The sequence below is a fragment of the Nocardioides luti genome (genome assembly GCF_014212315.1).
GTDB lineage: Bacteria > Actinomycetota > Actinomycetes > Propionibacteriales > Nocardioidaceae > Nocardioides > Nocardioides luti.
Map to the genome: position 1 here is coordinate 3,552,304 of NZ_JACKXE010000001.1, position 56,660 is coordinate 3,608,963.

Here is a 56,660-nt window from a genome sequence, read left to right on the forward strand (position 1 = left end):
ACCCCGAGGCCGTGATGGGCTCGTTCGCCGCCGACCACGTGATCACCGACCGGGAGTCCTTCGGCGAGGCGGTGCGGGTGGCCGTGGCTGCCGCCCGCGAGGACTGGCTGGTCACCCTGGGCATCGAGCCGTCGTTCCCGTCGTCGGCGTTCGGCTACATCCACGTCGGCGCCGAGGACCTGCCCGGCCTGGCCGGCGTACGACGGGTGGAGTCGTTCGTCGAGAAGCCGTCCGTCGCCGTGGCGGAGGAGTACGTCGCCAGCGGGGACTACCGCTGGAACGCGGGCATGTTCGTGGCGCGGCCTCGCGTGCTGCTGGACCTCCTGGCGCAGTGGCACCCGCAGTTCGCCGCGGACCTGCGCGCGATCGCCGCGGCGCCGGAGCGCCTGGACGAGCTGTGGCCGGGGCTGCCGAAGATCGCCCTCGACCACGCCATCGCTGAGCCGGCGGCCGACGCGGGGCGCGTCGCGGTCGTGCCGGCGTCCTTCGACTGGGACGACATCGGCGACTTCGACTCGCTGGCCACCCTGCTGGAGCGGGCCGGGACCGGCACGACCGTGCTGGGCGACGCCGCGCTCGTGCGGGCGGTCGACGCCACCGGGCTGGTGGTGCCCCGCTCGGGGCGGGTCGTCGCGGTCGTCGGGCTCGACGACGTGGTCGTCGTCGACACGCACGACGCCCTGCTGGTGACCACCCGGGCGCTCGCGCAGCAGGTCAAGCAGGTCGTGACCGGCCTCCAGGAGGACGGCCACGGCGACCTGACCTGAGGCCGCCGGCCCGGCCCCGAGGGGCCGGGACGCGGGCTCAGAGCGCGTTCGGCTCCGGGGAGTCGAGGTAGGGGTACTTCAGCATGAAGGCCTTGAGCGCGGCACCGCTCGGCTCGGAGCAGTACTGGAACACGCCGACCTGCTTGGAGGTGTCGGTCTCGCCGGCACCGCCCGCGGACCAGTGCGTGAAGGCGATGTGCTCGCCGCTGGGGAACTTCTTGCCGTTCTCGTCGTCGGAGGTCCACGGCGCGGCGATGAACTTGAAGCGCAGGTTGTCGGTGCCCTCGAACTTGCCGGCGATCGCCTTGATCTCGCGCATGGTCGCGTCGTCGGCGGCGGCGGTCTCGTCGTACCAGAGGATCGTGTAGCCGTGCTCGAGGTTGTGGACGAGCGACTCCAGCGCGGGCCGGTCGTCGGTGTAGAGCTTGCGGGCGAACGCGGCCGGGGCGACGCCCGCCTCGTTCCAGTGCGCGCCGAAGGCGGGCGGGGCCGTCGTGTAGTCGACGGGCGTCCCGGTCGGGACGTGGTCCTGGTTGCCGTCGGCCTTCTTGGTGGTGATCTTCTGGCAGGCCGAGGCGGGCGCGCCGATCTTCTCCAGCGCCACGCCCTCGAACTTGCGCTGGTCGTACCAGTCCTTGATCGGCTTGAAGGCCGCCGCGGCGACGATCAGGATCGCGATCGCCGCGCAGACCCCGACGATCATGAAGCCGCGTCGGCGGTCGCCGCCCTTCTGCTTCTTGCGGATCTGGTCGATGACCGCCTGGCGGTCGGACTTGGCGGGCTTCTTGGCCACGGCGCGGTTCCTCGGGAGTTCGGTGACGGCTGACGTCTGCGTGTCGACGGCAGAGTCTACGGAGTCGACGGCCGGACCCGGAGCCGCCCGGCCGAATCGTTGTCGTCGAGCACCCAGCCGTGGGCGAACGCGAGCGCCGCGAGGACGGCCCGCCCCTCCGGGCCGAGGGGTACGGCGAGGCCGTCGCCGTCCGGGTCCGCGTCGACGCCCAGCACCAGGCTGATCGCCGCGGTCACCTCGCCGTCGGCGGCCGGGGCGCCGAAGGGAGCGCGGTCGTCCGGGGACCCGGCCAGCGCCCGCAGCACGGCCTCGCGCGCGCCGTACCCGAACAGGTCGGCGCCCTCGGCCCGCACGAGGGCCACGGCGCCGGGGCCGTCCTCGCCGGGCGGCAGCACGAGGTCGGCGCGGCCGCTGACGACGGCGAACGGCCGGCCCCCGAGCTTGCCCTGGGCCAGCTCGGCCGCACCGGCGATCTCGTCGGCGACGGCCGGGGCCGTGACCGCGAGGGTGTTGCCGTGGGCGTCGTCGCGGCCCTCGAAGGACTCGGAGACGAGCAGCCCCGCGGCCCCGACCGCGATGTCGGTCTGCCCCTCGCGCCAGGCGCGGCCGGCGGTGTCGGTCACGACGACGCCGACGTTGAGGCCGGTGCGCTCGCGGATCGTGGCGCGCAGCGCCCGCGCCGAGGCATCGGGGTCGAGCGGCAGCAGGACGACGGTGCCGCTCTCGACGTTCGAGGCGTCGATGCCGGCGGCCGCCATGGTCAGCCCGTGGTGGGTGCGCACGATCATGGTGGGGCCACGCCGGGCCACGACCCGTGCGGTCTCGCCGGGCAGCGCGTCGTCGCGGGTGCCGGGGCGGACCCGGCCCTCGGCCTTGCTGACGACCTTGCTGGTCACCACCACGACGTCGCCGTCGCGGAGCGCGACCAGCGGCAGCAGGAGCGCGACCAGGTCGTCGCCGGGCCGGACCTCGGGGGTGCCGCCCGGGGCGACGACCCGCAGCTCGTGCCGGGAGCCGCTCATCCGGTGACGAGGTCGATCGCGGCCGCGGCCATCGCGGCGGTGGCGTCGTGGTTGCTCATCATCAGCGGCACGGCCCGGCAGGCGAGCCCGCCGTCGGTGACCCGCGCGACCTGGTCGGCGTCGCGCTCGTCGACCAGCCAGCCGTCGAGGACGCCGCCGCTGGCCCGCGAGCCGTAGTGCAGCCCGACCGCGGCGGCGCTCACCTCGACGCCGATGGCGGTCAGCATCTGCTCGGCCATGCCGCGCACGTGCGTGTCGCCCACGATGGGGGACAGGCCGACGACCGGTGCGCGGGTGGCGGCGACCGCCTCGCGGACGCGGGGGACGCCGAGGATGGTGCCGAGCGACACGACGGGGTTGGACGGCGGCAGCACGACGAGGTCGGCGTCCGTGATCGCGTCGATGACGCCGGGGCCGGGGGAGGACTCCTCCAGCCCGACGAAGAGCAGCGTCTCGGCGGGGACCTGCGCCCGCAGCCGGATCCAGTACTCCTGGAAGTGCACGACCCGACGCCCGCTCGGGGACTCCGGGTCGGCGATCGCCACGTGGGTTTCGACGCGGTCGTCGGTCATCGGCAGCAGCCGGACGACGGGGCCGTCGGGCGTCGTGAGCCAGCGCCGGCACAGCGCCTCGGTGACCTGGGACAGCGGGTAGCCCGCGTCCAGCATCTGGGTCCGCACGAGGTGGGTGGCCACGTCGCGGTCGCCGAGACCGAACCACGTCGGCTCCACGCCGTACGCCGCCAGCTCGTCCTTGGTGCTCCACGTCTCGTCGCGCCGGCCCCAGCCGCGGTCGAGGTCGATGCCGTCGCCGAGGGTGTACATCACCGTGTCGAGGTCGGGGCAGACCTTGAGGCCGTGCACCCAGATGTCGTCGGCCGTGTTGGCCACGACCGTCACCCGCGCGTCGGGGGCGACCCCGGGCAGGGAGCCGGTCGCGATGCCGTGGAGGAGGCCCTGGAGGAAGCGGGCGCCGCCCATACCCCCCGAGAGCACCGTGATGTCGCGCATGGGTCCATCCTTGCAGTCGCGCCGCGACCACGGTGCCGCCCCGGTGTCCGCCCGGTGGCCACGTCGGGGCGCTGACCGGTCGGCAGGGGGCAATAGCACGAACGGGTGGTTGCCCTCCATAGCAGATCCGCGCTTGACTTCAGGGGTACGACAGGCATGTAATTCCCACAGTGTTCTTCGCAGGTGAGCCGGTCCTCTTCCGATACGGCTCACCGCCTGCGGCAGGGCCACCACGTGGGACGGGGCATCACCGGGTCGAAAGGGCGAAGCCGTGAGAGAACTATTTCTCCTGGACAATGACGCCGAGGAAGCGGGTTGGCAGGACCGTGCGCTGTGCGCACAGACCGACCCCGAGGCGTTCTTCCCCGAAAAGGGAGGATCCACCAGGGAGGCCAAGAAGGTCTGCCTGACGTGCGAGGTGCGAGACGACTGTCTCGAGTCCGCACTGATGAACGACGAGCGCTTCGGGATCTGGGGCGGGCTGTCGGAGCGTGAGCGCCGCAAGCTGAAGAAGCGCGCGGTCTGAGCTCACGCGTGAGCTGAGCGACGGCGCCCCGGGGACGGGGCGCCCGCGCAGCCGCGGGCCCGGCCGTTAGGGTTCAGGATCGTGAATTCATCGGTCGCCGCGCTGCTCGTCAGCCACGACGGGGAGCGCTGGCTCCCCGCGGTGATCGAGGGACTCCGCTCGCAGACGGCCCCGATCGACCGGGTCGTCGCCGTCGACACCGGCAGCAAGGACGGCAGCGCGGACCTCGTCGAGGCCGCCTTCGGCGCCGTGGAGCGCGTCTCCGGTGCCACCACCTTCCCCGCCGCCGTGGCGCTCGGTCTGGAGCGCCTGGCCGCGGACGCTCCCGAGTGGATCTGGGTCCTGCACGACGACGCGAACCCGGAGCCGGGCGCGCTCGAGGCCCTCCTGGCCGCCGCCGCGGCCGACCCGGACGCCGACGTCCTCGGCCCCAAGCTCCGCGAGTGGCCCTCGCTCAAGCGCCTCCTCGAGCTCGGCGTCACGATCTCCGGCACCGGCCGGCGCGAGACCGGCCTCGAGCGCGGCGAGTACGACCAGGGCCAGCACGACGAGGTCCGCACCGTCCTCGCGGTCAACACCGCGGGCATGCTCGTGCGCCGCTCGGTGCTCGAGGAGCTCGGCGGCCTCGACCCCCAGCTGCCGATCTTCGGCAACGACCTCGACTTCGGCTGGCGTGCCGCGACCGCCGGCCACAAGACCGTGATCGTGCCGCAGGCCGTGGTCTTCCACGCCGAGGCCGCGCACCGGGGAGTACGCCGCACCCCGATCACCGGGCGGCACACGCACTACCAGGAGCGCCGTGCCGCGCTCTACACGCTGCTGGTGAACTCCCAGGCCCGGCGGCTGCCCTTCCAGGTCGTCCGCCTCGGCTTCGGCACCGTCCTGCGGGTGATCGGCTTCCTGTTGGTCCGCTCGGTCGGCGAGGCCCTCGACGAGCTCGCCGCCCTCGTCTCGCTCTACTCCAGCCCGCGCGAGATCCTCGCGGCCCGCCGGACCCGCCACGACCGCCAGGTCGTCGCGGCCGGCGACGTACGCCCCCTCCTGGCGCCGGCGTGGCTGCCCTACCGCCACGGCCTCGACTTCCTCGGCGACCTCGTGTCCGCCGCGACCAACCAGGCCCAGGACGTCGCCGAGCGGCGCCGCGCCGTCGCCGCCGAGCGGCCCGGGGGAGGCGGCCCGGCCCGGCCGGTCCGCCCCAGCGACGACGACATGCTCGAGGAGGACACCGGCGTCCTGGCCCGCTTCCTCACCAACCCGGTCGCGGTCGGGCTGGCGCTCTTCGTGGTGCTCGCGCTGGTCGGCGCCCGGGCGGCGTTCGGCCCGGTCACGGGCGGCGCGCTGTCGCCGCTGCCCGCCGGCGCGGCGGACTGGTGGCGGTTGCAGGTGGAGTCGTGGCACCCACTGGGCCAGGGCACGGGAGTCCCGGCCCCGGCGTACGTCCTGCCGCTGGCGCTGCTGGCGACCCTGCTGGGCGGCAGTCCCGACCTCGCGATGGGCGCGCTGCTCGTCCTCGCCGTGCCCGTCGGGCTCTGGGGCGCCTGGCGCTTCCTGCGCGTCGTCGGCCGCCTCGTGGCCCCCGCCGGTGCGCCGCGCTGGCTGCTGTTCTGGGGGAGCGCGACGTACGCGCTCGTCCCCGTCACCAGCGGCGCCTGGGGCGACGGCCGGTTCGGCACCGTCCTGGTCGCCGCCCTGCTGCCCTGGGTGGCCCACGCGGCGCTCGGCTTCGCCGACCCCGACGCCGACCGCCGCTGGCGGGCCGCCTGGCGCACCGGGCTGCTGCTGACGCTCGGCACGGCCTTCGCGCCGGTCGCCTGGCTCTTCGCCGCCGTGCTCGGGCTGGTCGTCGTGGCGGCCGCCACCGCGGTCGTCCGCGGCGCGATGAAGGACCGCTCGGTCTGGGGGCCGCCCGCCGCTGCCCTCGGGGTCGTGCCCGTGCTGCTCTCGCCCTGGTGGATCCCGGCCCTGACGCGCGGCGCCGCCGAGGCCCTCCTGCTCGACGCCGGCCGGCTCCCGCTCCCGACCCTGGACACCCTCAACCTGCTCACGGGCCGGGTCGCCGACACCGGCGCCCCCGGCTGGCTGGGGCTCGTGCTCGCGGTGCTGGCGCTGCTCGCGCTCGTGCCCCGCTTCACCCGCATCCCGGTGCTGGTGTGCTGGATCGTGGCGCTGGTCGCCGCCGTCTGCGCCGCCGTGCTCGGCACCGTCACGCTGGACCTCGCCGCCACCACGACCGGCGCCGGCCTGTCGTTCCTCGCCGTCGCCCTGCAGGGGGCACTCGTCGTCGCGGCCGCGATCGGCGCCCAGGGCCTGGCCGCCAGCGGCAGCGGCACCCGGGTGTCCGTGCGCCGCACGGTCGCGGTGGTGGTCGCGGCCGCCGCCGTCACCGTCCCGCTCGGCGGGCTCGCGTGGTTCGTGGTCGGGGGCCAGGACCGGCTCGACGACTCGGTCGACTCCGGCATCCCGGCGTACATGGTCCAGAGCTCGATGCTCGGCGACGCCCACGGGATCCTCGTCATCCGTGGCGACGTCGAGGACGGCCTGACCTACACCGTCCGCCGCGGTGACGGCGTGACGCTGGGCGAGGACGAGATCCTGGCCCTGACCGGCGAGGACACCTCGTTCACCCGCGTGGTGCGCGCCCTGGTCGCGCGGCCCACCGCCGAGGTCGTCGACGAGCTGGGCCGGCAGGGCATCGAGTACGTCGTCCTGCCGTCGCCGGCCGACGGCAACGTCGCCGCGGGCCTGGACGCCACGGCCGGCCTGGTGCAGGCCAGCGCCGAGGACCGCTCGACGCGGGCCTGGCAGGTCGACCGCGCCCTCGACCCCGGAGCCGTCGACGGGCCGCGCTCGTGGCTGCGGATCGCGCTGCTCGTGCTGCAGGGCGCCGGCATCGTGGTGGTCGCCGTCCTCTGCGCCCCGACGACGAACCGGAGGGCCGACGCATGAGCCACAGCGCCCCCGGGAGCCGGTCCCAGCAGCGCCGCCGCGTGGAGGTCAACGCGACCACGGTGCTCGCCGTGCTGCTGCCGCTGCTGACGCTCGCGGCCCTGGTGCTCGTGCGTCCCGAGGCCCCGGCCACGGTCGGCGCCCGGCCGCCCACGCTGACCTCGCTCTCGACCGCGTCCGTGGTCTGCCCGTCCGCCCTGGACGCGGCGTCGCCGGTGCTGCTGTCCACCGCGGCCGCGAAGGCCGCCGGGCGGGTCACCCTCGACGACGGCGCCGACACGTCGTCGGCAAAGCTCGCCGAGGGCGAGGTGACCAGCACCGACGCCGTCGACGGTCCCGTCGCCGTCACGGGCGAGGACGCGCTGGCCCCCGGCCTCCTGGGTGCCCGGTTCGGGGGAGCGCGGCTGGCCGCCTCCTCCTGCCCGCCCCCCGCTCCCGACCAGTGGTTCACCGCGGTCGGCGCCGGTGCGCGCCACTCCTCGACCCTGGAGCTGGTCAACCCGGACACCGGTCCCGCGATCGCCGACATCACCGTCTACCGCCGCGTCGGCATCCTCGACGTGCCGCGCCTGCGGGGCGTCTCGGTGCCCGGCCGCAGCAGCGTCCGCCTCGACCTCGGTGCCGTCTCCCCGCGTCGTGGTGAGCTCGCGATCCACGTGGTCACCTCGCGCGGCCGGCTCTCGGCCACGGTCCTCGACACGTACGACGAGCTGGGCGCCGGCAGCTCCAGCCAGGACTGGCTGGCCGCCCAGGTCGAGCCCAGCACCGTCAACGAGCTGCTCGGGGTCCCGACCGGCCGCGACGCCCAGCGGATGCTGGTCGTCGCCAACCCTGGGGACAGCGAGGTCCGCGCGACCCTCAAGGTGATCACCGCCAAGTCGACCTTCGCCCCGGAGGGCGTCGACGAGCTGCGGATCCGGCCCGGCGCGGTCGAGCGGCTCCCGGTCACGGGCCCGCTGGCCGACGCCCTCGCCAAGGACGCCCTCGGCCTGCAGGTCACGACCACCGCCCCGGTCACGGCCACGCTCCGCTCCTTCGTCGGCGGCGACCTCGCCCTCGCGGTGGCGCCCGCCCCGGTCGAGGACGAGACCCGGGTGATCGTCCCCGAGGGCGACAAGCAGGTCCTCGTCTCCGGGGCGACCAGCACCGGCGCGGTCACGGTCGTGGCGCGCTCCGCCTCCGGCGAGGAGCTCGCCCGCACCCGTGCCGAGGTCCGCCCCGGTCAGGGCGTCGCGGTCGACGTCCCCGCCAAGGCCGTCCTCGTCGAGCTCGTCCCCGAGCGCACGCCCGTGGTCGCGGCCGTCCTCGTCCGCGGCAACGGCGCCACCGTCGTGCCGTTCCGCCCGCTCGTGCTCAACGGGCTCGTCCCCGAGGTCGGCCCGGGCCTGCCGTAGCCGGCCGACCGGTCAGTCGTCGGCGCCGCCGTCGTAGCGCGGGTCGATGCGCTCGGCGTCGATGCCGAGCAGCTCGGCGACCTGCTCGACCACGATCGTCAGCACCATGGCCTCGAGGTCGCTGCGGGTCTCGCACCGGTGCTCGATCGGGCGCCGGAAGAGCACCAGCCGGGTCGGGGTCTCGCCCTTGCCGCGGATGAGCGAGGAGAGGGGGACGGTGCCCGAGTCCCAGTCGTCCGGGATCTGCGGGGCGTCCTCGACGGCGTACTCCACGAGGCCGAGCTCGTCCTGCCAGCGCTCGTCGATGTCGGTGACGATGCCGAGGGCGAGGTCGTCGAAGCGCTGACGACGCGTCCGCAGCTCGGGGCTGCCCGGCTCGCGCGGCAGCACCGCCGGGCCGCGCATGCCGCGCCCACGGCGGTCGCGCACGCGGGGCCGGGTGCGTGGGGGGACCGACGACGCGCTGACCTCATCCACGGCGCGAGCCTAAACCCCCGAGGTTGCTCGCCCCCGCGGCCGCGAGCCTGATCCGGCGCGTCGCGGGTGGCGGGTACCGTCTGCGGCGTGAGCCCTGTCCGTCGCTGTTCCCGCACCGCCTGCGGCAAGACCGCGGTCAACACCCTGACCTACGTCTACTCCGACCAGACGGCGGTCCTGGGACCCCTGGCGACGTACGCCGAGCCGCACGCCTACGACCTCTGCGTCGCCCACAGTGAGCGCCTCTCCGCGCCCCGCGGGTGGGAGGTGCTCCGGCTCGCTCCCGACCCGGCCGCCCAGGGTCCGTCCAGCGACGACCTGCTCGCGCTGGCCGACGCCGTGCGCGAGGCCGCCCGACCGGCTCCCGTCGAGCGCCTGGCGCCCGCCGAGGAGACCGGCCGCGAGGTGGGCCGCCGCGGCCACCTGCGGATGCTCACCACCGACTGAGCGGCCCCCGCTGCCCGACCGTTAGGCTCCGCCCCATGGTTGACACGCTGGACCCCGCCAACCTCGGCGCGATCTTCAAGGCGTACGACGTCCGGGGCCTGGTGCCCGAGCAGCTGGACGAGGAGCTCGCGCGCGCCACCGGCCGCGCCTACGTCGAGGTCGTCGGTGCCCGCACCGTCGTCGTCGGGCACGACATGCGCCCGAGCTCGCCCGGCATGGCCGGTGCGTTCGCCGACGGCGCCACCGAGGCCGGCGCCGACGTGGTCCTGATCGGGCTGGCGTCCACGGACCAGCTCTACTTCGCCTCGGGCCACCTCGGCCACCCCGGCGTGATGTTCACCGCGAGCCACAACCCGGCGCAGTACAACGGCATCAAGATGTGCCGCGCCGAGGCGCAGCCGATCGGCATGGACACCGGCCTCGCCGAGATCCGCGACGCCGTGGCCGCCGGGTCGGCCGCCCCCGCCGTCCGCCAGGGCACCATCGACCACCACGACGTCCTCGAGGCGTACGCCGCCCACCTCCTCAGCCTGGCGCCGGTGACCGGCCGCCGGCTCAAGGTCGTGGTCGACGCCGGCAACGGCATGGCCGGGCACACCAGCCCCGCGGTCTTCGGTCGCCTCGGCGCGGAGCAGGTCGAGGTCGTCCCGATGTACTTCGAGCTCGACGGCACCTTCCCGAACCACGAGGCCAACCCCATCGACGCCGCGAACCTCGTCGACCTGCAGAGGCGCGTGGTCGCCGAGGGCGCCGACATCGGGCTCGCCTTCGACGGCGACGCCGACCGCTGCTTCCTCGTCGACGAGCGGGGCGAGGCGGTCTCCCCGTCGACGCTGACCGCCCTGATCGCGGCCCGCGAGCTGGCCAAGGAGCCGGGCGCCAGCGTCATCCACAACCTGATCACCAGCCGCGCGGTGCCCGAGATCGTCACCGAGCTCGGCGGCACCCCGGTCCGCACCCGCGTGGGGCACTCCTACATCAAGGCCCGCATGGCCGAGACCGGCGCGATCTTCGGCGGCGAGCACAGCGGCCACTTCTACTTCCGCGACTTCTGGCGCGCCGACTCGGGGATGCTGGCGGCCCTGCACGCGCTCGCCGCGCTGGCGGAGACCGACCGGCCGCTCTCGGAGCTGCTCGCGGAGTACGAGCGCTACGTCGTCAGCGGCGAGATCAACTCGACCGTGACCGACGCCGCCGCGGTCACCGCCACCATCGAGCAGACGTACGCCGGTCTGCCGGACGTCACCACCGACACCCTCGACGGCCTGACCGTCAGCCACCCGGACTGGTGCTTCAACGTCCGGCCGTCCAACACCGAGCCGCTGCTGCGGCTCAACGCCGAGGGCCGGGACCGCGCCACCATGGCCGAGGTCCGCGACGCCGTCCTCACGATCATCAGGAGCGAGTAGATGAGCACCAACCTGGACCCTGCCCTCCTCGACATCATCGTGTGCCCGGCGTGCCGTGCGTCGCTGACGCCGGCCGGCGACGAGCTCGTCTGCACGGGCTGCGGGCTGGCCTACCCCGTCCGCGACGACATCCCGGTGCTGCTGGTCGACGAGGCCCGCAAGCCGGGCTGAGGCCGACGACCATGGCGACCTGGTTCGACGAGTCCCGTCTCGACGACGAGGCGGCGCTCGCTGCCGCCGACCGCGTCCTGCGTCCGCTGGCCGAGGCCGGCGCGCGGGTCCGCCGCGAGTCGATCGACGCCTCCGCGGCGGCCGCGGAGGCGGTGGCCCGCAGCCAGGACGAGCCGCGGCCGCGGGCGGTCATCGCCGCCGGCCCCGACTCGCGGCTGCTGCGCGCCGTGCTCGAGCCGTGGTGCCCGGTCCCGTTCGTGGCCTGGCCCGGGCCCGCGCTGCCCGGCTGGGCGGGGAGCCTCGACCTGGTCGTGGTGCTCGCCCCCGACGGCGCCGACACCGGCACGGCGTCCGCCGTCGCCGAGGCCGTACGCCGGGGCTGCCAGGTCGTCGTGGCCTGCCCGCCGACCTCGCTGGTGGCCGACCACGCCGCCGGCCGCTACTCGACCGTGCTGCCGACGGTCACCCGGGACCAGCTCGCCACCGCGGTCGTGATGCTCGAGTACCTCGACCGCGTCTCGCTCGGCCCCCGCGCCGACGCCGACCAGGTCGCCGAGGCGCTCGACGCGGTCGCGATCGCCTGCTCGCCGCACCGCGACCTCGCGGTGAACCCCGCCAAGATGCTCGCGATCGCCCTCGCGGACAGCAACCCGCTCGTCTGGGGAGGCTCGGTCCTCGCCGCCCGCGCGGCGCGCCGCGTCGCGGAGTCGATCCGCCGCGCCAGTGGCCGCACCGCCCTGGCCGGCGACGCCGAGCACCTGCTCCCCGTGGTCGAGGCGGCCCGGCTGCGCAACGTCTTCGACGACCCGTTCGCGGACGAGGGCGCCGACCTGCGCCCGATGCTCGTGGTGCTCGACGACGGTGCCGACGACGCGGTCGTGCGCGAGCAGCGCGGCCGCCTGCTGGCCAGCGCCGCGGAGCGCGGCGTCCGGGTCGAGACCGTGACGACGGACGCGCCGACCGAGGTGGCGCGCTACGCGTCGCTGCTGCTCAGCGGCACCTACGCCGCCGAGTACCTCCGTCTCGGCCTCGTCGAGGACTGACCGCGCCGCGCGGGTGCCACGCCCGCGGCTGGGAGCGGTGGGGGTCCCGCCGCTAGATTTCTCGCCATGCCGAGCACGACGCCCGTGACGCCGCCGGCGTCCGCGACGCCCCCCACCCGCCGCCGCGACCCGTGGTTCGACAACGCCAAGATGGCGCTGGTCACCCTCGTCGTCGTCGGCCACTCCTGGACGCTGCTGCCGCACAATGCGGTCAACGACCAGCTCTACGACTTCCTCTACGCCTGGCACGTGCCGGCGTTCGTCTTCGTCACCGGCTATCTCTCGCGCTCGTTCACCTACACCCGGGCCCGGATGTGGCAGCTGTTCTGCACGGTCGTCGTCCCCTACGTCCTCTTCGAGACGGCGCTCTCGCTCTTCCGGATCTACGTCGGCGGCGAGCAGCTGGCCGACGTGTTCGCGGACCCGCACTGGCCGATGTGGTACCTCTCCGCGCTGTTCTTCTGGCGCCTGCTCACCCCGCCGTTCAAGGCGCTGCCCCACGGCCTGGTGGTGGCCGTCGCCGTCAGCCTGCTGGCCGGGATGTACGCGGGCGACACCCTCGACATGGCCCGGGTGCTCGGTCTGCTGCCGTTCTTCGTGATGGGCCTCAAGGCGACGCCGGAGCGGCTCGAGCTGCTCCGCACCCCGCGGGCCCGGCGCGCGGCCGTCGCCGTGCTCGCGGTGATCTTCGTGCTGTCCTTCTGGATCGACAGCTGGGCCAGCACGGAGTGGCTGTACTACCGCTCGCAGTACGGCGACCTCGAGACCAGCGACCTGCACGCGATGCTGATCCGGGCAGGCCTGCTGGTGACCGGGACGCTCGGGGCCTGGGCGTTCCTCGCGCTGGTGCCGCGCGTCCACGGCTGGTTCACGAGGATGGGCGCCTGGACCCTGGTGGTCTACCTCTTCCACGGGTTCGTCGTGAAGTCCGCGCTCTACCTCGGCTACGGCGACTGGGCGGCCGGCCACGCGGCGGTCTCGCTGGTGCTGACCACGGTGCTGGCGGTCCTGGTGGCGCTCGGGCTGGCCTGGGCGCCGGTCGCGACCCGGCTGACGCACGTGGTGGACCCGCTCGGCTACGCCCAGCACCACCTCCGCGAGGCGGTCGCGCTCACGGTCGTCACCGCCGACGCCGAGGAGCACGCCGACGTCCTGGTCGAGGCGCTGGAGGAGGGGATCGCGGACGGCGAGCAGACCTCGCCCCCGGTGACCCCGCCGTACGGGACGCCCGTGCAGGTCGACCCGCCGGCCGACGGGACGACCCGCTAGCCTTCCGCGCATGAGCGCCGAAGGTGGGACCAAGGCCGTCGTGGCCGCGCTGCTGGCCAACGCCGGCATCGCGCTGACCAAGTTCCTCGCGTTCTTCCTGACCGGGGTGAGCTCCATGCTCGCGGAGGCGATCCACTCGGTCGCCGACGCCGGCAACCAGGGGCTGCTGCTCCTGGGCGGGAAGAAGGCGCAGAAGGACGCGACCGACGAGCACCCCTTCGGCTACGGCCGCGAGCGGTACGTCTACAGCTTCATCGTGTCGATCGTGCTGTTCAGCGTCGGTGGGCTCTTCGCGCTCTACGAGGCGTACCACAAGTACCACGAGATCCACGCCGCCCACGGGCACCCGGAGGACTCGATCCTGGACAGCCGCTGGTGGTGGGTGCCGCCGGTCGTGCTGCTCGTCGCCATCGTGATGGAGGGGCTGTCCTTCCGCACCGCGATCCGCGAGACCAACAAGATCAAGGGCTCCGCGAGCTTCCCGCAGTTCATCCGGCGGGCCAAGCAGCCCGAGCTCCCGGTGATCCTGCTGGAGGACCTCGCCGCCCTCATCGGCCTGGTGTTCGCGTTCGTCGCGGTCGGCCTCGCGCTGATCACCGAGAACCTCTACTGGGACGTCGCCGGCACCGCCCTGATCGGGGTGCTGCTGGTCTGCGTCGCCGTCGTGCTCGGCATCGAGACCAAGAGCCTGCTGCTGGGCGAGTCGGCCAGCGTCCCGGCCCAGCGTGCCATCGTCGCGGCCCTCGAGGGCACCGAGGGCGTGGAGCGCGTGATCCACCTCAAGACCATGCACCTCGGTCCCGAGGAGCTCCTGGTCGCGGCCAAGATCGGGGTCGCCCGCGGGGCCACCGCCGAGCAGGTCGCGGAGCTGATCGACAGTGCCGAGCGGCACGTCCGGGCGGCCGAGGCGACGGCCCAGGTGATCTACCTCGAGCCCGACATCTACCGCGCGGACCACGTGCCGGACGAGCGGCCCGCACCCCCGGCTCCCGCCGGTCACTGACGCGGTCACCGACCCGGTCGCCGGGGGTCCCGGCGTCGCGCCGGAGGGTGCGTCGAGGATTCTTCGATCTGCTGGAGCGCGTTCTAATCTCGTGTGCACAAGCCATGAGCAGAGCCGACAGCAGGGGGCATTCGATGGACTACAAGGTCGCCGACATCAACCTGGCCGACTACGGCCGGACCGAGATCAAGCTCGCCGAGCACGAGATGCCGGGCCTGATGGCCATGCGCGCGCGCTACGGCGACTCCAAGCCGCTGGCGGGCGCCCGGATCGCCGGCTCGCTGCACATGACCATCCAGACCGCCGTGCTCATCGAGACGCTGGTCGCCCTGGGCGCGGAGGTCCGCTGGGCCTCCTGCAACATCTTCTCGACCCAGGACCACGCCGCTGCCGCGGTCGCCGTCGGGCCCGAGGGCACCGTCGACGCGCCGGCCGGCGTGCCGGTCTTCGCCTGGAAGGGCGAGACGCTGGAGGAGTACTGGTGGTGCACCCAGCAGATCCTGAACTGGCCCGGTGACGCGTTCGCCAACATGATCCTCGACGACGGCGGCGACGCCACGATGCTGGTCCACCTCGGCGTCGACGCCGAGAAGTCCGGCGTCGCGCCGGACCCGGCCTCCGCGAAGAGCCACGAGCAGAAGATCGTCTTCGACGTCCTGAACGCCTCGCTCGCCGAGAGCAAGGACCGCTACACGAAGATCGCCGGCGAGATCAAGGGCGTCACCGAGGAGACCACCACCGGTGTGCTGCGTCTCTACGACATGATGAAGGAAGGCTCGCTGCTCTTCCCGGCCATCAACGTCAACGACTCGGTCACCAAGTCGAAGTTCGACAACAAGTACGGCTGCCGCCACTCGCTCATCGACGGCATCAACCGCGCGACCGACGTCCTCATCGGCGGCAAGGTCGCCGTCGTGGCCGGCTACGGCGACGTGGGCAAGGGCTGCGCCGAGTCGCTCCGCGGCCAGGGCGCCCGCGTCATCGTCACCGAGATCGACCCGATCTGCGCGCTGCAGGCGGCCATGGACGGCTACCAGGTCACCACGCTGGACGACGTCCTCGACATCGCCGACATCATCATCACCGCGACCGGCAACAAGGACGTCGTGACCGTCGAGCAGATGGCGAAGATGAAGCACCAGGCGATCCTGGGCAACATCGGCCACTTCGACAACGAGATCGACATGGCGGGGCTCGAGACCTACGAGGGCATCGTCCGCACGACGGTCAAGCCGCAGGTCGACGTGTGGACCTTCCCGGACGAGAAGACGATCATCGTCCTCTCCGAGGGTCGCCTGATGAACCTCGGCAACGCGACCGGCCACCCGTCGTTCGTCATGTCGAACTCCTTCACCAACCAGGTGCTGGCCCAGATCGAGCTCTACACGAAGCCCGAGGAGTACCCCGTCGGCGTCTACGTGCTGCCCAAGCACCTCGACGAGGAGGTCGCCCGTCTCCACCTCGGCGCCCTCGGCGTCAAGCTGACGACGCTGTCCGACGACCAGGCGTCCTACCTGGGCGTGGACGTGGCCGGGCCGTACAAGTCCGACCAGTACCGCTACTGAGTCACCCCTGCGCAGCGGCTGCGGGCCCCGGCGACACCACGTGTGTCGGCGGGGCCCGTTTCCCGTTCCGTCGGGGTGTCGGACGGGTCCACGGGGTGCCGTCCCCGTGCGACTGGCAAGATTGAGCGCATGAGCAACACCGCACCACCGGCTGACGGCGCCTGGAAGGGCCGCATCCTCGTCGTCGACGACGACGCCTCGCTCGCGGAGATGCTCACGATCGTGCTCCGCCAGGAGGGCTTCGACAGCCGCATGTGCGGCCGGGGCGACCTCGCGATGGCCGAGTTCCACGACTACCGGCCCGACCTGGTGCTCCTCGACCTGATGCTGCCCGGCAAGGACGGCATCGACGTCTGCAAGGAGATCCGCGCCGAGTCCGGCGTGCCGATCGTGATGCTGACCGCCAAGGGCGACACCGTCGACGTCGTCGTCGGGCTCGAGTCCGGCGCCGACGACTACGTCGTGAAGCCGTTCAAGCCCAAGGAGCTCGTGGCCCGGATCCGGGCCCGGGTCCGCAGCTACGACCCGCCCGCGCAGGAGTCGCTGACCATCGGCGACCTCGGCATCGACGTTGCCGGGCACTCCGTCACGCGCGACGGCGCGCCGATCAGCCTGACCCCCCTCGAGTTCGACCTGCTGGTCTGCCTGGCGCGCAAGCCCTGGCAGGTCTTCACCCGCGAGGTGCTTCTCGAGCAGGTCTGGGGCTACCGGCACGCCGCCGACACCCGGCTGGTGAACGTCCACGTCCAGCGGCTGCGCTCCAAGGTGGAGCACGACCCCGAGAACCCCGAGATCGTCGTGACGGTCCGGGGCGTGGGATACAAAGCCGGAACGCTCTAGGGACGGGCTCCGTTGGCCTCGCGCAGTCTCCCGGACGCCGTACGCCGTGGCCTCACCTTCTGGCGACGGTCGATCCAGGCGCGGGTCGTGGCGAGCACCGTCGTGCTGTCGGCCGCGGTCGTCAGCGTCGTCGGCTGGTTCCTGCTGCAGCAGACCCGCGAGGGCCTCCTCGACCACCGCGTCGACGCGGTCGTGGCGGAGGCCAACAACGAGACGATGGAGGCGCGGCGACGGCTGGTCGCGGCGCCCGGCATCGACCTCGACTACTCCTCGCAGCAGCTCGACCTGGTCGAGCCGATCATCCAGCGCGGCCAGACCCGCGGCTTCAGCGTGGTGCTGGCCGGTCCCGTCGGAGACAGCGGCGCCCGGATCGCCGACGGGGGCGCGAAGTACACCTCGGGACTCGACACCTCCAGCGTCCCGGTGGCGCTCGAGCGACGCTTCGACGAGGCGGCGCCCACCGCCTGGACCTACACCCGGATCCGTTCGGTCGACCAGTCGACCGGCGCCGAGGAGGACCGCCCCGGGATCGTCGTCGGCTCGCAGGTCCGGCTCCCGTCGGACGGCCAGACGTACACCCTCTACTACCTCTTCCCGCTCGACGACGAGCGCGAGACGCTCGCGCTGGTCACCCGCGCCCTGCTCACCGCCGGCGTCCTGCTGCTGGTCCTCGTCGCCGGGCTCACCTGGCTGGTGACCCGCCAGGTCGTGACCCCGATCCGGCTGGCGCGGCGGGTCGCCGAGCGGCTGGCCGCCGGGCAGCTGCAGGAGCGGCTCAAGGTCTCCGGCGACGACGACCTGGCGCGGCTGGCCACGTCGTTCAACCAGATGGCGAGCAGCCTGCAGCGCCAGATCCGGCAGCTCGAGGAGCTCAGCCGGGTGCAGCGGCGCTTCGTCTCCGACGTCTCCCACGAGCTGCGCACCCCGCTGACGACCGTGCGGATGGCCGGCGACGTGCTGCACGACGCGCGCCGGGCCTTCGACCCCGCGACCGCGCGCGCCGCCGAGCTGCTGCAGGTCGAGCTGGACCGCTTCGAGACGCTGCTCGCCGACCTGCTCGAGATCAGCCGCTTCGACGCCGGGGCCGCGGTGCTCGAGACCGACGACGTCAACCTCGTGGACGTGGCCCACCGCATCGTCGACGCCACCCGGGCCCTGGCCGCCCAGCGCGACGTGCGCGTCCTCGTCGACGCCCCGGACCACCCCTGCCTGTGCGAGGCCGACGTACGCCGGGTCGAGCGCATCCTGCGAAACCTGGTCACCAACGCCATCGACCACGCGGAGGGCGACGACGTCGTGATCCGCGTCGCCGGCGACACCCACGCGGCCGCCATCGCGGTCCGCGACCACGGTGTCGGGCTCGCGGCGGGGGAGTCCTCGATGGTGTTCAACCGCTTCTGGCGGGCCGACCCGGCGCGCGCCCGCACCAGCGGCGGCACGGGGCTCGGTCTCTCGATCGCCCTCGAGGACACGCACCTGCACGGGGGCTGGCTGCAGGCGTGGGGCCGGCCGGGCGAGGGGGCGCAGTTCCGCCTGACCCTGCCCCGCCGCGCAGGCGGCGCGCTGCGCCAGAGCCCGCTGCCCCTGGTGCCGGCCGACGCCCCGGAGACCGTCGCATGAGCCGCCGTCTCCTCGTGGCCGCGATGGTGTGCCTCGGCCTGCTGCTGCCCGCCGGCTGCGTGCGGATGCCCGACTCGGGGCCGATCGTGCAGACCGGCTCGGGTGGCTCGCTGGCGCAGGAGCGGCCCTTCGACATCGAGCCGAAGCCGCCCCAGCCCGGGGACTCTCCGGCCGCAGTGGTCAAGGGCTTCCTCGACGCGATGACCGCCTCGCCGATCGACGCGACCGTGGCCCGCCAGTTCCTCACCGGTGACGCCGCCGCGGCCTGGACCCCCGAGCTGGAGACGATCACCTACGCCGACGCCTCCAACCCGCGCGGGAGCGACCCGCGCGTCTCGGTCACGCTCAGCGGCGCCGACCGGCTGGACTCCCGCGGCACCTGGCTCGGCCCGCTGCCGCGCGACCAGCGGGTCCTGCAGTTCCCCGTCGCCCGCGACGACAACGGCGAGTGGCGCCTCACCGAGGTGCCGAACGCATTGATCGTCCCGGAGACCTGGTTCGAGCTGCGCTTCCGCCAGGTCTCGCTCTACTTCTTCGACCCGACCGCCGAGATCCTGGTCCCGGAGCCGGTGTTCGTCCCGCGCGGCGACCAGCTCGCCTCGACGCTGACCGCCGCGCTGCTGCGCGGACCGCGCCCCGAGCTCACCCAGGCGTCGCGCACGTTCATCCCGCCCGGCCTCAAGCTCGACCTCTCCGCACCGGTCTCGGCGGACGGCGTCGCGGACATCTCGCTGACGGGGGACGCCGGCCAGCTGACCCCGCAGACGACCGAGCTGATCCTGGCGCAGTTCGCCTGGACCCTGCGGCAGGAGCCGACGATCCGCAGCCTGCGGGTCTCGATCGGGGACCAGCAGCTGCAGCTGCCCGGCGCGGTCAGCACGATCTCGGTCAACGAGGGCTCGCAGTACGACCCCGTCGGCTTCCAGGCGAGCCCGCTGCTCTACGGGCTGCAGGGCGGCCTCCTGGTGGCCGGCGCCCGCTCGGCGTTCGAGCCCGTCGACGGACCGTTCGGCGACACGGCGTACGGCGTCTCCCGCGTGCGGGTCAGCGTGACCGGCGCCGAGGTGGCCGGGATCTCGGGGGGCGGCCGGTCCGTGCTCCGCGGCCCGGTGCGCGGCGGCTCCGCCGACGTGCGCGAGGTGGTCAGCGACGCGACCGACCTGCTGCCGCCGGCCTGGGACCTCGGCGACCGGCTCTGGCTGCTCGACCGGACCAAGAGCGGGGCCCGGATCCTCACCGTGACCGGCGACGGCGACCCGCAGCCGTTGCGCGTCCAGGGGATCAGCGGGCGCGACGTCCGCAGCTTCCTCGTCTCGCGCGACGGGTCCCGACTCGTCGCGGCGGTCCGCCCGGCGGGCGGTGGCGGCGACCAGATCCTGGTCAGCCGGATCGTGCGCGACGACCGCGGGCGGGTGCGCTCCGCGACGGCCGCCCAGCGGATCGGGACCGAGGTGGGGGAGCGGCTCAACATCCGCGACCTCGCGTGGTCCTCGCCGACCTCGGTGGCGGTCCTCGACACCATCAACGACGCGCTCGCGCAGGTGCGCACGGTCTCGGTCGACGGCTCGCCGCCCGGGATCGACAGCCTGTCGACCACGCTGCGCGGCCGGATCCTCGGGCTGGTCGGCTCGCCGGTCCCGGGCGAGAGCCTGTACGCCGTCGCGCGGACGAACCTGGTCGACCTGTCCAGCGCGGACCGCGGTGACGTGGCGCTCGACTCGGGCGTGACGTCCCTGGGCTACGTCGGCTGACGGCGGCGGGCACGGTCCTCCACAGGGCGCCCGGCGCCGCTTGAGCCCGGGTCGCGGGTCTGGTCGTCTCGCAGGGTGCCCGACGAGCTGCGCGACGCCGCGACCGACCTCCTGCTCGGTGGTCGCTGCGTGGGCTGCGCCGGCCCGGGACGGGTGCTCTGCCGGAGCTGCCGCGCGGGGCTGCCACGCGGCGCCGGGCTGGTGTGGCCGACCCCGGTGCCGGCCGGGCTGGCCCCGCCGTACGCGCCCGCGGCGTACGACGGCGTGGTGCGCGCGATGGTGATCGCCCACAAGGAGCACGCCGTCCTGGGGCTGCGGGACCCGCTGGCCGAGCTCCTCGCCGATGCCGTGCACGCCGCCGACGTGAGCGGCCCGGTCGTGCTGGTGCCGGTGCCGTCGCGCCCCGCGAGCGTGCGCGCCCGCGGGCACGACCACACGCACGCGCTCGCGAGCGCCGCCGCCCGCCTGCTGCGCGCCGGCGGACACGACGTGGTGGCGCTGCGGATGCTGCACCCCCGGCCCGGCGTCGTGGACCAGGCCGGCCTGGACGCCGCGCAGCGGGCCGCCAACCTCGCGGGGTCGATGGCGTGCCCGTCGAGCCGGGTGCGGCGGCTGGCGCGGGTCCGTCCGCGGGCCCGGCTGGTCGTCTGCGACGACGTGCTCACGACCGGGGCGACGGCCCGCGAGGCCCAGCGCGCCCTGGAGGCGGTGGGCCTGCCGGTGGCGGCCGTCGCGACCGTGGCGGCGACCCGGCGGCGGCGTCCGGGCGGGGCGACGGACCTCCACAGCGAATCTTCAGGCGAACGGGTTTCGCCCAGCCCCTCCACCCTCTAACGTCTCTGTATGGAGTCCGTCCGGGTCCGTGGTTGCGCCGCTCAGGCGCCCAGCGCAAGCCGGGCGCGCGAGCGGCAAGCCGATGCCAGTCGCAGGCGAAACGGTCCACGTAAGGCTGTCCGGGGACCTGTCCCCGGTCCCAGCCGATCACGGTGCGGCTTAGTCGTAAGTCCTGCCTCGGCCCCGTCGTCAGATGCGACGGTGCGTCGGGAGAAGGGCAGTAGTGGCACCAAGCTGCGAACCCCTCCGCAGGCGATTGTGGGGTCGAAGACCAGGTCGGCCGGGCGGACTCCAGCCTCTCCGAGCTGCGCCGGTGCTGCGGGTCGCCCATGACCCGTGCACCGTCGTGCCCTGTGGAGGGCGAGCTCGGGGGCTGAACACCAGAGAAGCAACTGGCGAAACCAACTGTTCTACGGGAGGTTCACATGGAAGTTGTGGTCACAGGCCGAAACTGCGAGCTGTCTGACCGGTTCCGCAGCCACGTCGAGGAGAAGCTGACGCGGCTCGAGAAGCACGACCACCGGATCATGCGGGTTCACGTCGAGGTGGACTGCGAGCCCAATCCGCGCCAGCACGACCACGCGGTGCACGTGGAGCTGACGGCGTTCTCCAAGGGCCCGGTCATCCGGGCGGAGGCCGCGGCCGACGAGAAGATGGGAGCCCTGGACCTCGCCCTCGACAAGATGGCCGCGCAGATGCGCCGTGCCGCCGACCGGCGTCGGGTCCACCGCGGGCGGCACGCCCCGGTCTCCGTCGGCCAGGCGATGGCGCAGGTGCCCGTCGAGGCCCTCGTGGGCAGCGCCGAGGAGCAGTCCGCGGTGCAGGAGCGCCAGGTCGGCCCGATCGCGGTGACGGGGGACGGACCGCTCGTGGTCCGCGAGAAGACGCACCCCGCCAGCCCGATGACCCTCGACCAGGCGCTCTACGAGATGGAGCTGGTCGGCCACGACTTCTACCTCTACGTGGACAAGGAGAACGACCGTCCGGCGGTCGTCTACCGCCGCCGCGGCTACGACTACGGCGTGATCTCGCTGGACCTGGGCGGTGAGGACTGACCGGGCCCCACTGGTCTAGCGGTCCCCTCGTGGTCCGCGCCTGAGGAGCGGGGTGGCCCGAACGGGCCACCCCCCTTCCCGTTTCACCCACCCGACCGGGTCCCACGGGCCGCCCGTCCGTGCCATGATGCGTCCGTGTCCGAACAGGTGAACGACCCGGGTCTCGAGCCGATCCGTGTGCTGGTCGTCGACGACCAGGAGCTCTTCCGCCGTGGTCTGACCATGCTGCTGGCCGTCGAGAGCGGCATCGAGGTGATCGGCGAGGCCGGTGACGGCCTCGAGGGGACCACCCTCGCGATCAGCACCGCCCCCGACGTCGTGCTGCTCGACATCCGGATGCCCAAGCGCTCGGGGATCGAGGCCTGCCTCGCCATCAAGGAGGCCGTCCCCTCGGCCAAGATCATCATGCTGACCGTCTCCGACGAGGAGGCCGACCTCTACGAGGCCGTCAAGAGCGGTGCCGCCGGCTACCTCCTCAAGGACTCCTCCATCGAGGAGGTCGCCCAGGCCGTGCGCGTCGTGGCCGACGGCCAGTCCCTCATCTCCCCGTCGATGGCCGTGAAGCTGATCGACGAGTTCAAGCAGATGTCGCGCCCCGAGCGCGACCACGTCCCCGGCCTGCGGCTGACCGAGCGCGAGCTCGAGGTGCTGCGCCTCGTGGCCAAGGGCATGAACAACCGCGAGATCGCCCGCCAGCTGTTCATCAGCGAGAACACCGTCAAGAACCACGTCCGCAACATCCTCGAGAAGCTCCAGCTGCACTCGCGGATGGAAGCCGTCATGTACGCCGTGAAGGAAAAGCTGCTCGACCTGCCGTGAGGTCCGGCCCGCAGCCGCCGCCATGAGCACCCAGTCCCTCTCGCGCGCCCAGGCACGCCGGATCGCCCTGGCGGCGCAGGGGTTCCTCGACCCCGCCCACGCCGTGCCCACGATGCGCACCTTCCAGCGCACCCTGGACCGCACGGGGGTGCTCCAGGTCGACTCGGTCAACGTGCTCCAGCGCGCGCACTACATGCCGCTCTACTCGCGGATGGGTCCCTATGACACCGACCTGCTGCGCCGGGCCGCCGAGCAGCGGCCCCGCCGGGTGGTGGAGTACTGGGCGCACGTCCAGGCGTTCATGCCGGTCGAGCTGTGGCCGCACATGCAGCACCGGATGGAGCACTACCGGACCCAGCGCGGCAAGTGGTGGAAGACCGTCGACGACGCCCTGCTCGCGAACGTCCTGGCGGCGGTCCGCGACCGGGGCCCCAGCACCGCCCGCGACCTGGAGCACCTCCACGACGACGGCGCCCGGGCCCGGGAGCACTGGGGGTGGAACTGGTCCGAGGTCCGCAAGGCCCTCGATTTCCTCTACCTGTGCGGCGACCTGGCGATCGCGCGCCGCACCAGCCAGTTCGAGGTCGTGTACGACGTGCCCGAGCGGGTCCTGCCCGCCCACGTGCTCGCCCTGCCGACGCCCTCGCGGGCCGAGGCCGGCCTCGAGCTCACCCGGCGAGCGGCCCGCGCCCACGGCGTCGCCACCCTCAGGAGCCTCGCCGACTACCACCGGATGCTGGTGGCCGACGTGAAGGTCGCGGTCGCCACGATGGTCGAGGCGGGGGAGCTCACCCCGGTCCGGGTGGAGGGCGGCACGAAGCCGGCGTACCTCCACCGCGACGCCCGGCTGCCGCGCCGCATCGGCGCCCGCACCGTGCTGAGCCCCTTCGACCCCGTGGTCTGGGAGCGCGAGCGCACCGAGCAGCTCTTCGGCTTCCACTACCGCATCGAGATCTACGTGCCGCCCGAGAAGCGCGTGCACGGCTACTACGTGCTGCCGTTCCTGCTCGGCGACGAGCTGGTCGGACGGGTGGACCTCAAGGCCGACCGCCGGACCGGCCGCCTCCTGGTCAAGGGCGCGTACGCCGAGCCGGGCGCCCCCGCCGGCACGGCCGAGGAGCTCGCGGTCGAGCTGCGGCGGCTCGCCGACTGGCTCGACCTCGACGACGTGGCGGTCGAGCCGCGCGGCGACCTGGCCCCGCTGCTGCGCTTCTGAGCGTCGCCGAGGGGGCCGAAGCGCTCCCGCGCCCGGTTAGGGAGTGCCTCACCCGCTGGGTAGAGTGGCGCAGCACCCCCATCGATCCAGGGAGTATCACCTCGTGCCTGCCATTCTCGACAAGCTCCTCCGCATCGGAGAGGGCAAGATCCTTCGTCAGCTCGAGGCGATCGCGAAGGCCGTGAACGCCATCGAGGACGACTTCGTCGCGATGAGCGACGACGAGCTGCGCGCCATGACGGCCGAGTTCCGCGAGCGGCTCGCCAACGGCGAGACCCTCGACGACGTGATGCCCGAGGCGTTCGCCACCGTGCGCGAGGCCGCCAAGCGGGTCACCGGCATGCGGCCCTTCGACGTCCAGATCATGGGCGGCGCGGCGCTGCACCTCGGCAACATCGCCGAGATGAAGACCGGTGAGGGCAAGACCCTGGTCGCCACGCTCCCGTCGTACCTCAACGCGCTGTCCGGCAAGGGCGTGCACGTGGTCACGGTCAACGACTACCTCGCGAAGTACCAGTCCGAGATGATGGGCCGGATCCACCACTTCCTCGGCCTCGAGGTCGGCGTGATCCTCCCCGAGATGCGCCCCGACGAGCGCCGGGTGGCCTACAACTGCGACATCACCTACGGCACGAACAACGAGCTCGGCTTCGACTACCTGCGCGACAACATGGCCAGCTCCATCGAGGAGTGCGTCCAGCGCGGGCACAACTTCGCCGTCGTCGACGAGGTCGACTCGATCCTGATCGACGAGGCGCGGACCCCGCTCATCATCAGCGGCCCGACCCAGGACGAGGTGCGCTGGTACGCCGAGTTCGCGCGCATCTGCCGCACCCTGGTCAAGGACGTCGACTACGAGGTCGACGAGAAGAAGCGCACGATCTCCGTCCTCGAGCCCGGCATCACCAAGGTCGAGGACCACCTCGGCATCGAGAACCTCTACGAGTCGGCGAACACCCCGCTCATCTCGTTCCTGAACAACTCCATCAAGGCCAAGGAGCTGTTCCGCAACGACAAGGAGTACGTCGTCATGGACGGCGAGGTGCTCATCGTCGACGAGCACACCGGCCGGATGCTCGCGGGGCGTCGCTACAACGACGGCCTGCACCAGGCGATCGAGGCCAAGGAGGGTGTGACCGTCCGCGAGGAGTACCAGACCCTCGCCACCGTCACCCTCCAGAACTACTTCCGCCTCTACGACAAGCTCTCCGGCATGACCGGTACGGCCATGACCGAGGCGTCGGAGTTCGACAAGATCTACAAGCTCGGCGTGGTCCCGATCCCCACGAACCGCCCGATGCAGCGCATCGACGCCGCCGACCTCGTCTACCGGACCGAGGAGGCGAAGTACGACGCCGTCACCCAGGACATCGCCGAGCGCCACGAGAAGGGCCAGCCCGTCCTGGTCGGCACGGTCTCGGTCGAGAAGTCCGAGCACCTCTCGACCAAGCTGCGCGCCCGCGGGATCCCGCACACCGTCCTGAACGCCAAGGTCCACGCCGACGAGGCCAAGATCGTCGCGATGGCCGGCCACAAGGGCGCGGTCACCGTCGCCACCAACATGGCCGGTCGAGGCACCGACATCATGCTCGGCGGCTCGATCGACTTCCTCGCCGACGCCGAGCTGCGCGCCAAGGGCCTCGACCCCGTCGAGCACTCCGAGGAGTACGAAGCCGAGTGGCCGCAGGCCCTCGAGCGGGTCAAGGGCCAGGTCTCCGCGGAGCACGACGAGGTCCGCGAGCTCGGCGGGCTGTACGTCGTCGGCACCGAGCGGCACGAGTCGCGCCGCATCGACAACCAGCTGCGCGGTCGCTCCGGCCGTCAGGGCGACCCGGGCGAGTCCCGGTTCTACCTGTCGCTGCAGGACGAGCTGATGCGCCTGTTCAAGTCCGACTGGGTGGACCGGGTGCTCCAGGTCCTCAAGATCCCGGACGACGTCCCGATCGAGAACAAGCGCGTCACGGGTGCGATCGCCAACGCCCAGGGCCAGGTCGAGTCGCAGAACTTCGAGTCGCGCAAGAACGTCCTCAAGTACGACGACGTGATGAGCCGGCAGCGCGAGGTCATCTACGGCGAGCGCCGCAAGGTGCTCGAGGGTGCCGACCTCGAGGACGAGATGCGCACCTTCATCACCGACGTCGTCACCGGCTACACGGTCGCGGCGACGCAGGAGTTCGCGGAGGAGTGGGATCTCGAGGCGCTGTGGACCGCCCTGCGCCAGCTCTACCCGGTCTCGCTCGACCACACGGTGCTCGAGAAGGAGGTCGGCGGTCGCGCCAACCTCGACCGTGACGAGCTGATCGAGAAGCTGGTCGCCGACGCGCACGCGGCGTACGACCGTCGCGAGGCCGAGGTCGGCGACGACGTCATGCGCGAGCTCGAGCGACGCGTCGTGCTGTCGGTCATCGACCGCAAGTGGCGCGAGCACCTCTACGAGATGGACTACCTCCGCGAGGGCATCTACCTGCGGGCGTACTCCCAGCGCGACCCGCTCGTCGAGTACCAGCGCGAGGGCTTCGACATGTTCGCCGCCATGATGGACGCCATCAAGGAGGAGTCGGTCGGGTTCCTGTTCAACCTGGAGGTCCAGGTCGACGAGGACGAGGACGAGCTGGCCGCCGAGGCGGAAGCCGCCGAGGCCGAGGCCGCCGAGCAGGAGGCCGCCGCCGCGCAGGCCCGCCGCGAGGCGCCGCACATCCGGGCCAAGGGCCTGGACCTGCCGAAGCAGCCGCAGAACCTCACCTACTCGGCCCCGACCGAGGACGGCGAGGTGGCCGTGACCGGCCGCCCCGCGACGGCGAACGACGAGTTCGCCGGCATCGGTCGCAACGCCGACTGCCCGTGCGGCTCCGGCAAGAAGTACAAGAAGTGCCACGGCGCTCCCGGCGGCCCCACCGGGCTGACCACGCGCGTCAACGGCTGAGCCCACCCGCTGCACTCACGAACGGCTGTCGGACCCCCGGTCCGGCAGCCGTTCGCGCAGTCCGGCCGCGAGGCCCAGGATCGTGGCGGCGTCGAACGCGTCCCCGACGGTTCCGGCCAGCCGGCGGTGGCGCACCGGGCCCAGGCGCAGCCGCAGGTGCAGCCGGGTGGTGCCGGGGCTCTCGGGACTCAGGGTCAGGGCCCAGCTGAGCTCGGTGCGACCGCGGCGCGAGCGGTGGACGAGCGCGCGCGGCCGGTCGAGCAGCGCGACGGTGAAGGTCGCGTCGCGCCCTCCCCAGTCGGGGATGACGTCGCCGACGGTGAGGCCCTGGAGCGTGGGCTCGAGCCGCCGGAGGGCGCGCCGGCGGCGGGGGACCAGCCGTTCCACGGACGCGGGGAGGTACCACCCGGCCCGTTGCTTCCCCAGCTGCACCAGCCACGGCCACACGACGTCGGGCGGGGCGTCCAGGGTGAAGGCGCGGTCCATGACGACGTCGGCCCGCGGGACCAGGTCGTCGCCCGGTCGCGCGCCGGCGATCTCGTCCGCGCGGGCGGTGACGGCGGCGAACGGTCCCATGCGTCCATGATGACTGCTCAGGCGAAGTCCAGCGCGGTGCACAGCCAGCGGCCGGTGCGCAGCTCGAAGCGGGCGGCGAGCGCCCGGGACCGCTGCCCGTAGCGCACCCGCACGCTGACCTCGGCGGCCTCGCGGGCCAGGAAGCAGCAGCGCACGCTCTGCACCATCGGGCGGACCGGCTGGACCCGCCCGGCGCCCGGCTCGTGGCCGCCCGCCTGGGCGACGAGCAGCGCCCGGCGTGCCAGGTCCTCGTAGACCGGGCGGCTCGACCACCGCAGGAGCTGGGAGACCGGACGGTCGCCGCCGACGATCTCGACCGCCGCCTGGGCGTAGCGCCACGACCACTGCTCGAGCTGGCGTCGTACGCGCAGGTCGATGGGGAGCACGTCGGCCGCCGGTGCTCCGTGGCCCGCCACGCGGAGGGCGGGCGGGTCGTGCCGCGGCTGGAGGTCGAGGGCGAGGGTGCCCTGGACGCTGCCGACCGGGACCGGCACGCGGATCGGGACGACCTTCTCGTGGGACGTGGGCATGACGTGCTCCTCTCGGCTGGTCGTGATCGGGGTCGGGGCGGGTGGTGGTCGGTCAGGTGCGGGGCACGTGCAGCCGCTGGCCGGGCTGGACGAGGTCGGGGTCGGGGCCGACGACCTCGCGGTTGGCGTCGTAGATCCGGTGCCACAGCCGGTCGATCGCCGCGGCCCCGGCGTCGGGACCGAGCCGGTCGGCGGCGAGGCCCCAGAGGGTGTCGCCGGGGCGGACCTCGACGAGGTCGGCCGGACCGTGGTCCGCCGCGGCGTGGACGGGGGCGCCGTGGGCGGGCGGGGGCGGCGTACGACCCGCGAGCCTCGACGCGAGACGGCCGACGGCCGGAGAGGCGTCGCTGGGGCGGTCGGGGAGCGGGAGCCCGCTGATCGCGGCGAGCCCGGGGGCTCCGCTGTGGTCCAGGTGCAGGTCGCCCGGGGTGGCGCCCGCCGGTGCCACGACGGCCCCGCCCAGCGCGACGCCGCACGCGGCGAGCACGGCCCGGCGTACGACGGGCGGCACGCCGCGGGTGGGGCGCCCGCCCCCGCGCACGACCTCGAGGGTCACCAGCGACGTGACCACCCACAGCCAGCCGGCCCCGAGCACCGCCGCGCCGGCGAACAGCCAGAGCAGCAGCCGGTCGAGGGGCTGGGTGGCCAGGTCGCCGCCCACCACGGCGGACCGCGCGTCGAGCAGGTCCGGCAGCACCCAGGCGACCAGGCCCGCCAGCGCCAGCGAGGCGGCCAGCCAGACGAGCCCGCAGCGGGCGGGGGAGCCGTGGCACTCGTTCATGGTCTTATCCTTGCGTTTGCGTACGTTTACGTCAGTCAAAGTCTTTTTACCGAGGGAGTCAACCGGTTCTCCACCGGTGGCCGGGCGGGCGCGGGCGTGGCAGGGTCGGCCCATGAGGCTGGGTCGGGGGTGCGGCACGTGAGCTGGGAGGAGGAGCTCTTCGCGCTGTTCGACGACCTGGAGCAGCAGGCCGAGGCGCTCTACGACGCCGACCGCGAGGTGGAGCTGGCCGACCGCAGCCGCGCGGAGTACCACCACGTCACCCTCGCCAGCCGGCTGATGGCCTCGGTCGGCCGCGACCTGGTCCTCGACGTCCGCGGCGTCGGCGCGGTCACCGGCTCGCTCGAGCGGGTCGCCACCGGCTGGTGCCTGCTCCGCGGCCCGCGCCAGGACTGGGTGATCCGGACCGACGCTCTCGCCGTGGTCCACGGCGCCTCGGAGCGCTCGGTGCCCGAGGTCGCCTGGTCCCCGGTCGCCGCCCTCGGCCTCGGCTCCGCTCTCCGCCGCCTGGCCGAGGCGGGCGAGCGCTGCGTGCTGCACACCCTCGACGGCGCGACCCACGACGCCGTCCTGCTCCGCGTCGGCGCCGACTTCGTCGAGGCGCGGGTCGGTGAGGACCGCACGGTGCTGGTGCCGTACGCCGTGCTGGCGGCGGTGCAGAGCCGCGACTGAGCGGCACGGGCAGGTGTGTGGCGGGTTCGGCCTACGTCCGCCGGGTGAAGGCGATCTTCCCGCCGGGGAGCTTGGTCATGGTGAACGTGGGGTCGTGGGCTCTCGCGTGGTGTCGTGGGCAGAGGAGTCTGCCGTCGTTGAGGTCGGTGTTGCCGCCGTGGCTCCAGGGGTGGTCGTGGTGGGCGTGGCACATGCTGGGTGGCCAGTCGCAGCCTTGGGCGGTGCAGCTGCCTTGCTGGATTGCGAGGGCGAGGTGCTGGGCTTTCGAGAAGTAGCGGCGGGTGCGTCCGAGGTCGAGGACCTGGGACTTGCCGCCGAGGACGGCGGGGATGATGCCGGCCTCGCAGGCGAGCCGCCTGGCTTGGGAGGCGGTGATCTTGTCGCCGGTGTCGAGGGTGGCGGCCTTCTCGGCTCCCAGGAGGGTAGCCATGTCCATCGTGATCACGACGGTCGCGTTCACGCCACCCGCGTTGGGGAGTCGGTCGGTCGGGTAGCGCTCGATGAGCTCGCAGAGCGCTGCTCCCAGCCGCTCCGGGTTGGGCTTCCGCTCGACTCCGGGTCCGTGGACCGCGGTCTGGTGCTTCGGGGCCGCGAGGCCCTGGAGGATCTTCTTGAGCATCGCTCCTTGGGCGGCGGGGATGGTGAACCGGCCGTGGCAGGACCCGTGCCCGTCGTCGGACATGGTGAGCCGCATCCTCTGGCGGGCCTTGCGCTCCTCCTCGTCCAGCCGGCGGCGTTCTTCTTCTTCCCCTGCGGCGGGGTCGATGACGTCGAGGAGGCCGCGGCCGAGGCGGCGCAGGTCGACGGCGTCGTGATCGGCGGCCAGGTCGACCAGGTGCTTCTCAGCGAGCACCCGGTTCCCCGGGTCGATGTCATCGGGGAGGTCGTCCAGGGCCCGGGTGATGACTTGGGCCTGCTCGGTCAGGATCGCGCCGGAGGACAAGGCCTGGCGGACGACGTGCCAGCGGCCGAGGGCCTCGGCGAGGTGCAGCTTCGCCGCCGTGCTCCGGTGGGTCTGGGAGGTCTGGGTCGCCCACCACGCCTGGGTCGACGTGGCCCCGACGGACGAGCCGACCTCGACAGACGATGCGTGCACGGCGACGCGGGCCTCGAGCTCGCTGATGCGCGAGGCGAGCCGGGTCAGCCGGACCAATGTGGCCGCGGCCTCGTCGTCCGACATCGACCACACGGGTGCGTCGAGAACGTTGTCGACCTGCTCGTCCATGGCGGCGACGGCACGCGAGATCGCGTGCTGCGGAGCCGTGGTCTGGGAGCTGGTCATGGGGAAAGTCAATCAGGGGCCACCGACAGTCCAGGGGTCCGAATGAGCCTGACTCACAGTCCAAAAGTAAAATAATCGGGCAAAGTTTCGAACGGTGACTCAAGCGGGCAAGTGGCACCGACGGCAACTGTGAAGGCGACCGCAAGGAGGAGTAGCCCCGGCACCCACGGCAACCACAAAATCCAAAAATCCCCTACACCGCGACTACGTCCAGGCGCGCACAGGCCGGACCACCGGTGGGCTCGAGTCGTGGAGGGGTGGGGGTGGTTTCGAGACGGTTGCCAGCGCAACCTCCTCAACCACCGGAAGACCCGACGGGCCCACGCCATGACGCGCGAAGCACCTGACCCACGGCGTGTCGGGTGCTTTGTGCGTCATGACGGCGGCGCCGGGCTCGATCACCGCATGGGGTGGTTTCGAGAGGGTTGCTAGCGCAACCTCCTCAACCACCGGAGGTGGTTTCGAGACAGGCGCTAGCGCGCCTTCCTCAACCACCGGGTGGGCGTCTTCCTCAACCACCGGGTGGGCGCCTTCCTCAACCGCCGGAACCGTCAGGTGGCGTCGGCGTCGTACGGCGGGATCTCGCCGTCGTCGAGGGGGGCCAGGCCCCGGCGCTTGGGGCGGGCGTCGGCCTCGGCGTCCTCCATGGCCTCGACGATGTGCTTGCGCACGATGGTGCGGGGGTCGAGGTCGCGCAGCTCGAGGTCGGCGTACTCGGGGCCGAGCTCGCTGCGGAGCTCGTCACGGGCGGAGTTGGCGAACTCGCGGCCCTTGCGGATCATCCGGCCGGCCTGGCGGGCCAGGTCGGGGAGCTTGTCGGGACCGAAGACCAGCACCGCCACGAAGGCGATGACGGCGAACTCCGGCAACCCGACCCCGAACATGTTTCAGAACCTACTGGACGGGGTGAGGCCGAGCTGCATGCCGGCCAGGCCGCGGCCGCGGCCGGACAGCTTGGCGGCGATGCCCTCGAGCTCGACGGCGGCGGGCGCGGTGGGGTCGGAGTCGACGATCGGCTTGCCGACGTCGCCGCCCTCGCGCAGGGAGGTGTCGAGCGGGATCCGGCCCAGGACCGGCACGGTGTAGCCGAAGCGCTCGGAGAGGGTGGCGGCGACGCGGTCGCCACCGCCGGAGCCGAAGATCTGGAGCTGGTGCTCGGGCCCGCAGTGCGGGCAGGGCAGGAAGCTCATGTTCTCGACGACGCCGACCACGCGCTGGTGCATCATCGAGGCCATCGTGCCGGCGCGCTCGGCGACCTCGGCGGCGGCCTCCTGCGGCGTGGTGACGACGACGACCTCGGCGCCCGGCAGGTGCTGGCCGAGCGAGATGGCGACGTCGCCGGTGCCCGGGGGCAGGTCGAGGAGGAGCACGTCCAGGTCGCCCCAGTAGACGTCGGCGAGCATCTGGACCAGGGCCCGGTCGAGCATCGGGCCGCGCCAGGCGACGACCTGGTCGCGCCGCGGCTTGAGCATGCCGATCGAGATGACGGAGACGCCGGTCGAGGTGGGGACCGGCATGATCAGGTCGTCGACCTGCGTGGGGCGGTGGTCCGCGACGCCGAGCATGGCGGGGACCGAGTGGCCGTAGATGTCGGCGTCGACGATGCCGACCTTGAGGCCCTGCTTGGCCATCGACAGCGCGAGGTTGACGGTGACCGACGACTTGCCGACCCCGCCCTTGCCGCTGGCGATCGCGAACACCTTGGTGAGCGAGCCGGGCTGGGCGAAGGGGATCTCGCGCTGGGCCTGGCCGCCGCTGAGGATCTCCTTGAGGCCGGCGCGCTGCTCGGCCGTCATCACGCCGAGCGTCAGGTCGACGTCGGTGACGCCGGGGACGCGGCCGACGGCCTGCGTCACGTCGCGGGTGATCGTGTCCTTGAGCGGGCAGCCCGACACGGTCAGCAGGACCGTCACGCGGACCAGGCCGGCGTCGTCGATCTCGACCGAGTCGACCATGCCGAGGTCCGTGATCGGACGCTTGATCTCGGGGTCGTTGACGGTGGCGAGGGCGGCCTGGATCTGGTCGAGGAGGGGGGTACTCATGATGCCCCGAGTCTAGGCGCTGCCCCTGAGCGGCTCGCGCCCGGCGTCATCGACGGGACGCGGCGCCCGACAGCACGGGGATGCAGACCTCGTCGTCGACCCCGGGAAGGCGGAAGACGGTGCGGACGGCGCGGTGGTCCGACGCGGTCAGCGGCATCACCTGCGACTGCACCGGGACCAGGTCCGCGGAGTGCAGGAGGAAGTCGACGCGCTTGTTCGGCCGCGGCGCCGGGATCGTCTCGCCGTCGCCGGTGCCCACCTGGCCGAAGGAGTCGCCGAGCAGCGACCGGGTCATCGAGATGACGGGGGAGGAGGGCACGGTGTTGAGGTCGCCGCCGAGGACGATCGGCAGCTTCTCCTTGGCCAGGATCGCCATGATCGCGCCCATCTGCCGCAGCCGGAGGCTGTAGAAGCCGGGCTGCAGGTGGGTGTTGTAGACCGCGACCTGGGTCCCGTCGACGTCGACCACCGTGCGCAGCAGCCCGCGCGGCTGGGCGCCGGGCGCGTTCGGCAGCGGGGTGTTGGTCGTGGAGACGATGGGGTAGCGGGAGAGCGTGAGGACGCCGTACTCACCGCCGTCCGGCGGCAGCCAGTTCACGCCGTACGCCGGGTTGAGGTCCAGCCCGGTGGCCAGGGCGGTCGGCTCGTCGGCGTGCCGGACCCGGCCGCGGTTGCGGGAGACCTCCTGCACCAGCGCGATGTCGGGACCCCAGGACTGCAGGGCCCCCGCCATCGCGTCGAGCTGGAGCCGCCCGCCGGCCAGGCCGGAGTGGATGTTGTAGGTGACGACGGTGAGGCCGACGGTGCCGCCGCCGAGGCTCACGCACCGGTCGCCGTTGCTGGTGAGGCCGTCCTCGCGCTGGAGCGGCGGCTGCGCGGGGGCGATCTTCTGCGGGGCGTCGCCGCCGGCCGCCTGCGGGGCGCCGGGGCCGTCGAAGCCGGGGGTGGTGGTCGTCGTCGGCGAGCCGGCCGAGCGGAAGTGCTGGTAGCCGACCAGGGCGCCGATCACCGCGAGGATCGCGACGAGGACGAGGATCGAGCAGAGCTGCTGGGCGTTCTCCTCGTCCTCCGGGGTGCTCATTCCTCACCCGCGCGGGCCGCGTCGGTCCGGTTGCGCTCGTCGAGCTCGCCCAGCAGGGTGCGCAGCTCGGAGCGCAGGAAGTCACGGGTGGCGACCTCGCCGACGGCCATCCGCAGCGAGGCGACCTCGCGGGCGAGGAACTCCATGTCGGCGTGCGCGCGGGCGTTGGCCTGGCGGTCCTGCTCGGCGATCACCTTGTCGCGCGTCTCCTGGCGGTTCTGCGCGAGCAGGATGAGCGGAGCGGCGTACGACGCCTGGAGGCTGAGCATCAGGGTCAGGAAGATGAAGGGGTAGTCGTCGAAGTGCCACGACTCCGGCGCGGCGAGGTTCCACACGACCCACACGACGACGAACGCCGACATGTAGAGCAGGAACCGCGCGGTGCCCATGAAGCGGGCGAACTGCTCGGCGAAGACGCCGAAGGTGTCGGAGTCGTACGCCGGGCGGCGCACGATCACGCGGCGCGTGTCGGCCGGGGTGTCGAGGCGCGAGCCGGGGCGGGCGCCGGTGCGGCGCGCATCAGCCACGGCGCATCACCCCGGCGTGCGGGTTGTGCGAGCGGACGGCGGCGTCCCTCCAGCCGTCCGGGAGCATGTGGTCGAGCAGGTCGTCGACGGTGACGGCGCCCAGCAGGCGGCCCTCGTCGTCGACGACGGGCGCGGCGACCAGGTTGTAGGTCGCGATGTGGGCGGCCACCTGGTCGATGCTCGCGTCGAGGCGCAGCGAGTCGATGGAGGAGTCGAGCGCGGCCGCGACGAGCGTCGACGGGGGCTCGCGCAGCAGCCGCTGGATGTGCGCGACGCCGAGCAGGCGCCCGGTCGGGGTCTCCAGGGGCGGGCGGCAGATGAACACCATCGCTGCCAGCGAGACCGGCAGGTCGGGGTTGCGGACGTGGGCGAGCGCGTCGGCGACCGTCGCGTCCGGCGCCAGGATCACCGGCTCGGGCGTCATCATGGCGCCGGCGGTGTTCTCGACGTACGACATCAGCCGGCGCACGTCCTCGGCCTCGTCGGGCTCCATCAGGCCGAGCAGGGTGGCCGCGGTCTCGGGCGGCAGGTCCGCGATCAGGTCGGCGGCGTCGTCGGGGGACATCTCCTCGAGGATGTCGGCGGCGCGCTCGGAGTCGAGGCGCTCGAGGATCTCGACCTGGTCCTCCTCGGGCAGCTCCTCGAGCACGTCCGCCAGCCGCTCGTCGTCCATCGCGGCGACGACGGCGCTGCGGCGCTCGGCGGGCAGGTCGTGGATCACGTTGGCGGCGTCGGCGGCGCGCATCTCGTTGAGCGCGGCGATCAGGTGGGTGGCGCCCTGGGCGTCCTCGCGGCGGGTCAGGCCCTCGACGTCGCGCCACTCGACGAGGTGGGTCTGGCCCTTGCGGCGGAAGGTCTTCGACGGCTCCTGGACGGCGACGCGGCTGAGCACCCAGTCGCGGGTCCGGGCCTGCTCCATGCCGACGTCGTAGACCGTGCCGGTGACGCCGCTGCTGGGGATCGTGACCTGCCGGTCGAGCATCTGCCCGATGACCAGGGTCTCGGTCGAGCGCTGCTCGAAGCGCCGCATGTTGAGGAGGCCGGTGGTGTACACCTGCCCGCTGTCGATGTTGGTCACCCGGGTCATCGGCACGAAGATCCGCCGGCGCCCGAAGACCTCCGCCACCATGCCGAGGACCCGCGGCTGGCTGCCCTCGGAGCGCAGCGCCACGACGAGGTCGCGGACCTTGCCGACCTGGTCACCCTGCGGGTCGAAGATCGGCAGCCCGACGAGGCGGGCGGCGTAGACGCGGGTGGGGGCGGTGGTCACGGGGTCACGCTACCGGGACCGCGAGCCCTTCGAGCGAACGTCGGCCCAGGACCCTCCCGCGCACCTATACTCGGCAGATGCGGGCACTGATCAGGACCACGATCTCCGCGGCAGCGCTGGTGACGGCGCTCGCCGGCGGGCTGACCGCGTGCGGCGACGACGCGGGCACCGCGGCCGATCCCGGCGCCTCCTCGACGGCGGCGAGCCCCTCGGCCACGACGAGCGACGAGCCCAGTGACGAACCCAGTGACGACCCCGGCGAGTCCTCGTCGTCGGCGACCTCGGAGCCGGCCCCGGACGGCCCGGCCTGCGACGACGTCTGGAAGGCCGGCGAGCGCCTGGCCCGCGGCTACCAGGGCTGCGTGCAGGACGGCGAGTTCGTGAAGCGCGACCTGCTGGGCTGCTCGTCCGGGCAGCGCCTGTCGCGTTACGCCGATCACTTCTGGGCCGCCGTCGGTGGGGAGATCCACGAGACCGAGTCGGTGTTGGACAAGGATCGCGGGTACCGTGACGCGGTCGCGCGTTGCCGCGGCTGACCACCACCGTGCCGAGCGGCTGACCACACCAGCGCCGCCGTACGACCAGCCGATCGAGGGGTACTCCACACATGACCGCCAGGACCATCAAGCTCTTCGTCGCGCTCCTGGTCTGTGTCGGCCTGGTGCTCCCGGCGCAGGCGGCCGTGGCAGCCGAGCCCAAGTTCACGCCCCGCTCGGGCGTGACCTTCAACAACCCGCTGGGTGACGCCCCGACCCGGAACGCGATCTTCAACAAGATCACCCGGTCGATCGACGGCTCGCCCAAGGGCAGCAACATCCGCATCTTCACGTGGAACTTCCTGACCCGCGTCGGCGTCGACGCCCTGCTGCGCGCGCAGCGCCGGGGTGTCCAGGTCGAGCTGCTCATGGCGAAGAGCAACACCACCGAGATCGACAACCGGCCGTTCCGCCGGCTCAAGAACAGCCTCAAGGCCGGCAACGCGCACCGCAAGAAGTCGCGCTACAGCTACGCCAAGGTCTGCGACCACTCGTGCCGCGGCACGGCGGGCACCTCGCACTCGAAGTTCTACCTGTTCTCCCAGGTGGGCAAGGCCAAGCACGTCTACATGCAGGGCTCGGCCAACTACACGGTCGCCGCCGCCACGAACCAGTGGAACGACCTCTACACCCACACCGGCCAGAGCAAGCTCTACCGCTTCGCCCGCAAGGTCTTCGAGGAGGCCTCGCGCGACAAGCCGGTCAAGCCGCCGTACGCCGTCAAGGACTTCGGCCTGAGCCGGATCATGTTCTTCCCGGACATGGGCAAGGACGTGCCGGACCCGGTCATGAGCCTGCTCAACAAGGTCTCCTGCCGCGGCGCGACCAACACAGCGAGCAACCGCACGGTCCTGCGCCTGGCGCCCGACGTCATCCGCAACGAGCGCGGCATGCGCATCGCCAAGAAGCTCCGCTCGCTGTGGGAGAAGGGCTGCGACATCCACATCGGCTACACCGTGCTCGGCGTGAGCATCGCCCGGATGCTGCGCGACCAGAGCGGCCGCGGCCCGGTCCCGCTCAAGCACCTGGTCCAGGACGCGAACCAGGACGGCGAGTTCGACAACTACTTCCACCTCAAGGCGATGTCGATCGTCGGGCACATCGGCAAGAACCGCGGCGACTACATGGTCCTGAACGGCTCGGCCAACCTCTCGGGCCTGGCCCGGGGCAGCGACGAGAACCTCGCGATCTACCACCGCCGCAGCGCGACGCTGAAGTACCAGTCCTACATCAACTACTGGTACGACAACTTCCCGAGCGGCGGGTCGTCGAAGTCCAGCCCGCTGATGTTCGGCGCGGGTCCGGACTACGTGCTCGAGGGCGAGTCGGCGTCGGCTGCCCAGCGGCGCCCGTTCGTCAACCCGTTCGCCCACGTGGACATGGACTGAGCCGTCCGTGACGCAGCGGCCAACCCGCGTACGACGGCTGGATGACGGCGGGCTGCTGCTGTGGACCGGCCGTGACCACGCGGTCGACGTCCTCTTCGGGGGGCACCGGGTGTGGTCCTTCTGGACCCGCCGGGACACCGAGCGCGCCGGACTGGCGCGCCGGGTGTCCTGGCCGCGCCCGATGGAGAAGTACCTCCACGGCCGGTCCCGGGTCGTCGTGCGCGACTCGGGCACCGGGCAGGTGCTCTTCGACGACGACGTGACGTTCGGCTCCGGCACGGACGAGATCCGGTTCGTCAACGACGCGGGCGTCGAGCTCGGGATCGACAAGTCGGGGCGGATGGTCCCGACGTTCGCGACCCGGAGCAAGGCCGACGTCTCCGCGCTCGTCGACGCCGTCGAGGTCGTGCTCGAGGCGCTGGCCGGCGCCGGGCTCAAGCCCTTCCTGGCCTACGGCACCCTGCTCGGCGCGGTCCGCGAGGGCGCCGTGCTGGGGCACGACTCGGACGCGGACGTCGGCTACGTCAGCGAGTTCACGACCCCCGTCGACGTGGTGCGCGAGTCGTTCCGCGTCCAGCGGGAGCTGAACCGCCTCGGCTGGCGGACCTCGCGCTACAGCGGCGGCGCCTTCAAGATCGACGTCCCCGAGGAGGACGGCGTGATCCGCGGGCTCGACGTCTTCGGCGGGTTCATGGACGGCGGCCGCCTCTACCTCATGGGCGAGGTCGGCGTGGACTTCGAGCCCGGCTGGATCCACCCGCTCACCACCGCGACGCTCGAGGGCCGCGAGCTCCCGGTCCCCGCCCGGCCGGAGAAGCTGCTCGAGGCGATGTACGGACCCGGCTGGCAGGTGCCCGACCCGGCCTACCAGTTCTCCACGCCCGACCGCACCACCCGCGCGCTCGACGACTGGTTCCGCGGCACCCGGCCGATGATCAAGCACTGGCAGCGCCGCGCGTCCGCGACCCCCGAGCTGCCGAGCGGCCGCTCCGGCCTGGCCAAGGTCGTCGGGCAGTACGCCGTGGACACCGGTGCCCACGTCCTGGACGTCGGGGCCGGTCGCGGCCGCGACAGCCTCTGGCTGGCGCGCCAGCACCTCGAGGTGACGGCGTACGACTTCGTGCCGCGGGCGCTGCGCACCGTCGTCGCCCGGGCCGAGCAGGAGGGCCTCGACCTCGACGTCCGGATGCTCAGCCTCACCGAGTGGCGCGCCGTGATGGCCGAGGGTGCGCGGCTCGCGCACGACCCGCGACCCCGTGTGCTGATGGCCCGCCACGTGCTCGAGGCCACGACCATCGTCGGGCGCGAGGCGCTCGTCCGCCTGGCCTCGATGTCGCTGCGCAGCGGCGGTCGCCTCTACCTCGACTTCCACGCCGGCCCGCAGGCCGACCCCCCGCCCTGGGTGGTCGGTGCGGTCGACCCGGAGCGGGTGGAACGGCTGGTCCGCCGGGCCGGCGCCCGCGTCGTCGAGGTCGACGAGGTGCGGGTCAAGAACGGTCCACCGGTGACGAGACTCATGGGAGAGTGGTGAGCATGGCGTTGAGACTTCCCCTGCGCAGGAGCGGCGCGTCCGACCAGGTCGCCCAGCTGGAGCAGCGGGTCCAGGACCTCGAGGCCGACCTGGCCGAGCTCCGGCGGCACCACCTGCGGCTCGGTGAGCTCGCGGACGTCGTCCAGGAGCTGCTGGTCCCGCTGGCCTCGCGCGACGAGGAGGTCGTCCAGCAGGCCATCTCGCGCTACCACGAGAGCCTCTAGTGGTCGATCGGATCTTCGTCCACATCGGGCTGCCGAAGACGGCGACGTCGTACCTCCAGACGATCCTGTGGTCGAACCGTGACGCCCTGCGCGAGCAGGGGATCGTGCTGCCCGGCGCCGAGCGCCGCGACCACCTGTGGGCCTCGCGGACCGTGCGCAACGACCGGCACGCCGCGCACGCGCCCGAGGAGCACCGCACGGCGTGGCCGCGGCTGCTGGCCGAGCTCGCGGACACCCCCGGCACCGGCCTGATCAGCCACGAGTTCTTCGCCGCCGCCTCGCGCAAGCAGGCCCGCGCGATGGTCGAGGCGCTGCCCTCGCCCGAGGTGCACCTGGTCGTGACCGCCCGCGAGCCGCTGGGTCTCTTCGCGGCGAGCTGGCAGGAGAGCCTCAAGAACGGCGAGACCACCCCGCTGGCCGACTACGCGCGCGAGGTCTCGCGCAGCTCCAACGCGATCTGGAACTGGCGCACCCTCGACCTGCGCCTGGTGCTGCAGCGCTGGAGCGCGGCGGTCCCTCCGGAGCGGATCCACGTGCTGGTGCTCGACCCGGGTGCTCCTCGCGACGACGTCTGGAACCGCTTCGCCGGGATCCTGGGCCTCGACCCGGCCAGCTGCGACCTGTCGGGCTCGTTCCCCAACTCCTCCATGGGCGTCGTCGAGGCCGAGACGCTCCGGCGCATCAACGGGCGGCTCGAGGGCTTCACCAAGGCGCTGGACAAGGGCGTCTACCTGCGCACCTTCCTCGCCGACGAGCGGCTCGTGCCCCGCGGGGGCGACCGCTTCTGGCCGGAGCCCGACCAGATCGAGGAGTGCCGTCAGCGCGCCCGCGACGCGGTCGTGCACCTCGCGGACGGCAGCTTCGACGTGGTCGGCGACCTGGCCCACCTGCTGGTGCCCGAGGAGCTGGAGGAGCGGCGGGTGCCGGCCTCGGTGACCGACGCCGAGGTGGCCGAGGTCGCGGTCGACCTCGTGGCCGTCCTCATGGGCGACGTACGCCGGCTGCGGCGACGCCAGCGTCGCCGCGACGACGCCTCCCCGGTGCGCTCGGCCCTGCGCCGGCTGCGCCCGCGCGCCGAGGACTGACCCGGCTCAGGGGCGGCGCGAGCCCGGCAGCCGGTCGCGCAGCCGGGCCACCTTGCCGCCGCCGCCGCCCTCGCCGCCCGCGCCCTGCTCCACCGCGTGGAAGGGCCGCTTGGGCTGGTCGCGAACCGCCGCGAGCCGGGACTCGAGCTCCTGGAGGGCGCCGGCGGGCAGCGCCCGGGGTGTGCGCGCCGCGTGCAGCGGGTCGACGGTCTCGAGCAGCCCGAGGTCGCGCAGCGTCTCGACGTCGTCACGGGTGGTGCGCTCGTAGATCCTGCGGAGGTAGGTCTCCCGGACCTCGTCCGGGAGGTCCTTGCCCACCAGCGCGGCGAGGGCGTCGGCGGTGATGCCGCGGTTGGGGCGGAACTGCGCCTTCCCGGCGGAGGACAGGGCCGCCCACTTGCGGGCGAACTCCTCGCCCGAGATCGAGTCGTAGTGCAGCACGGCCAGCCCGGGCGCCCGGTGGCCCTCGGCGATCCGCCCCTCGTCGTCGACGGCGTTGTGCAGCGTGAGCCGCAGCCCCGAGCCGGGGCGGACGCCGGCCTTGCCCTTGACGTGGCCGTGGAAGTAGACGGTGTTGCTCGGCTCCGTGATCACCCCGAGGGTGAAGAGGAGGTGGAGGTCCTGCTGGTCGAGCAGCCGCTTGAAGAGGGTCGGGGGAGCGTCGACGTGCCACTGGCTGACCGCCTCGAGCGGGTCGAGGCGGAGCGCGCCGGTGTCGGCCGGCACCGCGGCCAGCAGGTCCGGATCGACCCGGGCGACCTCGTCCCCGTCGACGTGCACGACCCACTCGGCCCAGGCGAGGTCGCGCACCGCGTCGAGGACGACGTTGGCGTTGATCCGCTGGCGGACGTTGAGACCCGCGGGCCGGTCGTCGCGCCACCAGCCGGCGCGGCCCGTGGGCACGGCCGTCACGTGGGGGTGGGCGTCCAGCTCGGCGCGCACCTCGGCCTGCCCGGGGTCCTTCGGGGCATCGAGGAAGACGACCATGTGGTCCACGCCGGAGGCGAGGTTCGCGGCCACGAAACGGCGTACGTTCGGCAGGGAATCCCTGATGGTCGAGGCCGTGAGCAGCATGCGGCGGAGCCTAGCGAACGGCTCCGGTGGGGCTCCGGACGAAGCCGTCGGCCCGGTCGCCCTGTGTTAACGTCCCTCGGTGCCCACCCCCGTCCACCGCGCGCCTGATCGGGCGCGCCCGCGCCTGCTGGCCGCGCTGACCGCGTTCGTCTGCCTGGCCGTCGTGGCGACCGCGATCGCCTCGACGAGGCTGTCCGACGACCCGGCGCCGACGCCCTCCTCGGACGCGTCGCCGGTGGCCGCCGAGCTGGCGGACACCACCGTCGCCGGCAAGGACGCCCAGCCGGTCCGCAAGCAGCGGCCGATGCGGATCGTGCCGGGCATCGTCTTCCACCGGCTGCCCCCGCCGCCGAAGCCGTCCAAGAAGGACCTCGCCGACAAGGCCGAGGCGCTGGCCCCGGCCGGCGGCCCCTTCGACGTGCACATCGGCACCTTCAACGTGCTGGGCAGCCAGCACTCGGTCAAGGGCGGCGACAAGCCGAACTACCCGCCCGCCTCGGTCCGGACGGCCCGCACCGCCGACCTGATCGCCCAGCACGGGGTGCGGGTGCTCGGCACCCAGGAGCTGCAGGACGACCAGCTGCGCGACCTGCAGGCGCGCACCGGCTTCGCGGCGTACCCCGGCTTCTCGTGGGGGACCCTCGAGACCGACAACTCGATCCTGTACGACCCCGACCTGTACGAGTTCGTCTCCGGCAGCAAGTTCACGATCACCTTCGTCGGCCGCCCGCGGCCGCAACCGATCCTGCGCCTGCGCGACCGGGGGACCGGTCGCGAGTTCTACGTCGTCAACACCCACCCCTCGCCCGGCGGCGGACGCGCACTCGCCGAGCGCCGGCGGGCCCAGGCGATCACCGTCGGCGTGATCAAGCAGCTCAAGGCGTCCGGGCTCCCCGTCTTCGCGACCGGGGACATGAACGACCGCCAGGAGTTCTACTGCCAGGTCGTCACCCCGGCGCAGATGACGGCCCCGAACGGCGGCAGCACCGCGGGTGGCTGCCACCCGCCGCCGATGCCGATGCCGGTCGACTGGGTCGTCGGCAGCGGCGCCACGTGGAGCAGCTACTGGCGCGACGTGCGCACCACCGAGCAGAAGATCAGCGACCACATCTTCGTCAGCGCGCTCGCGCACGTCGGCTGAGAAAACCCGTCCACGCCCCGGATCCGGCCGCGGACCGGGCCCTGCACCCGACCCCGGATCCGGGCCCGAGAACTACACGTCTGTAGTTCGTCCGAACTCGTTGCCACGGTGCTGATGTTGCTGGTGTGATGGATGGGATCAAGGTCCCGGGAGCGATCCGGGGGACCCGTCAGAGCATCAGGAGACGGCATCGTGAAGTCCCACCGCACCCCCTCGACCACCTCGCCCCGCGCCCGACGACGGACGGCGGCGGCGGTCGCCGTCGCGGCCCTCGGCCTCAGCGGCCTGGCCGTCCTCGGCGGTGCACCGGTGCAGGCGGCGGACGGCCGGACCGCCCCCGCAGCGACGTCGGGCAAGGCGAAGGACACCGTCCCCGCCGAGGTCGTGATGGTGCAGGCGAACATCAAGACCGGCATGACGCTCAACCGCTTCCAGTCCGACGTCCGCACGGTGCTGGCCCCGAGACCCGACTTCGTGACCTACAACGAGGTGCCGCGCCGCAACGACCTGGTCCTGGCCCCCGCCGGCTACGCCATCTGGCGCACGCCCGGCGAGTACACCGGCGCCGTGCCGGTCGCGTGGCGCGAGGACACCTGGACCGCCATCGCGCAGGGCACGGTCCGGGTCAGCAACTACCGCAAGATCCCGCCGAAGCGGCACACGATGCTCGGCCTGCGCTACGCCAACTGGGTGACGCTGTCGTCCGTCGACGGGCGCACCGTCTCGGTCGTCTCCACCCACGTCCCGCCCATCGTCAACGGCATGCCCGACCTGCGCCGCCGCACCGTGAAGAAGATCGGCGCACTCGTCACCGAGCTCAAGGGCAGCGGTCCGGTGCTCGTCGGCGGCGACTTCAACCTGCACTACAAGAGCGCGGCCTACCCCCGCGACGTGCTGACCGGGGACGGCATGGTGCCGACGTACGACGCCCTCGGCAGCTACTTCCCGACCGGCGACCACCAGGGCATGACGATCGACTACATCTTCGCCACCCCGGAGGAGCAGATCCAGGTCGTCGACCAGCGCGCGGTGGAGCTCTACTCCGACCACGACGCCCTCGTCGCCGGGCTGAACTGGACGGTCGACGCCCCCACCGAGACCACGGCCGTCACCAACGTGCCGTCCGGCAGCACGGCCGAGAAGCGCCTCGTCGTCAAGCAGGTCGTCCGCTCGCTGCGCCAGTCCGTCGCCGGTGACACCGTCGACCTGGTGACGTCCAACCTCCTGCTCACGAAGGTCTCCGACGCCGTCAAGGCGGCCGTCGCGCGTGGCGTCTCCGTGCGGGTGATCACGCGCAGCCCCGTGCTGACCTCGGTCGAGCAGGGCCTGGCCGCGGCGATCGGGACGACCACCGGCACCGGCACCGGCGTGCGCCAGTGCGTCGACGTCTGCGCCCAGACCTGGGCCGACGCCGGCGCGCCGACGACGATGCTGCTGCACCTGGCCGCCACCGGCGCCCCGACGCTGCGGGTTGACGTGAACGGCGTGCTCGACCGGACCGCGGTCACCTCCACGCGCTCGGCGACGCTGCGGACCGGCAACATCGGGCTCGCCCAGGCGCAGGACTACCTCGCCCGGTTGGACTCCACCACGCCGCAGTAGCGGGCGGCGGCCGGGTCCGGGCGCTCGCTAGAGTCGCGCCATGCCCGGACCGCGACCGCTCTACCTGCACATCGGCCTGCAGAAGACCGGCACGTCGTACCTCCAGAGCATCTTCTGGCGCAACCAGGAGCGGCTCGAGGAGCAGGGCCTCGACCTGGTCCCGGGCAGCAAGCGCGGTGCCTTCCACCTGATGCTGCGGGTGCGGGACCGCTACCAGCCCGAGCTCGACCCGCCGGAGGTGTCGCAGGCGCTGGAGCGCTTCACGACCGCGCTGGCCGAGGCGACCGGGTCGCGGGCGTGGCTCAGCCAGGAGTCCCTGGCCGCCTGCACGCCGGAGCAGATCGGCACCCTGCTCGAGGCCTGCCGGGACCGCGAGGTGCACGTCGTGCTCACCGTGCGCGACCTCGGCCGGCAGCTGCCGTCCTCGTGGCAGCAGGCGCTCCAGTCCGGTGCCTCGATGGAGTACGGCGCCTACATCGAGCGCCTGCGCCGGCTGATGGAGCAGGGCGCGACCGACAGCCGCCGCCTGCACCTCGACCCGCCGCTGGTGCTGGAGCGCTGGGCCGAGCACGTGCCGCCCGAGCGCATCCACGTCGTCACGGTGCCGCCTGCCGGCGGCAGCCCCACGCTGCTGCTCGAGCGCTACTGCCGGGTGCTCGGCGTGGACCCGGCCGACCTCGAGAGCGAGGTCGCGTCGGCGAACCGGGGCCTGGGGCGGGTGCAGAGCGAGGTGCTGCGCCGCGTCAACGCCGACCTCGGGCCGGACGTGAAGCGCCGCCAGGTCTACGGCACGGTCGGCAAGCGCTACTTCGCGGTCCAGGTGCTCGGCAGCCAGGACGGCCCCCGGATCAAGGTGCCCGAGCGGTTCGAGGCGTGGTGCCGCGAGGTCTCCGACCGGCACATCGCCGGGATGGCCGCGGCGGGCTACGCCGTCGAGGGCGACCTCGGCGACCTGCGCAGCGCCTCCGCGTCGTTCGCGACCGACGAGCTCCCGCCGCGCAACCGCGAGGTGGCCGCCTCGGCGATCAAGGCGCTGGTCGTCATGCTCACCGAGCGTGCCGAGCGTCGCGCCGAGGTGGTGCTGCCGGCCCCGGGCGAGCTGCCCGAGCCCGCGGCCCCGCCCTCGCCGCCCCCCGTGCGGTCGCTCGCCGCCCGGGTGCGCCGCCGTCTGGCGGGCGCCGCGGCACGTGGGAAATCCCACTGATCCACGCCGGCTGCGCACGGCGTACCGACCGGTAGGCTCGCTTCAGCTCACGCTCCCCGAACGGAAGGACCGCCCCATGGGCCGCCTCTGCGAGACCGACGGACTCACCGACGACCAGACCGAGATCCTCAAGGCCGTCCGCTCGTTCGTGGACAAGGAGATCCTGCCGGTCGCCACGGAGCTCGAGCACGCCGACGAGTACCCCCAGGAGATCGTCGACGGTCTCAAGGAGCTCGGCATCTTCGGCCTGATGATCCCCGAGGAGTACGACGGGCTCGGCGAGTCGCTGCTCACCTACGCGCTCTGTGTCGAGGAGATCGCGCGCGGCTGGATGAGCGTCTCCGGCGTCATCAACACGCACTTCATCGTGGCTTACATGCTGATGCAGCACGGCACCGAGGAGCAGAAGAAGAAGTACCTCCCCCGGATGGCGACCGGCGAGGTCCGCGGCGCCTTCTCGATGTCGGAGCCCGGCCTCGGCTCGGACGTCTCGGCGATCAAGACCAAGGCGGTCCGGGACGGCGACGACTACGTCATCGACGGCCAGAAGATGTGGCTGACCAACGGTGGCACCTCGACGCTGGTGGCCTGCCTGGTCAAGTCCGACGAGGGCGCCGACTCGGTCTACAAGAACATGACGACCTTCCTCCTGGAGAAGGAGGCCGGCTTCGGCGAGACCGCCCCCGGCCTGACCATCCCGGGCAAGATCGACAAGATGGGCTACAAGGGCGTCGACACGACCGAGATGGTGCTCGAGGGCCACCGCGTGTCGGCCGAGCAGGTCCTCGGCGGCGACCCCGGCAAGGGCTTCTACCAGATGATGGACGGCGTCGAGGTCGGCCGCGTGAACGTCGCGGCCCGCGCCTGCGGCATCGCGAACCGCGCCTTCGAGCTCGGCATCGCCTACGCCCAGCAGCGCGAGACCTTCGGCAAGCCGATCGCCCAGCACCAGGCGATCCTCTTCCGCCTCGCCGAGATGGCGACCAAGGTCGAGACCGCCCACTCGATGATGGTCCGCGCGGCCCGGCTCAAGGACCGCGGCCAGCGCAACGACGTCGAGGCGGGGATGGCGAAGTACCTCGCCGCGGAGTACTGCAAGGAGGTCGTCGAGGACTCGTTCCGCATCCACGGCGGCTACGGCTACTCCAAGGAGTACGAGATCGAGCGCCTCTACCGCGAGGCGGCGTTCATGCTCATCGGCGAGGGCACGGCCGACATCCAGAAGATGATCATCGGCCGCTCGCTGCTCAAGGACTACAAGCTCGGCTGATCGGGTCCGATATCGCCTCGACGCCCGTTGGGTCGGGGTGTCAGGGTGGGGGAGACGACACCACCCCCTCAGCCTGGAGGAACGATGCCTGAAGCGAACGCGTCCAACGACGACCTCAAGGCCAAGATGCGCGAGGCCCTCGAGCGCAAGAACTCCAAGGAGAAGGGCGTCCACCAGGACGGGCCGGTGCCGGAGAAGGCGCACGGCTCCGAGGTGGTCGGCGGCGCTCCGAAGATGCACCGGCGCAAGGCCGGTGGCGGCGGCAGCTGAGCCTGCCGGACCTCCGCTCGACGGGCTCGCCGCGACGGTCGGGTGAGAAACCGCACGCGTCCATCCGGTGACCCGGGCCTCCGGGTTCGGCCAAGATGGGCGCGCGTGGTCTCGACCGGCTCGACCACCGTGAGACGTCAGGAGTGAGAGATGCAGTTCGGCCGCAGCTACGAGGAGTTCGAGGTCGGGGCGACCTACAAGCACTGGCCCGGCAAGACGGTCACGGAGTACGACGACCACCTGTTCTGCCTGCTGACGATGAACCACCACCCGCTGCACCTCGACGCGAACTACGCCGAGGAGACGACGCAGTTCAAGAAGAACGTCGTGGTCGGCAACTACGTCTACTCGATCCTGCTCGGCATGAGCGTCGCAGACATCTCCGGCAAGGCGATCGCCAACCTCGAGGTCGAGTCGCTGCGGCACGTGGCGCCGACCTTCCACGGGGACACGCTGTACGGCGAGACGACGGTCCTCGGCAAGACCGAGAGCAAGTCCAAGGACGACCGCGGCGTCGTCCACGTCGAGACGATCGGCTACAACCAGGACGGCAAGGTCGTGTGCATCTTCCGCCGCAAGGTGATGGTGCCCAAGGACAGCTACCTCGAGGCCCGCGGCGGTGAGCAGCCCGGGCGCCCGGTGCCGCAGCCGGACAAGAACTGGCCGGGCGCTCAGCCCGCCTGACCGACGCCCGAGGGCCGGGGTCCGTCGACGGACCCCGGCGCCGGGGCGACGAACGCCCGCGCGAGCGGGAGCAGGCCGAGCACGAGCACCATCGGCACCGCGAAGCCGACCCGCAGCGAGCCCGAGCCGACGACGCCGGTGAGCACCGACCCGAGCAGCGCGCCCAGGTAGTTGAACTGGTTGAAGCGGGCGATCACGGCGTCGACCCGCGCCTGCCGCACGGCCGGGTCCAGGCCCTCGCCGCCGGCGATCCGGGCGGCGGCGGAGAAGCTGAGCGGTGCGACGACGGCGAGCCCCGCGCCGAGCAGCGTGAACCCGAGCACCGCGACCGGCCAGGTCGGCGCGAAGACGACCACGGCGAGCGCGACGGCGCCGACGAGGGCGCCGACCCGCAGCACCGTCACCACGCCGTGGCGCGCGACCAGGCCGTCGCCGGCCAGCCGGAGCACCCCGCTGGCCACCAGGTAGGGCAGCGTCGCGAGCGCGACCAGCCGGGACGGGGTGTCGAAGGTGTCGTCGAGGTAGAGCGGGCCCCAGGTCTGGGTGGCGGTGTCGACCATGTAGAACAGCACCATCCCGAGGCCGACCAGCAGGATCGGGCGCCACGGCACGGCGGCCGCGGCACTCAGGTCGGGGGCGCTGCCGACCCGGGGGAGCAGGGGCGCGAACGCCACGGCGAGCGGGACGACCGCCACCGCGGCCAGGGTCTCCAGCGGCAACGACGCCGTGGCCAGGGCCAGCCCCGCGCCGGCGATGCCGCCGAGGGTCCACGCCCCGTGGAACGACGGGAGGATCGGGCGGCCGTAGCGGTGCTCCAGCGCGACCGCCTGCATGTTGGTCGTCGCGTCGATGACGCCCAGCCCCACGCCGTACACCGCCATGCCGGCGACGAAGGCCGCCTCCACGGGGGCGACGGCGATGACGACCACCCCGACGGCGATGACGAGCAGCCCGGCGCGGAGCATCGAGGCGCTGTCGCGCCGCTGGGCGAGGGTCTCCGCGAGCACCGAGCCGGCGCCGGCGAGCAGCACCATCATGAGCAGCAGGAGCGAGAGGTAGAGCTCGCCGATGTCCCAGCGGTCGGTGAAGTCCGGGAGCCGGGTCGTCAGGCTGATGAAGACCAGCCCCTGGGTGAGGAACGCGGCCGCCGCGGCCAGCCGGGACCGGGACAGCGACTCCGTGGTGCTCATGGGGTGATCGTGGCACGGGAGCCCTGCCAGTCCCGGCAAAAGCCGTGTGGCGGGGTCGCGGGTGCGACAGGATTCTCCGGTCGTCGGGCGTTCCGGCGGGGTGAGGAGTGGGCATGGCGCGCACGGGCCAGCAGCTGCGGCAGCGGACCAAGAAGGCGATGTCCGAGGGCGGGACGTCCTCGGTCAAGCCGCAGGGGAAGCCGTCCGCGGAGCAGCGGTTCGGGGACCGCGCGCGGTACGCCTTCGACAACTCCATGGCGGGCGGTACGCCGGCCCTGATCGCCTGGCTGTCGGTGGTCACCCTGGTGCTGATCGCGGTGTTCACCGTGGTCACCACGGTGTTCCGGCTGCGCTCCGTGGACACGACGGGCGGCGGGTTCTTCAAGGAGCTCTTCTACAGCCTCCTGCACGCGCTCGACCCCGGCTACATCGGCGGCGACGTCGGGAGCTGGCCGTTCCTGCTGACGATGCTGCTGCTGACGATCGCCGGCCTCTTCATCGTCAGCGCGCTCATCGGCGTCATCGCCACCGGCATCGACGCCAAGCTGGCCGACCTGCGCCGGGGCCGCTCGATCGTCCTGGAGAGGGACCACACGGTGGTCCTCGGCTGGTCGGACTCGATCTTCACGATCGTCCGCGAGCTGACCATCGCCAACGAGAGCCGGCGCCGCCCGGTCATCGTGATCCTGGCCGACAAGGACAAGGTCGAGATGGAGGACGAGCTCGGCGCGAAGGTGCCGGACACGCGCGGGACCCGCGTCATCTGCCGCTCCGGCTCGCCGATGGACATCGACGACCTGGCGCTGAGCAGCCACGCGTCGGCCCGCTCGGTCATCCTGCTGGCGCCCGAGGAGTCCGAGGACCCGGACAGCGAGGTCATCAAGACGCTGCTGGCCCTCACGCACAGCGGGCCGGACGGGCCCCGGATCGTCGCCGAGATCCGCAACCCCACCAACCTCGAGGCCGCGCGCCTGGTCGGGGCGGACCGCACCGTGCTGCTCGACATCCGCGAGACGGTCGCGAAGCTGGTCGTCCAGACGTCGCGCCAGTCCGGCGCGGCCGCGGTCTACACCGAGCTGTTCGACTACGACGGCGACGAGATCTACTTCCTCGAGGACCACGCGCTGCACGGCACGACGTACGCCGACGCGCAGCTGGCCTTCGAGCAGGCCTCGGTCATCGGGCTGATCACGGGCGGCGTCACCAAGCTGAACCCGCCCGCCGACACCCCCATCGACGGCCAGACGCTGATCGTGGTGGCGGAGGACGACTCGGCGCTCGGCTCGGCCGCCTCGGCGACCACCCGGCCCGACCTCGACCTGCTGGGGACCGAGGAGGGCCGCGACGAGCACCCGACGCAGGCGGTGCTGATCGGCTGGAACGAGCGGGCCGCGATCGTGCTGCGCGAGCTCGACCACTATGCCCCGGCCGGCTCGACGCTGACCGTGCTCACGTCCTTCGGCCAGCCCGCCGTCCCGGACCTGGAGAACCTCGCCGTCACCGTCGTGGTCGGGCCGACCACCGACCGGGCGACGCTCGAGGCGCACGTCGGGCCGGGCCTCGACCAGGTGATCGTGCTCTGCTACTCCGACCACCTCGGGGTGCAGGCCGCCGACGCGCGCACCCTCGTCACGCTGCTGCACGTCCGCGACATCCTGTCGCGCTACGACGACGTGACCCCGGTCGTCAGCGAGATGCTCGACGACCGCAACCGCGTCCTCGCGCAGGTCGCGCACGTCGACGACGTGGTCGTCAGCGGCGAGATCGTCAGCCTGCTCGTCACGCAGCTCTCGGAGGACCAGCGCCTCGAGTCCGTCTTCGGGGAGCTGCTCGGCAACGAGGGCAGCGAGATCTACCTGCGCCCGGCGGAGTGGTACGTCCAGCCCGGCCACGAGGTCACCTTCGCGACGATCGTCGCCGGCGCGACGCGTCGCAACGAGACGGCGCTGGGCTACCGCTCGGTGTCGCTCGCGGACGACCAGCACCGCGACTTCGGCGTCCGCGTCAACCCCGCCAAGTCCGAGGTGTTCCGGGTGCAGCCCGGCGACCGCGTGGTGGTGCTGGCCGAGGTCTGAGCCCCGGGTGCGAGACTCGGGCCATGAGCACGAGCAGCGGGAGCGACGACGGTGAGGTCTGGCTGGTCCGGCACGGGGAGACCGAGTGGAGCCGCTCCGGGCGGCACACCTCGACCACCGACCTGCCGCTGCTGCCCGACGGCGAGGAGGTCGCCCGGGGGCTCGGCGAGCGACTCGAGGGGCGCTCGTTCGGCCTGGTGCTGACGAGTCCCCGCCAGCGGGCCCGGCGGACGGCCGAGCTGGCGGGCTTCCCGGACGCCGAGGTCGACGAGGACCTCGCCGAGTGGGCGTACGGCGACTACGAGGGCATCACCACGGACCAGATCCGCGAGACCGTGCCGGGCTGGACCGTCTGGGACGGGCCGTGCCCGAACGGCGAGACCGCGGCGCAGGTCGGCGAGCGGCTGGACCGCGTCATCGCGCGGCTGGAGGCGGCCGACGGCCCGAGCCTGGTCTTCGCCCACGGCCACTCGCTGCGCGTCCTCACCGCGCGCTGGCTGGGCCTGCCGCCGCGCGACGGGCGGCTCTTCCGCCTGGGCACGGCGACGGTCTCGGTGCTCGCCCACGAGCGCGAGTCGCCCGTGGTGCTGCGCTGGAACTCTTGACGCCGCACCGGCCGCGCCGGGACCGTTGACCCATGTCGCTCGCGGCGGGCTGTCCCCGGTGCACCTTCCCCGTCCTGGACGACGAGGCGGGCAGCGGCTGGGCGTGCCCCGCGCACGGCCCGATCCGCCCGCTGTGGCGGCCGCAGGAGGTGGGCTACGAGGACTTCACCGCGCACCTGCGCGCCGCGCCGGACTTCCCGACCTACCTTCCCTGGCCGATGGGCCCCGCCTGGAGCGTCAGCGACTTCGCGCTCGTCGGGGACGGTGAGCGCCTGACCGCCGGCACCCTGACCTGCACGTCGGGCACGAGCGAGCAGGACGGCCCCGTCGACGTGCTCGTCGTGACCGAGGAGGCCGGGACCGGGCTCGGCGCCCGCTGCGCGCGCACGGCGTACGACGACCCGGGCGGCGAGATCCGCGACGGCGTCCCGGCCCTGCGGATCCGCGTGGAGGGCCAGGTCGTGCCGCTGTGGTCGGTGTCCACGAGCGCGGCCGACGGCGAGTTCGACCGCTCGGTGCTGGCCGGCGAGGCGCACGGCCGCTGGCTGTGGGTGGTGCTGCGGCCCGCCTCGGCCGTGCTGATGCTGGGCGACGACTGGATCCTGCGCGACGTGTCGCGGCTCGGGCCGGAGCTCGTCGAGACGGTCTTCGGCGGGCCCGCGCCGGCCTGGTGACCGGCGGGCTCAGCCCGCGAGCGTGAGGTCCTGGCCCAGGGCCGTGGCCAGCCGCTGCACCTCCTGCGCCAGCGCGGTCGCCGAGCCCGGGGTGTCGTCGAGCCACGTGACCGTGACCCGGCGCGAGCCGTCCTTTGCCGGCCTCGCCAGCGTCCACGTCCCGCGGACGACCCCGCCCACCAGGACGGGGTTGGCCTTGCGGGTCACGGCGTCGCGGTGCGCGGGCGGGGTGACGTGGGGGTCGTGGGTGCCGACGCCCATCACCCACTGGTCGTGGCCCGGCAGCAGGGTGACGGCCTCCGAGGGACGGGCCGCGGCCAGCGACTCGGCGTCCTCCGCGAGGACGTGGGCCGTGGTGCCCTCGACGTCGACGGGCACCAGCTCGTCGGCCAGCCCGGCGAGCCAGCCCTCGAGCCGCTTGCGTCCGGCGCTGAGGTTGTCGCCCAGCCAGTGGTGGACGTGGTCGGTGGTCGCCGGGCCGTAGGTGCGCAGGTAGTGCCGGATCGCTTGCGGCCCGGCCTCGTCGAGCGGCGGGATGCCTGCCCAGCGGGGGTTGTCGTCGAGCCGCTGGACCAACCGCTGCCCGTCGCGAGTGCCGCCCAGGCTCAGGTCGCCCTGCCAGCTGAGCGGCTTGACGAGGGTGCCGGCGCCGTCGTCGAACACCGGCTTCAGGTGGCGGTAGGCGGCGTGCCGGGCGAGCGCGTCGCCGAGCTCCGGGAGGGTCAGCGGGCCCGCGTGCAGCGCCTCGCGGACGGCCGCCCGGAAGGCCGGCCAGTCCTCGGGGCGGAGCCGGTAGTAGTCGACCCAGCTGGTCCGCTCCCACTGCCGCCCGGCCGCCCGGAGCCCGAGGTAGACGCCGCCGTCCTCCGGGGCGAGGTGGTGCATCGCGCCGCGGAAGGTGAAGCCGGTGATCACCTCGCCGTCGGCGAGCGCCTGCGCCAGCGCACCCGGCCCCGCCGTCGTGCTCCGGGCGGCGACCGCGAGGGCGGCCAGGGACTCGTCCATCGACAGGACGGCCCCGAGCCGGCGTACGACGTGGGCAGCGGAGCCGTCGCCCACGGGCGCGAGCAGGTGGCGCTCCAGCCGCCAGCCCAGCGCGGCGGCCCACGAGACCGCGACCTGCGTCGTGTCGCTCATGGGCGCAGCATCTCCCGGAGCGCCGACAACGCGCTACAGGGTGATCAGCACGACCCCGGTGGCGACCAGGACGGTCGCGGCGATCCGCCACCGGCCGAACCGCTCGCCGAAGAGGACCGCGCCGATGATCGCCCCGACGATGACGCTGGTCTCGCGGAGCGCCGCGATGGGGGCGAGCGCGCCCCGGGTCTGCGCCCAGAGCACGAGCCCGTACGCCGCCAGCGACAGTGCCCCGCCCGACAGCCCGGTGAGCAGGTGGGGGCGCAGGTCACGCCACAGCGCTCCCCGGCGTACGACCGCCGCGCCCAGCGGGAGCCACGGCCCCTGGAGCAGGAACAGCCAGCCGGTGTAGCCGAGGACCGAGCCGGCACTGCGGACCCCGATGCCGTCCAGGGTCGTGTACGCCGCGATCGAGACACCTGTCAGCACCGCCGCGGCGATCGCCGGCCGGGCAGCCCGGGTGGGCACGCCGCCGACCAGCACCAGTGCGCCGAGCCCGAGCGAGATGACGAGCACGCCCGCGAGCCGGACGGGCGAGAGGTCCTCGCCCACGAGAACGGCCGCCCCCACGGCGACGAGCAGCGGCGAGGTGCCACGGGCGATCGGGTAGACCTGCCCGAACTCGCCGAGCCGGTAGGACCGCATCAGCAGCAGGTTGTAGGCGACGTGCAGCGCCGCGGAGCCGGCCAGGCAGGCCCAGCTCGCGCGGTCGGGGGCGGGGGAGACCAGCACCAGCACGGCACCGCCCAGCGAGACACCGACCCCGATGAGGGCGAAGCCGACGAGCCGGTCGGTGATCGCGTGGGCCAGGGCGTTCCAGGCGGCGTGCAGCACCGCGGCGAGCAGTACCGCGCCGACGACGGTGATCCCGACCGACGACGGTCGTGCGGCGACGGCCGCGGTCAGGACGGGCACGAGGCGACTCCCCGGGTCGGGTGCCCGCCCACCCTGCGGGCGGAGCGCTCCGGCCCGGGCCCGCAGGCCCGTCGGGCCGCGGCTCAGCCGGCCCGGTTCTCGTCGATGCACATGATGTTGCCCTCGCTGTCCTTGAACCAGGCGGCGCTGCCCAGGCCCTCGATCGAGGCGACGTCGCCCTCCCAGGTCACGCCCGGCATGTCGTAGTGCTCGAACACCAGGCCCTTCGCCGCAAGGTCGCGCACCTCGCCGGCCACGTCGTCGACGTGCCACTGGGCGATGGTGTGACCGGCCTGGCCGGCGTACTCCGTCTGGTAGAGGAAGAAGGTCGTCCCGCCGGCGGTCGTGTAGACGAGCCCGCCCGGGGTCTCGTCGGCGGGAGTGAGGCCGAGGGTGTCGGCATAGAAACGTCGTGCCCGGTCGAGGTCGGAGGCCGGGACGTTCGCGGTGACCGCACTGTCGTTCAACATGGCTGCTCCTGGGGTCGGGAAGTGCCCGAGCCGCTTCCCTCCGCACGGTAGTCCTGCGCGGCCTGTCTGGCCACGGGTGCGGGCGCCGCCGTCCCGGGTGGTCGGGACCACCGACGTGGCGGAAGTCATCACCCGGGGGCCCTCGACGAGACGGCACCCGAAGCCGCTGCTCAGTAGGCTGCTGCGGTGCGCATCGACCTCCACACCCACTCGCGGGCCAGTGACGGCACGCAGAGCCCGGAGGAGCTGGTGCGGGCGGGGAGCGCGGCGGGGCTCGACGTCCTCGCGATCACCGACCACGACACCGCCGACGGCTGGGCGGAGGCCGAGCGGGCCGCGCTCGACACCGGGCTGACGCTCGTGCGCGGCATGGAGATCAGCGCCCGCCACGACGGCCACGGCGTGCACCTGCTGGCCTACCTGCCGGACCCGACCTACCCGCCGCTGGCCACCGAGCTGGGCAAGGTGCTGGACGGCCGCAGCTCGCGGCTGCCGGCGATGCTGCAGCGGCTGCGCGAGATCGGCATCGACATCCACGCCGAGGACGTACGCCGGGTGGCCGGCGAGACCGCCGCCACCGGGCGGCCCCACGTGGCGGACGCGCTGGTCGCGCTCGGCGTCGTGGGGGACCGGACCGAGGCGTTCCGGCGCTACCTCAACCCGGGCCGGCCGGCGTACGCCAACCGCTACGCGGCCTCGCTGGAGGCGATGATCCGGATCGTCGCCGAGGCCGGCGGCGTCACGGTGATCGCGCACCCGTGGGGGCGCTCCGGGCAGGAGCGGCCGGACGAGGCGACCCTGGCGCACCTGGTCGAGGTCGGCCTGTCCGGCATCGAGGTGGACCACCAGGACCACGGGCCCGGCGCGCGCGAGCGGCTGCGCGCGATCGCCCGCAACCTCGACCTCGTCGCGACCGGGTCCAGCGACCACCACGGCACCGGCAAGATCGACCACGAGCTGGGCTGCAACACCACCGCGTTGGAGGAGTACCACCGCCTGCTCGAGCGGGCCGCCGCCGCGGCCGCGCGGTCGGGCCGCAGCACGCCGGCCGTCGTCGGGGTGGCCGGGTGAGCGCGCTCGTCAACGGCGTCCTGCTGACCGAGGTCTTCGTGACGCTCTTCGTGATCATGGACCCGGTCGGCACCGTGCCGATCTTCCTGTCGCTGACCGGGGGCCGCTCGCCGGCCGCGGCGCGGCGGGCCGCCTGGCAGGCGGTCACGGTGTCGTTCTTCGTGATCACCGTCTTCGCGTTCTTCGGCCAGCAGATCTTGGAGTACCTCCACATCTCCCTCCCGGCCCTCCAGTGCGCGGGCGGCCTGCTGCTGCTCCTGGTCGCGCTCGAGCTGCTCACCGGCAACGAGCAGGAGCCGACCGCCCAGGCCGGCACCAACGTCGCGCTGGTGCCGCTGGGCACCCCGCTGCTCGCCGGGCCTGGGGCGATCGTCGCGACGATGCTGTTCTCCCGCGACGTGCACGACGGCCCGGACTTCGTGGCCGTGGCGCTCGGCGTGATCCTGGTGCACCTGAGCCTGTGGGCGGCGATGCGCTACTCGCTGCCGATCCTGCGGCTGATCCGCGAGAGCGGCGTCCTGCTCGTCACCCGGATCGCCGGTCTGCTGCTGTCCGCCATCGCGGTCCAGCTCGTGGCCGACGCCGTCCGCGCGTTCATCGCCGGCGAGGGCTGAGCCCCGCCCGTCGGCTCAGCGGTGCTGCATCTCCCAGGCGAGGTCGATGGCGGCCCGCACGGCCGCGGGCTCCGCACGGTCGAGGTAGGCCTCGACCTTGTGGTGGGCCTCCATGCGCGGCGGCACCCCGAAGCTCTCGGGATACGCGTCGAGCAGCGCCTCCCGCTCGCCCAGCGGCACCCGTACCACCAGCGTCGTCGGGTCGTGCAGGCGCACGACCAGGCGGTCCTGGACGTACC

The 56,660-nt window shown here is 73.0% G+C and carries 55 protein-coding genes (2 of these 55 only partly in view); 36 read left to right on the forward strand and 19 right to left on the reverse strand.

The window, feature by feature from the left end; translation table 11 throughout:
* A protein-coding gene (locus H5V45_RS16850) for a mannose-1-phosphate guanylyltransferase (protein ID WP_185253997.1) crosses the window boundary here: on the forward strand, positions 1-767 show its 3' portion. Its footprint begins 316 nt before the window's first position; only the last 767 of its 1,083 coding nucleotides appear in the window; the start codon falls outside the window, past its left edge; the stop codon is at positions 765-767.
* A 37-nt stretch (positions 768-804) separates the two neighbouring features.
* On the opposite strand, the gene H5V45_RS16855 is transcribed toward H5V45_RS16850, so the two are convergent.
* From H5V45_RS16855 to cofD, 3 genes are read right to left on the reverse strand one after another with little or no spacing between them, the layout of a single operon-like run.
* On the reverse strand, positions 805-1,560 hold the full coding sequence (locus tag H5V45_RS16855; RefSeq protein ID WP_343061604.1) for a DUF3105 domain-containing protein: 756 nt from the start codon (positions 1,558-1,560) through the stop codon (positions 805-807).
* 56 nt (positions 1,561-1,616) lie between these two features.
* On the reverse strand, positions 1,617-2,582 hold the full coding sequence (locus H5V45_RS16860) for a coenzyme F420-0:L-glutamate ligase (protein ID WP_185253998.1): 966 nt from the start codon (positions 2,580-2,582) through the stop codon (positions 1,617-1,619).
* Complete coding sequence (gene cofD, locus H5V45_RS16865) at positions 2,579-3,592, reverse strand: 2-phospho-L-lactate transferase (protein WP_185253999.1); 1,014 nt, start codon at positions 3,590-3,592, stop codon at positions 2,579-2,581. The genes H5V45_RS16860 and cofD overlap by 4 nt, the downstream gene beginning before the upstream one ends.
* A 271-nt stretch (positions 3,593-3,863) precedes the next feature.
* Here cofD and H5V45_RS16870 point away from each other — a divergent pair, with 271 nt between their 5' ends.
* From H5V45_RS16870 to H5V45_RS16880, 3 genes are all read left to right on the forward strand, one after another.
* The gene (locus H5V45_RS16870) at positions 3,864-4,118 is read left to right on the forward strand and encodes a WhiB family transcriptional regulator (protein ID WP_185254000.1); all 255 of its coding nucleotides are present in this window, start codon (positions 3,864-3,866) and stop codon (positions 4,116-4,118) included.
* Between the two features lie 81 nt (positions 4,119-4,199).
* On the forward strand, positions 4,200-7,064 hold the full coding sequence (locus H5V45_RS16875; RefSeq protein WP_185254001.1) for a glycosyltransferase: 2,865 nt from the start codon (positions 4,200-4,202) through the stop codon (positions 7,062-7,064).
* The gene (locus H5V45_RS16880) at positions 7,061-8,458 is read left to right on the forward strand and encodes a DUF5719 family protein (protein WP_185254002.1); all 1,398 of its coding nucleotides are present in this window, start codon (positions 7,061-7,063) and stop codon (positions 8,456-8,458) included. The genes H5V45_RS16875 and H5V45_RS16880 overlap by 4 nt, the downstream gene beginning before the upstream one ends.
* Before the next feature lie 12 nt (positions 8,459-8,470).
* Here H5V45_RS16880 and H5V45_RS16885 read toward each other — a convergent pair whose 3' ends face one another.
* The gene (locus tag H5V45_RS16885) at positions 8,471-8,935 is read right to left on the reverse strand and encodes a metallopeptidase family protein (RefSeq protein WP_343061605.1); all 465 of its coding nucleotides are present in this window, start codon (positions 8,933-8,935) and stop codon (positions 8,471-8,473) included.
* Positions 8,936-9,022: 87 nt separating this feature from the next.
* Between H5V45_RS16885 and H5V45_RS16890 the strand changes: the two genes are divergently transcribed.
* The 15 genes from H5V45_RS16890 to secA all read left to right on the forward strand — a co-directional run bounded on the left by H5V45_RS16890 (position 9,023) and on the right by secA (position 26,900).
* Positions 9,023-9,382, forward strand: a complete 360-nt coding sequence (locus H5V45_RS16890; RefSeq protein WP_185254003.1) for a DUF3499 family protein — start codon at positions 9,023-9,025, stop codon at positions 9,380-9,382.
* Positions 9,383-9,417: 35 nt separating this feature from the next.
* Entirely contained in the window at positions 9,418-10,791 is a 1,374-nt protein-coding gene (locus H5V45_RS16895; protein ID WP_185254004.1) for a phosphomannomutase/phosphoglucomutase, read from the forward strand.
* Positions 10,792-10,962: a Trm112 family protein gene (locus H5V45_RS16900; RefSeq protein WP_185254005.1), complete on the forward strand. Its 171-nt coding sequence runs from the start codon at positions 10,792-10,794 to the stop codon at positions 10,960-10,962.
* Between the two features lie 11 nt (positions 10,963-10,973).
* On the forward strand, positions 10,974-12,005 hold the full coding sequence (locus H5V45_RS16905) for an SIS domain-containing protein (RefSeq protein ID WP_185254006.1): 1,032 nt from the start codon (positions 10,974-10,976) through the stop codon (positions 12,003-12,005).
* 66 nt (positions 12,006-12,071) lie between these two features.
* Positions 12,072-13,274, forward strand: coding sequence for an acyltransferase family protein (locus H5V45_RS16910; RefSeq protein WP_185254007.1), 1,203 nt, complete (start codon positions 12,072-12,074; stop codon positions 13,272-13,274).
* Between the two features lie 10 nt (positions 13,275-13,284).
* Positions 13,285-14,277 carry a cation diffusion facilitator family transporter gene (locus H5V45_RS16915; protein ID WP_185254008.1) on the forward strand — a complete coding sequence of 331 codons (993 nt, stop codon included), beginning with the start codon at positions 13,285-13,287 and terminating at the stop codon, positions 14,275-14,277.
* 134 nt (positions 14,278-14,411) lie between these two features.
* Positions 14,412-15,842, forward strand: coding sequence for an adenosylhomocysteinase (gene ahcY / locus H5V45_RS16920; protein ID WP_221634039.1), 1,431 nt, complete (start codon positions 14,412-14,414; stop codon positions 15,840-15,842).
* Positions 15,843-15,971: 129 nt separating this feature from the next.
* Positions 15,972-16,682, forward strand: coding sequence for an MtrAB system response regulator MtrA (mtrA, locus tag H5V45_RS16925; protein ID WP_185254010.1), 711 nt, complete (start codon positions 15,972-15,974; stop codon positions 16,680-16,682).
* A 12-nt stretch (positions 16,683-16,694) separates the two neighbouring features.
* Positions 16,695-18,302 (forward strand): MtrAB system histidine kinase MtrB, encoded by a 1,608-nt coding sequence (gene mtrB / locus H5V45_RS16930; RefSeq protein WP_185254011.1) that lies wholly within the window; start codon positions 16,695-16,697, stop codon positions 18,300-18,302.
* Positions 18,299-20,053 (forward strand): LpqB family beta-propeller domain-containing protein, encoded by a 1,755-nt coding sequence (locus H5V45_RS16935; protein ID WP_185254012.1) that lies wholly within the window; start codon positions 18,299-18,301, stop codon positions 20,051-20,053. The genes mtrB and H5V45_RS16935 overlap by 4 nt, the downstream gene beginning before the upstream one ends.
* A 75-nt stretch (positions 20,054-20,128) precedes the next feature.
* The gene (locus tag H5V45_RS16940; RefSeq protein WP_185254013.1) at positions 20,129-20,887 is read left to right on the forward strand and encodes a ComF family protein; all 759 of its coding nucleotides are present in this window, start codon (positions 20,129-20,131) and stop codon (positions 20,885-20,887) included.
* A 425-nt stretch (positions 20,888-21,312) separates the two neighbouring features.
* Positions 21,313-21,942, forward strand: a complete 630-nt coding sequence (hpf, locus tag H5V45_RS16945) for a ribosome hibernation-promoting factor, HPF/YfiA family (protein WP_185254014.1) — start codon at positions 21,313-21,315, stop codon at positions 21,940-21,942.
* Between the two features lie 135 nt (positions 21,943-22,077).
* Positions 22,078-22,761, forward strand: a complete 684-nt coding sequence (locus H5V45_RS16950; protein WP_343061606.1) for a response regulator — start codon at positions 22,078-22,080, stop codon at positions 22,759-22,761.
* A 22-nt stretch (positions 22,762-22,783) separates the two neighbouring features.
* The gene (locus H5V45_RS16955; RefSeq protein WP_185254015.1) at positions 22,784-23,977 is read left to right on the forward strand and encodes a winged helix-turn-helix domain-containing protein; all 1,194 of its coding nucleotides are present in this window, start codon (positions 22,784-22,786) and stop codon (positions 23,975-23,977) included.
* A gap of 103 nt (positions 23,978-24,080) precedes the next feature.
* Entirely contained in the window at positions 24,081-26,900 is a 2,820-nt protein-coding gene (gene secA / locus H5V45_RS16960) for a preprotein translocase subunit SecA (protein WP_185254016.1), read from the forward strand.
* 15 nt (positions 26,901-26,915) lie between these two features.
* On the opposite strand, the gene H5V45_RS16965 is transcribed toward secA, so the two are convergent.
* The 3 genes from H5V45_RS16965 to H5V45_RS16975 are packed head-to-tail and all read right to left on the reverse strand — an operon-like array spanning position 26,916 to position 28,787.
* Positions 26,916-27,476: a hypothetical protein gene (locus H5V45_RS16965; RefSeq protein WP_185254017.1), complete on the reverse strand. Its 561-nt coding sequence runs from the start codon at positions 27,474-27,476 to the stop codon at positions 26,916-26,918.
* A 17-nt stretch (positions 27,477-27,493) separates the two neighbouring features.
* Positions 27,494-28,006 carry an Rv3235 family protein gene (locus tag H5V45_RS16970; RefSeq protein WP_185254018.1) on the reverse strand — a complete coding sequence of 171 codons (513 nt, stop codon included), beginning with the start codon at positions 28,004-28,006 and terminating at the stop codon, positions 27,494-27,496.
* A 52-nt stretch (positions 28,007-28,058) separates the two neighbouring features.
* Positions 28,059-28,787, reverse strand: coding sequence for a LysM peptidoglycan-binding domain-containing protein (locus H5V45_RS16975; protein WP_185254019.1), 729 nt, complete (start codon positions 28,785-28,787; stop codon positions 28,059-28,061).
* A gap of 138 nt (positions 28,788-28,925) precedes the next feature.
* On the opposite strand from H5V45_RS16975, the gene H5V45_RS16980 reads away from it, so the two are divergent.
* The gene (locus tag H5V45_RS16980) at positions 28,926-29,459 is read left to right on the forward strand and encodes a hypothetical protein (protein ID WP_185254020.1); all 534 of its coding nucleotides are present in this window, start codon (positions 28,926-28,928) and stop codon (positions 29,457-29,459) included.
* A gap of 31 nt (positions 29,460-29,490) precedes the next feature.
* Here the strand turns inward: H5V45_RS16980 and H5V45_RS16985 are convergent, their stop codons facing one another.
* The 6 genes from H5V45_RS16985 to H5V45_RS17010 form a co-directional block, all read right to left on the reverse strand.
* Positions 29,491-30,741, reverse strand: coding sequence for an HNH endonuclease signature motif containing protein (locus H5V45_RS16985; RefSeq protein ID WP_185254021.1), 1,251 nt, complete (start codon positions 30,739-30,741; stop codon positions 29,491-29,493).
* Between the two features lie 551 nt (positions 30,742-31,292).
* Complete coding sequence (locus H5V45_RS16990) at positions 31,293-31,625, reverse strand: sec-independent translocase (protein WP_185254022.1); 333 nt, start codon at positions 31,623-31,625, stop codon at positions 31,293-31,295.
* A 3-nt stretch (positions 31,626-31,628) separates the two neighbouring features.
* Complete coding sequence (locus H5V45_RS16995) at positions 31,629-32,783, reverse strand: Mrp/NBP35 family ATP-binding protein (RefSeq protein WP_185254023.1); 1,155 nt, start codon at positions 32,781-32,783, stop codon at positions 31,629-31,631.
* A 46-nt stretch (positions 32,784-32,829) separates the two neighbouring features.
* The gene (locus tag H5V45_RS17000; protein ID WP_185254024.1) at positions 32,830-33,864 is read right to left on the reverse strand and encodes an endonuclease/exonuclease/phosphatase family protein; all 1,035 of its coding nucleotides are present in this window, start codon (positions 33,862-33,864) and stop codon (positions 32,830-32,832) included.
* Entirely contained in the window at positions 33,861-34,391 is a 531-nt protein-coding gene (locus tag H5V45_RS17005; RefSeq protein ID WP_185254025.1) for a DUF1003 domain-containing protein, read from the reverse strand. Before H5V45_RS17005 ends, H5V45_RS17000 begins: the two co-directional genes overlap by 4 nt.
* On the reverse strand, positions 34,384-35,661 hold the full coding sequence (locus tag H5V45_RS17010; RefSeq protein WP_185254026.1) for a magnesium transporter MgtE N-terminal domain-containing protein: 1,278 nt from the start codon (positions 35,659-35,661) through the stop codon (positions 34,384-34,386). Before H5V45_RS17010 ends, H5V45_RS17005 begins: the two co-directional genes overlap by 8 nt.
* Before the next feature lie 77 nt (positions 35,662-35,738).
* On the opposite strand from H5V45_RS17010, the gene H5V45_RS17015 reads away from it, so the two are divergent.
* The 5 genes from H5V45_RS17015 to H5V45_RS17035 all read left to right on the forward strand — a co-directional run bounded on the left by H5V45_RS17015 (position 35,739) and on the right by H5V45_RS17035 (position 40,425).
* Entirely contained in the window at positions 35,739-36,197 is a 459-nt protein-coding gene (locus tag H5V45_RS17015) for a hypothetical protein (protein ID WP_185254027.1), read from the forward strand.
* A gap of 71 nt (positions 36,198-36,268) precedes the next feature.
* Positions 36,269-37,585: a phospholipase D-like domain-containing protein gene (locus H5V45_RS17020; RefSeq protein ID WP_185254028.1), complete on the forward strand. Its 1,317-nt coding sequence runs from the start codon at positions 36,269-36,271 to the stop codon at positions 37,583-37,585.
* 7 nt (positions 37,586-37,592) lie between these two features.
* The gene (locus tag H5V45_RS22745; RefSeq protein WP_185254029.1) at positions 37,593-39,116 is read left to right on the forward strand and encodes a methyltransferase domain-containing protein; all 1,524 of its coding nucleotides are present in this window, start codon (positions 37,593-37,595) and stop codon (positions 39,114-39,116) included.
* A gap of 2 nt (positions 39,117-39,118) precedes the next feature.
* Positions 39,119-39,340: a DUF6752 domain-containing protein gene (locus tag H5V45_RS17030; protein WP_185254030.1), complete on the forward strand. Its 222-nt coding sequence runs from the start codon at positions 39,119-39,121 to the stop codon at positions 39,338-39,340.
* Positions 39,340-40,425: a hypothetical protein gene (locus tag H5V45_RS17035; RefSeq protein ID WP_185254031.1), complete on the forward strand. Its 1,086-nt coding sequence runs from the start codon at positions 39,340-39,342 to the stop codon at positions 40,423-40,425. The genes H5V45_RS17030 and H5V45_RS17035 overlap by 1 nt, the downstream gene beginning before the upstream one ends.
* 6 nt (positions 40,426-40,431) lie before the next feature.
* On the opposite strand, the gene H5V45_RS17040 is transcribed toward H5V45_RS17035, so the two are convergent.
* On the reverse strand, positions 40,432-41,499 hold the full coding sequence (locus H5V45_RS17040; protein ID WP_185254032.1) for a glycosyltransferase family 2 protein: 1,068 nt from the start codon (positions 41,497-41,499) through the stop codon (positions 40,432-40,434).
* Between the two features lie 79 nt (positions 41,500-41,578).
* On the opposite strand from H5V45_RS17040, the gene H5V45_RS17045 reads away from it, so the two are divergent.
* The 6 genes from H5V45_RS17045 (at position 41,579) to H5V45_RS17070 (ending at position 47,670) form a co-directional block, all read left to right on the forward strand.
* Positions 41,579-42,640, forward strand: coding sequence for an endonuclease/exonuclease/phosphatase family protein (locus H5V45_RS17045; protein ID WP_185254033.1), 1,062 nt, complete (start codon positions 41,579-41,581; stop codon positions 42,638-42,640).
* Between the two features lie 192 nt (positions 42,641-42,832).
* Positions 42,833-44,242 carry an endonuclease/exonuclease/phosphatase family protein gene (locus H5V45_RS17050; RefSeq protein ID WP_185254034.1) on the forward strand — a complete coding sequence of 470 codons (1,410 nt, stop codon included), beginning with the start codon at positions 42,833-42,835 and terminating at the stop codon, positions 44,240-44,242.
* Positions 44,243-44,282: 40 nt separating this feature from the next.
* On the forward strand, positions 44,283-45,446 hold the full coding sequence (locus tag H5V45_RS17055; protein WP_185254035.1) for a hypothetical protein: 1,164 nt from the start codon (positions 44,283-44,285) through the stop codon (positions 45,444-45,446).
* Between the two features lie 76 nt (positions 45,447-45,522).
* Positions 45,523-46,716: an acyl-CoA dehydrogenase family protein gene (locus H5V45_RS17060; protein WP_185254036.1), complete on the forward strand. Its 1,194-nt coding sequence runs from the start codon at positions 45,523-45,525 to the stop codon at positions 46,714-46,716.
* 84 nt (positions 46,717-46,800) lie between these two features.
* On the forward strand, positions 46,801-46,986 hold the full coding sequence (locus H5V45_RS17065; protein ID WP_185254037.1) for a DUF5302 domain-containing protein: 186 nt from the start codon (positions 46,801-46,803) through the stop codon (positions 46,984-46,986).
* Between the two features lie 150 nt (positions 46,987-47,136).
* A complete protein-coding gene (locus tag H5V45_RS17070; protein WP_185254038.1) occupies positions 47,137-47,670 on the forward strand; it encodes a MaoC family dehydratase in 534 nt (177 codons plus the stop codon).
* Here the strand turns inward: H5V45_RS17070 and H5V45_RS17075 are convergent.
* Complete coding sequence (locus H5V45_RS17075; protein ID WP_185254039.1) at positions 47,658-48,860, reverse strand: MFS transporter; 1,203 nt, start codon at positions 48,858-48,860, stop codon at positions 47,658-47,660. The two genes, H5V45_RS17070 and H5V45_RS17075, sit on opposite strands and share 13 nt — an antisense overlap.
* 113 nt (positions 48,861-48,973) lie before the next feature.
* On the opposite strand from H5V45_RS17075, the gene H5V45_RS17080 reads away from it, so the two are divergent.
* From H5V45_RS17080 to H5V45_RS17090, 3 genes are read left to right on the forward strand one after another with little or no spacing between them, the layout of a single operon-like run.
* Positions 48,974-50,935 (forward strand): CASTOR/POLLUX-related putative ion channel, encoded by a 1,962-nt coding sequence (locus tag H5V45_RS17080; protein ID WP_185254040.1) that lies wholly within the window; start codon positions 48,974-48,976, stop codon positions 50,933-50,935.
* 23 nt (positions 50,936-50,958) lie between these two features.
* A complete protein-coding gene (locus tag H5V45_RS17085) occupies positions 50,959-51,540 on the forward strand; it encodes a histidine phosphatase family protein (RefSeq protein WP_185254041.1) in 582 nt (193 codons plus the stop codon).
* Positions 51,541-51,572: 32 nt separating this feature from the next.
* Positions 51,573-52,214: a DUF6758 family protein gene (locus H5V45_RS17090; RefSeq protein ID WP_185254042.1), complete on the forward strand. Its 642-nt coding sequence runs from the start codon at positions 51,573-51,575 to the stop codon at positions 52,212-52,214.
* Positions 52,215-52,223: 9 nt separating this feature from the next.
* Here the strand turns inward: H5V45_RS17090 and H5V45_RS17095 are convergent, their stop codons facing one another.
* From H5V45_RS17095 to H5V45_RS17105, 3 genes are all read right to left on the reverse strand, one after another.
* Positions 52,224-53,351 (reverse strand): winged helix DNA-binding domain-containing protein, encoded by a 1,128-nt coding sequence (locus tag H5V45_RS17095; RefSeq protein WP_185254043.1) that lies wholly within the window; start codon positions 53,349-53,351, stop codon positions 52,224-52,226.
* Positions 53,352-53,384: 33 nt separating this feature from the next.
* Positions 53,385-54,266, reverse strand: coding sequence for an EamA family transporter (locus tag H5V45_RS17100; RefSeq protein ID WP_221634040.1), 882 nt, complete (start codon positions 54,264-54,266; stop codon positions 53,385-53,387).
* 83 nt (positions 54,267-54,349) lie between these two features.
* Complete coding sequence (locus tag H5V45_RS17105; RefSeq protein ID WP_185254044.1) at positions 54,350-54,736, reverse strand: VOC family protein; 387 nt, start codon at positions 54,734-54,736, stop codon at positions 54,350-54,352.
* Between the two features lie 186 nt (positions 54,737-54,922).
* Between H5V45_RS17105 and H5V45_RS17110 the strand changes: the two genes are divergently transcribed.
* On the forward strand, positions 54,923-55,807 hold the full coding sequence (locus tag H5V45_RS17110; protein WP_185254045.1) for a PHP domain-containing protein: 885 nt from the start codon (positions 54,923-54,925) through the stop codon (positions 55,805-55,807).
* The gene (locus H5V45_RS17115; protein ID WP_185254046.1) at positions 55,804-56,421 is read left to right on the forward strand and encodes a MarC family protein; all 618 of its coding nucleotides are present in this window, start codon (positions 55,804-55,806) and stop codon (positions 56,419-56,421) included. Before H5V45_RS17110 ends, H5V45_RS17115 begins: the two co-directional genes overlap by 4 nt.
* Positions 56,422-56,436: 15 nt before the next feature.
* Here H5V45_RS17115 and H5V45_RS17120 read toward each other — a convergent pair whose 3' ends face one another.
* Positions 56,437-56,660, reverse strand: the 3' portion of a protein-coding gene (locus H5V45_RS17120) for an MmcQ/YjbR family DNA-binding protein (RefSeq protein WP_185254047.1). The gene runs 79 nt beyond the window's last position; only the last 224 of its 303 coding nucleotides appear in the window; the start codon falls outside the window, past its right edge; its stop codon occupies positions 56,437-56,439.

Coding starts and splice junctions, on each gene's coding strand:
- H5V45_RS16860 (WP_185253998.1), bottom strand. CDS start 2,582: ATGAGCGGCTCCCGGCACGAGCTGCGGGTCGTCGCCCCGGGCGGCACC.
- cofD (WP_185253999.1), bottom strand. CDS start 3,592: ATGCGCGACATCACGGTGCTCTCGGGGGGTATGGGCGGCGCCCGCTTC.
- H5V45_RS16880 (WP_185254002.1), top strand. CDS start 7,061: ATGAGCCACAGCGCCCCCGGGAGCCGGTCCCAGCAGCGCCGCCGCGTG.
- H5V45_RS16895 (WP_185254004.1), top strand. CDS start 9,418: ATGGTTGACACGCTGGACCCCGCCAACCTCGGCGCGATCTTCAAGGCG.
- H5V45_RS16900 (WP_185254005.1), top strand. CDS start 10,792: ATGAGCACCAACCTGGACCCTGCCCTCCTCGACATCATCGTGTGCCCG.
- H5V45_RS16905 (WP_185254006.1), top strand. CDS start 10,974: ATGGCGACCTGGTTCGACGAGTCCCGTCTCGACGACGAGGCGGCGCTC.
- H5V45_RS16910 (WP_185254007.1), top strand. CDS start 12,072: ATGCCGAGCACGACGCCCGTGACGCCGCCGGCGTCCGCGACGCCCCCC.
- H5V45_RS16915 (WP_185254008.1), top strand. CDS start 13,285: ATGAGCGCCGAAGGTGGGACCAAGGCCGTCGTGGCCGCGCTGCTGGCC.
- ahcY (WP_221634039.1), top strand. CDS start 14,412: ATGGACTACAAGGTCGCCGACATCAACCTGGCCGACTACGGCCGGACC.
- mtrA (WP_185254010.1), top strand. CDS start 15,972: ATGAGCAACACCGCACCACCGGCTGACGGCGCCTGGAAGGGCCGCATC.
- H5V45_RS16935 (WP_185254012.1), top strand. CDS start 18,299: ATGAGCCGCCGTCTCCTCGTGGCCGCGATGGTGTGCCTCGGCCTGCTG.
- hpf (WP_185254014.1), top strand. CDS start 21,313: ATGGAAGTTGTGGTCACAGGCCGAAACTGCGAGCTGTCTGACCGGTTC.
- H5V45_RS16955 (WP_185254015.1), top strand. CDS start 22,784: ATGAGCACCCAGTCCCTCTCGCGCGCCCAGGCACGCCGGATCGCCCTG.
- H5V45_RS16965 (WP_185254017.1), bottom strand. CDS start 27,476: ATGGGACCGTTCGCCGCCGTCACCGCCCGCGCGGACGAGATCGCCGGC.
- H5V45_RS16970 (WP_185254018.1), bottom strand. CDS start 28,006: ATGCCCACGTCCCACGAGAAGGTCGTCCCGATCCGCGTGCCGGTCCCG.
- H5V45_RS16975 (WP_185254019.1), bottom strand. CDS start 28,787: ATGAACGAGTGCCACGGCTCCCCCGCCCGCTGCGGGCTCGTCTGGCTG.
- H5V45_RS16985 (WP_185254021.1), bottom strand. CDS start 30,741: ATGACCAGCTCCCAGACCACGGCTCCGCAGCACGCGATCTCGCGTGCC.
- H5V45_RS16990 (WP_185254022.1), bottom strand. CDS start 31,625: ATGTTCGGGGTCGGGTTGCCGGAGTTCGCCGTCATCGCCTTCGTGGCG.
- H5V45_RS16995 (WP_185254023.1), bottom strand. CDS start 32,783: ATGAGTACCCCCCTCCTCGACCAGATCCAGGCCGCCCTCGCCACCGTC.
- H5V45_RS17000 (WP_185254024.1), bottom strand. CDS start 33,864: ATGAGCACCCCGGAGGACGAGGAGAACGCCCAGCAGCTCTGCTCGATC.
- H5V45_RS17015 (WP_185254027.1), top strand. CDS start 35,739: ATGCGGGCACTGATCAGGACCACGATCTCCGCGGCAGCGCTGGTGACG.
- H5V45_RS17020 (WP_185254028.1), top strand. CDS start 36,269: ATGACCGCCAGGACCATCAAGCTCTTCGTCGCGCTCCTGGTCTGTGTC.
- H5V45_RS17030 (WP_185254030.1), top strand. CDS start 39,119: ATGGCGTTGAGACTTCCCCTGCGCAGGAGCGGCGCGTCCGACCAGGTC.
- H5V45_RS17040 (WP_185254032.1), bottom strand. CDS start 41,499: ATGCTGCTCACGGCCTCGACCATCAGGGATTCCCTGCCGAACGTACGC.
- H5V45_RS17055 (WP_185254035.1), top strand. CDS start 44,283: ATGCCCGGACCGCGACCGCTCTACCTGCACATCGGCCTGCAGAAGACC.
- H5V45_RS17060 (WP_185254036.1), top strand. CDS start 45,523: ATGGGCCGCCTCTGCGAGACCGACGGACTCACCGACGACCAGACCGAG.
- H5V45_RS17065 (WP_185254037.1), top strand. CDS start 46,801: ATGCCTGAAGCGAACGCGTCCAACGACGACCTCAAGGCCAAGATGCGC.
- H5V45_RS17070 (WP_185254038.1), top strand. CDS start 47,137: ATGCAGTTCGGCCGCAGCTACGAGGAGTTCGAGGTCGGGGCGACCTAC.
- H5V45_RS17075 (WP_185254039.1), bottom strand. CDS start 48,860: ATGAGCACCACGGAGTCGCTGTCCCGGTCCCGGCTGGCCGCGGCGGCC.
- H5V45_RS17080 (WP_185254040.1), top strand. CDS start 48,974: ATGGCGCGCACGGGCCAGCAGCTGCGGCAGCGGACCAAGAAGGCGATG.
- H5V45_RS17085 (WP_185254041.1), top strand. CDS start 50,959: ATGAGCACGAGCAGCGGGAGCGACGACGGTGAGGTCTGGCTGGTCCGG.
- H5V45_RS17090 (WP_185254042.1), top strand. CDS start 51,573: ATGTCGCTCGCGGCGGGCTGTCCCCGGTGCACCTTCCCCGTCCTGGAC.
- H5V45_RS17095 (WP_185254043.1), bottom strand. CDS start 53,351: ATGAGCGACACGACGCAGGTCGCGGTCTCGTGGGCCGCCGCGCTGGGC.
- H5V45_RS17105 (WP_185254044.1), bottom strand. CDS start 54,736: ATGTTGAACGACAGTGCGGTCACCGCGAACGTCCCGGCCTCCGACCTC.